Source organism: Massilia sp. (assembly GCF_046293535.1).
Lineage (GTDB): Bacteria > Pseudomonadota > Gammaproteobacteria > Burkholderiales > Burkholderiaceae_D > Telluria.
Genome location: NZ_JBKBOV010000023.1, coordinates 1 through 54,017, shown reverse-complemented (window position 1 = coordinate 54,017; position 54,017 = coordinate 1). Strand labels below are relative to the sequence as shown.

The following is a 54,017-nucleotide window of genomic DNA, read 5'->3' as shown; positions in this document are numbered from 1 at the left end:
TGTGCCGGGCGCTGGATGCGGCGGACGGCGACGAAGCGGCCGCGCAGCTTGCCCTGCTGCGTCAGTTCGTCGAGCGTCGGCGCGAAGCGTTGGCCGATCTGGAAGTGCAGTTGGCCACCCTGCCGACCGAGCCGGCACAGCACGCGGAGAGTCTGCCATGAACAACCCCGAGCGCTTGCCGTCCGAGACGCACAAACCGATCACCGGCTACCTGTGGGGCGGACTGGCTGTGCTGACTTGCCCCTGCCACCTGCCCATCCTCGCTGTCGTGCTGGCCGGCACAACCGCCGGTGCTTTCCTCGGCGAGCATTGGGTCATCGCGGCGCTCGGTTTGACCGGCCTGTTCCTTCTGTCCCTGTCGCGGGCGTTGCGGGCATTCAGGGAAAGAGAATGAGCGCTTTCCGGCCGGATGGATGGACGACGCCGGAACTGGCCCAAGCGGTCGAGCGCGGGCAGCTTGAACTGCACTACCAGCCCGTCGTCGATCTGCGCAGTGGTGGGATTGTCGGCGCGGAAGCCCTGTTGCGCTGGCGTCATCCGACGCTTGGACTATTGCCACCGGGCCAGTTCCTGCCCGTGGTCGAATCGTCCGGCCTGATGCCTGAAATCGGCGCTTGGGTGCTGGGCGAAGCCTGCCGCCAGATGCGTGACTGGCGAATGCTGGCATGGCGACCGTTCCGGCTGGCCGTCAATGTTTCGGCGAGCCAAGTGGGACCGGACTTCGACGGGTGGGTAAAGGGCGTGCTGGCTGATGCCGAGTTGCCCGCCGAGTATCTCGAAATCGAGCTGACCGAATCGGTCGCGTTTGGTGATCCGGCGATCTTCCCCGCCCTGGACGCCTTGCGGCAGATCGGTGTGCGCTTCGCCGCCGATGACTTCGGGACGGGGTATTCCTGTCTGCAACATCTGAAGTGCTGCCCAATCAGCACGCTCAAGATCGACCAATCGTTTGTCGCCGGGCTCGCCAACGACCGCCGCGACCAAACCATCGTGCACACCGTGATTCAGCTTGCGCACGGGCTGGGCATGGATGTGGTGGCTGAAGGCGTGGAAACATCGGCGAGTCTTGATCTATTGCGACAAGCGGACTGCGACACAGGACAAGGCTTCCTGTTCGCGAAGCCAATGCCGGCGGCGGCATTCGCCGTCTTCGTCAGTCAATGGAGGGGTGCCACCATGAATGCAAGTGACTCGACCACCACCAGTTGCTGCGTGTGCTGCAAGGAAATCCCGCTCGATGCCGCCTTCACCCCGGAAGGCGCGGAATACGTCGAGCACTTCTGCGGGTTGGAGTGTTATCAACGCTTCGAAGCGCGTGCCAAGACAGGGAACGAAACCGATGCCGATCCGAACGCCTGCGACTCGCTACCGTCAGATTGAGGCATACCCTAACCTGATGTCAGGCCAGCCTAAATGGCTTAGTCAGGATAGAGTGCGATTCTTAATTTCTTGACAGGTGCTGCGAAGGGTCATAGAGTTGCCCTGACACTTTCGCCACTTGGAGACCTATCTTGCATGGTCAACGTATCGGCTACATCAGGGTCAGCAGTTTCGACCAAAATCCGGAACGCCAACTGGATAACGTCCAGGTGGATAGGCAGTTCATCGACAAGGCGTCGGGAAAGGATACTCTGCGGCCGCAGCTCGATGCCATGCTGTCATTCGTGCGCGAGGGAGATACGGTGGTGGTGCACAGCATGGACCGGTTGGCCCGCAATCTGGACGACCTGCGCCGCCTAGTGCAGCATTTCACCAAGCGAGGCATCCGCATCGAGTTCGCGAAGGAGTGCCTGACCTTCACTGGCGAGGATTCGCCGATGGCGAACCTGCTGCTATCGGTGATGGGGGCTTTTGCCGAATTCGAGCGGGCGCTGATCCGGGAGCGGCAGAGAGAGGGGATCGCGCTGGCCAAGCAGCGCGGCGCATACCGCGGGCGTAAGAAAGCCCTGGTGGATGACCAAGTTGTCGAGCTGCGCCGCCGCGCGGGTGCCGGCGAGCCAAAAGCCACGCTTGCTCGAGAGTTCGGCATCAGTCGGGAGACCCTGTACCAATACCTCAAACCCGTACCTCAGCTCCCAGAGGCTTAACGCCCGATTTTTTCCGTTTTCCCTGCTCACCCCTACTTAGCTTTGAATCCTGAAATCGTCTAGGGTCTTTCCTTCAGAAAGGCCTTCTGCAATCCACTTTGGCTGGCGTCCTCGCCCAGTCCAGGTTTGGCTATCGTTACCAGCGTTCTTGTAGCGCGCTTGAACTTTCTGCCCCTTGCCACCATCGGTTTTGCCCCTACCTGTAGCGAGAAGTTCTTCTACCGATACTCCTGCCTCTTGAGCAATCGCCAAAATTTGGTCGCGCGCCCTTTGCAAAACTAGTTTTTGGCGGTTTTTGATTTCTCTTTCAATGTCATGCTGCAGGCCCTTCAGTTCACTAAAGTTGTAGCTCGACAGATCGATATTTGCCATTGACGACGCCCTCAAAGTTAAGTAGATTTGTTCCTGCCCTAATCCATTCTGCTACGCGGCCTGAGTTAATTCGACTAATTACGAACGTAAGCAGGCTCTTAATGCAAGAAAACTAGATCTTAATGGGAGCTCAGCATAAACGCGAATGCATAGCCTTAGCAAGACAATTCTGTGGCCACTGAACAAATGCAGTCATGAGCTGCATTGAACACCGCGAGCCGGCCCATATAGTGCAGACAGGGAAGACGTTAGAGTTCTAGCTCCACAATGAAATTTGGATCAAATTCTTGGTTCTCAGCACCGTTATTCCGCATGCGATATCCGAGAGGGTTGGCTACAACACGACATCCCTCTACTTCATAATCGAAACTACAATGCGTATGGCCATGTATCCAAACGTTAGCTTTCACTATTAAGTCGTCCAGGTTCGAAGCGAACGCAGCCGAGACTGGGTCTGCTACGTATTCAGGAGCGACCGAGCGCATTGAAGGCGCCATGTGGGTGACGACAACGGTACGCCCAGTAAACGGTTCACCAAGTTTCTTTTGAAGCCAAGCTCGTTGTGCGGTGTGCAGACGAGCAGTGTCTTGCGGATGCAGTTTCCTATACCCGGCAGTTGCGACCTTGATACGTTGGTAGTCATTCATTGCTGTTCGAGCGTCAAGCATTGCACTCCACTTGCGATCCGGACTAAATAGGGCGAAGTCGGTCCAAAGAGTAGCACCTAAAAACGAACGCCTTCATAAACGTATTCTCCACAATCAAGAAAGTGTACATTAGGGTAACGGAAGCATTCTGAGGCGATTGACTCTCCTGTTTTCTCAATCGCTTCCCCATAAAATTCATGGTTCCCAGCAACGTAGACTACAGGTAATCCTGAAAAAATTTCTGCAGCCCATGAAGGTGCACGAGATTTTGTGTGAATGTCACCGGCAAGAATAACGACGTCAGGGCGACTGATCGATACATCGATTCGAGGCACATGATCGCGCCAAACCTCCAAATGAAGATCAGATAAAACTAACAACCTCATCTTGATCCCCGCACCTCATTTGCCCGATTTCTTGTAAGTGTGCAACTCGCTTTTGGTATAGGTACGACTCGGAAAAGCAAAATTACCTCCAATATATATTCTGTAAACATACTCACCGCTGAAAACAAATGGAAAAAATGAATAGTCGCTCGGTAAAAGTCATTCTGTTTGATGTCTACGGTACCCTTATCAAAATCTTCGACAAGCGTACACCTTTTCGTCAACTTATCCAAATTGGCACGTACCAAGGCAGGATGCCTAGTCCCAGCGACGCCGCAATGCTTATGGGTCAACCTGTAAGCTTGCTTGAAGCCAGTGACTTGTTGGGGATTCGATTGACAAACGCGGATCGTAAGCAACTCGAACTTGACTTGCAAGCCGAAGTCGAATCTATCTCTCCATTTGCGGACACGTTACCCGCGCTCTATGATTTGAAAAACCGCGGGTACAAACTAGGACTCTGTTCTAATCTCACCCTAGAGTATGCCGAACCAGTCTCGAGGGTGCTGCCCCCAGTATTTGACGCTTATGTCTGGAGTTTCGACGCAGGCGCGATCAAGCCAAACCCAGTGATCTATGCACATGCCTGCCGGCAACTGCGCTGCTTACCTGGCGATGTTCTAATGGTTGGCGATACTATCGGAGCCGATGTCGAAGGACCACGGGCGTTCGGGATGCAAGCCTTATTGCTGGACCGCAAACAACACTTGAGCTCGAAAAGTTCGCTCTCTTCGTTGTTGGAGCTATGCGAGATGGTTGAACGCCTAGTCTAAGTGAACGCTGGATTGTGGCCAACGACCGAGGCTCCTTATACTTCGTATAGATCGGTCGCCGCGAGTTCGATAACGTCTGCGTTCGGCCAAAAGCGGTCGCTCGGCCGCGACCGCTACTGGAAACTAGGGAACATTGCCACAAATTTTATGGCATGGCTGAGAACACAGATCTTCGTGTATCCGATAGGATTAGCAGGCCTTCACGCGATAATTTTCTTGGCACCATGTGTTTGCTATAACATTTCCGTTTTCGGATCCCAGGCCACGCTTATCGCCCTTCCAATAGCGGAGCGTTCCTTGATAATTTTTCTTGACACAGAGTTCACAAGCTTCGAAGAGCCATACCTGATATCGATCGGCTTAATAGCTGACGAGAACGAGCTTTATTTTGAACTAGCTGGAATTTCACATGAAATTTGTGCGCCTTTTGTTCAGGCCAACGTCCTACCTCTGCTTACCGGGCCTGTGCTGAAACCAATAGAAGGCGCTGAACAGTTGGCTGCCTTCCTGTCACTGTGCGGTCCTGAAGTCACCTTCTTTTGTGATGCGCCACGTTACGATATAACGTTGCTCACCCCGTTCTTACCGAGTGGATTGCGTTGGAACTATGCGGTTCCATCGTTCCAAGATGCTGCGTGTGAAGGTCTTTTCGAACGTACCCGTAAAAACGCGTTTGCTAACGGTCTTCGTCGACATCATGCTCTTGATGATGCAAAAGCCATAGCGGCAGCATGGGCAGCAACACGTCGAATTTAGCGGTAGCGTGACCGTCTGCAACGGGTCTATTGTGTTGAAAAACTCACGAGTAAAAATGACGCTGAGAGGCAAATCTGCCAAATAAAGTACAAACCATACCTGCTGGAGCTGAGCTATATTAGCTGAAAGTCGTTGTCGCGTGCTCAAAGACATTCAGCACCCAATGCGGCGCTGCAGCCAGGACATGTGCGAGTTTTTGAGTCGATGAGGTTGCCTCCACACTAACTCGACGTAATGCATGATTGAATGCCGTCGCCGAACAACTACATATTGGGCAGAGTGTACCAAAGCTTTAACGTTGCGTGTCGGCGGTTGACTTAATTGCGCTTTTGTCGATTGAGTTCAAACTTAGCGCCAGATCATTGATAATTTCGTGCAAAAATTTTATCTCCTGCATGGAGGCCTCTCGTGCGAACCGCCGGAGCGCCCGTTCCAGATCCGGCGACATGGAAACGCTGCTCATTCCTTTCTGGCGCGCGGAAAGTAGCCGGCCCAGTTCAGAAAAAAACTTAGCACTGCGTTTCAGTCGGAGTAAATAAGCGCCCTCGTTTGACACCCTCTTCATAACTCTTCTTTATTAACCTTAGATTGCAACCGTAGCAGTACCGATTCGACGAACTGAGCATTCGATGAAAGCACATCCATAGGTCTTTGGTCACCAAGCGCGAGTGCGGGCGTTAGCATCCACTCAACAGCGGCGGTCTCGTTATTTAAAACACGACTAGCTAGAGCCACGAATGGTAGGCCTTGAAGGAAACCAGTCAATGGAATTGGGCAGGCGTCTATCGAAAGCACCGTTGGGTTTGAAAATCGCGACTTCCTTGCCACCATAATCTCCTATTACGTCATTTGATTCGCTTGCTAAGGTGCGGACTTAGAGACTGCAGTCTTGCCAACAGCCTTTCGTCCCATGTTAGACGACAAATTCGAAAAGAGATACGCTGTCCCACAAGCATAATTTCATCAAATACCGCCCAGCTCTTGAAATGTTCTTGACTTGGTCTTGAGGTATCGACAATCTCGATTGATGCCACAGCCCTTCTAGCCTCATCCAATAGTACTTTCATGTCTTCGAAAGCAAGATTTGGGAGCCCTGCAAGATCACAAAATTCCTTTACCGATATTGAGTGAGTCCGTCTGCCCTTCCGTATTTCAGCTAATTTCACTGCTGTTTTCAGAACACATAAGGATCTCGCCGTTAACCCTTCTACGTCAATCTCCGTGATAATTACCTCAGCCATCCATACCCCAGCTAAACACAAGACAAAATTTAAACAGCGGCGGGCTACGTAATGGCTAAAAAGCGTTCGCAGAACGTCGAAGAAACGACATTTTGACTTACTTCGAGGATCGAATTCTCACTCGTGCTCTCTAGGCTGTCGCGTGGTTCCGCAAATGAAACGGTTCGCACCTGCTTCCTTAGCAACTCTGTAAGTAAGGGTACCATATCGTTTTTGCTGGCATCGTTGATGTTCTTTTTGAATGCCCGATTCCCAAACGCTTTGCGCAATTCAAGAATTAGACGAGGGGGAGAGAGAAACGCCAACAGCTTCTTTACTAGCTTAAAGATCTCCAGCTCTTCATTTCTTCCAGCGATAACCCCGTTTTTCGCTAGAATCTCCAGGAAAACACCTGTACACTCGTGTTGAATCAACATTAAACGTAAGCGTTCCCTATCAGACAGCTTACTTGAATCGAGGTTGCTGCACAATAAAGTCAAGATGCTACGTTTATCCAATTGCCCGCCTCCGCGACCAATAGTCCAGCAGACTTGTGTTAAATCAAATGTGATCGGTGCATCCAGTGCAGCGCCAATATTGAATGCAAACAACGAGGATTTAGTATTTGGCGCCAGAACACGATTGACGTACAAACTTGAATAGATTTTCTCAACAAGCGTACGTGTCGAAGCTAATTTTCGCTCGCAGGAGGAAAAACTGGGTAATTCGCCGGCGCCCCAGCTTTTTCCGGCACTCAATAAAACACAGTAAAAATAAAAACTATCTAGAAAACCTAATCGGGAAATATCGACAAACTGATGACTCGCCTGTATCCGGCATAAGGCCTTCTCGATCAGGTCGGCGCGCGAGTTTAGTAACTTAGCGGTCGCCTTGAGGTTAAGCGTGCGGTAACTCATTTCAAATTTCTATCCAGATATTACTCAATCGCACAAAAAACTGTCCAATGCTTAATCTACAGACGTCGCGCTTACCCAGTTGGGCGCGGAGTCCCTGATGAGACAGATTAGGATCTAAAACTTTATTTTAATCTTGTAGGGTTAGCTATATCTCGATGTGCTAATTTCGGTTGCAAGATGTATTATTCGGCAACTATGCGGTATCACCATCGCACCAGTTACCGCATGAAGCTGTATGAAGCCGCACGAACCAATATTAGGCTGCTGAATCGAGTTGCTACTAGAACCCATGGCCGTGCGCCTGCACGGAACCTGCTGATCCCACGTACTTTGCGTACTACGGTAGACAACCTTCTTGCCTGCCTGGTGGAATGATTGCGTCGCTCGTACGGCACGGACAAAAAGTTCTTTTGTTGGATAGAAGGTCACAGTGCATAAGATTGCTTTCGCTGCCAAACGCATGCAAAGCTCGCGTGTTGCATCATCGACAAGAAGTGAACACAAAGACCTGTCAGCCTAAAGTAGAGGTACGCATGGACCTACTACTGTCACAAATGTAGACTATAGTCCGAAGACATAATAATACAGCACAGCGACGATTTCTCCAAAAGGAGAAATTGTGGATATAGGTCTAGCATTTGGAAAAGTACTTCGACAGGCTCGAACCGAGGCCCGACTTACTCAGGAGCAAGGAGCACACTGCGGATCTCGATCGAACTTTCATCAGCCTCGTAGAACGTGGCGAGCGACAGCCTACTATCCGGGTTGTTTTCAAACTGGCAGCTGCGGTGGTCACGACTAAAAGTCACTTGAAAATATTCACTGAAAAGCTGGTGGAGGCTGACTAATGGCTGTGTACGCTAACAAAGCTTTCTACTACCCCCAACAGATGAGAGCACAGACAAGCAAAAAAAACGCTTCATTGCCGTCGCCCGGTCGCCCATGTCAACCGCGCAATCCTCACAAGCAATGAAGCCACCCCAGAGTTCGCTCAACGACCAGCGGCATTGAGCAAGCAATTCGCAGAAGTCCACGTCGTAGCGCGCATTCGTGGCGAGATGGCCCGCTGGCGCAGCCAAGCCCAATGTGCTCGTGAAGGAGATGGACGATCAGCTTGCACCATCCCTTGCTGTTTGCACGTGCGTCCGAATAACCATTACGGCTTGACCGATTCAGTAAAGGGCCTGAGCAGCCGCACACCAGCAACAGTCAAGCATCGAGTGGAGCCAACCTCAAAATAACGGTACCCTCGCTTGTCACTGCATAAGAAGGTTGGACGGGTCAAGGAAACGCACGAGTCGGGGATGATCCGCTTGGTTTTTTTGGACGGCCTGCAGAGTTAATTTTTAGCGTTTTGTAGATTCGGTTTTCGGCCTGCGCTCCTGTTTTGGCGGGCGAACGCTGCCGGTGTCATGTCGAGGGCCATGTCAGGCCGGTTCTCATTGTCGTCCCTTCGCCAGGCTTCGATGGTGCTTGCGCCTCGATCATTGAGGTGAAACAGTGGACGTTCAGACATTTATCACGGGAACCCCCCGTTGAACGTTTCGATGTGGCTGTTGCCGGTGGGCGTGCCAGGGTGGCTGAAGTCAATGTTGGTCTGATGGTGGTAGGCCCACAGGTCAAGCGGCAGTCCTGTTAACTCGCTGCGTTTGTCGACAACAGGCAAGTTGGGGTGCTACGCTGCGCGGCCAAGCGGTTCAACTCGCGAGTAAAACCTCGACAATGGTCAGAGAGCGGACTTGCTGCCGTCGGCCAACTGGTTGGCCACAGAATCCATGTTCCCTAGTTGGGCCTACGCGGCGTGATACGACTGACCCGACCGACGGCCATCTTGCGCTGTTTCGGCCGCTTGGAGCGTAGCTGCAGCTGTTCCTTGCAGTAGAGACTGTAGGTCTGGTTTTTCTCTAGCCAGGCCCGCTGCAGAGAGAGACCGTAGTGCTCGGATACGTACTGTACTACTTTTCGCTCCAACGCGGACCACCCCAACTTTTATGTGGCGACATCATGCAAATTGCTTTGTCGAGGCTCATCTCCGCGACCGGCTTTTTGAGTCAAGCATTTTCCTTTTGGAGTTGCCGCGGTTCCTTAACTTGGTCCAAATGCAGGCAAGCATATTGCTTTCCCACCGCCTAAACGTCTGCTCGGAGACTCCGACTTGCCGAACAATTTCGGCCGCCGGTATTCTCAGTTCAGCCTGCTTTACAATCGACACGATCTGCTCGACTGTGAATCGTTTTACCGTCATGGCGCCTCCTGTTGCAAGGTTAAGTTGCGACGAAAAACTCACATTGATGAGTGTCCAGCATTCCTAAAGCAGGTCAAATAGACGTGATCATCACCGGATGAAAGTCGTACTCGCGCTCCGTTAGGCGGACAATCTAACGCTCGTATCATTGAAAGTGTGGGTTCACAAAGGCTATTTCCATATTCAAACCGTAGGCCAACGAAATTCATCGGGATACTTTTCAGGCGCTTCACATGGTAAGTGAACCGGGTCAACTCCAAGCCGAGTGCCGCGCTTGTACGGAGCAAGTGGAAGGCCAGGTATAGTCGGAAAAAAGACAACGCCGCACATATGGTGCGTTGCGTCGACGAACAATACTTTCGCGACTGTCGACTCTATCGGAAAACGAATAGACCTAACTTGTAGCTTGCCATTTTTCCTTGAGCGCTCAATCGTCCAGTACAGAGAGGCAAAAATTCCCAAAAAGACCGCCCGCCACGCCAGCAAAGGCTCCCTACCCTGGTAAGTGTACAAACAATCGGACAGACGATAATCGAACTTAAATGCAGTTACGCTTAACCGTGCAAGTATGCTCTGTCGGCATATAGATGATTCAAACATGGCTCGCATCATGTGATATGCCAAGAATGAGGAGGGCCATTGGCCAACCGCAATCGTATCGCACATTTCCTCAATCGGATCGAGGTCTAGCAATGGATTATTACGGCCCAAGCTTTCCGTTATCCAGACTTGCAGCATACGCAGTGTTGCAGTGTAAACCACTAATGCGCGACGGCGCCGGCTCGTATTAACGTTGCGTGGACTAAGACGCGAATAACGTTCTGAAAAGCGCATCTTTATTTTCCATGACAGCGCAGAAATTTCTCCAAAAGCCATGGGGACAAGGTCGTTTACTTTATACCCTCCCTTTATCAACAGCCCTTCCATAAATCGTCGTGGCCGGCACCAAACACTAAGACGATCGCTACCGTAGCAATAGTCCTCCTCAATTTTCCTAAGGCATGTTAACATGGACTCGCTATTTGCTGCCCACTGCGCAAGTTTAATAAAGGCTTGGCCTGATTCGCCTAATTCACATCGTAGGTCAAGATGGCTCTCAATACTGACTGCCACCCCTGCTATATCGCGGCCACACGACGAGCATTTGTAGCGCAGACTTATCACTGCGTCGTTCAAACGATAGCTGCAGTTCCCGAAACAGGCATTACACGAAACGCACCGACTGGTGAGCAGACAACGATGAATTGGGCAAACGGAGAGCTTTTCTAACTGATGCCAGTAAGAATGATATCCACCACCGAAACAAACGGGACAAATCTTTAGTTGCCGACTAAAGAATATGTGTGTCAAACCGCGAAATTGGTGTAAGACCTTCAATTCGTCTGAAAGGGGCGCTTGCCATCCGAATTGGGTAACAAGCTTATTACTACTCATCCATTTCGGAAGCAAAAACGAATCGCTATTGGTACCAATCTGCTTACCGATAATCAGGCGCTGGATAGCTTTTGGGCTCAGAAGATTTCGCCATGAAATACGGGTTATAACGCTAGCAAAAGACTCGAAGGGCAACGGTGTAAGATCTTTTCCAGTCAGCAAAGTCGCCACTGGCGAGATTGAAGCCGAAGATTTCACAAGCATGTCTTTTCTCATAGAAAATCTAAATAGATTTGAAACTGGCGAGGGCTACATCCAGCGCGAGCGCACTGGCACGTTCCTGCTTATGCCCTAGCCAGCGTCCAGTGTGCACGCTGACATTTATTTCGTCCCGATGTCGACCCGGCCGCATTTTTCGAAATTGAGGATCGCCTAAGTTCTAATTCTAGTGTTGCCCTTTCTCGCGCTCATGTACGCCATCGCTTTCGTTAACGCCGCATATTCAATGGCGGCCTCCCATGCACCCTCTGGAACGATCATTCCAGGCTCGTCGAATAGCGCCAGGTCCGTGAGATAGCTTCGCACAGCACTAAACATTTGCCGTGCAGGAATTTCTGACCCAAGTTTAAGCCCTGCCGGCTTTGATGTCTCAATAGAACTTAAAAAGCTGCTTACCTGATTCTTCAGGCGGAACCCGGCAGCATAAGCTAATGGGAAAAAGAATTCAGTCCAAGTAACCCCAGTGCCAAAAGGAAATATCTGATTGTCGATTCCTTCAAAAATCTCTTCCAGATCATGGCTACCACGATATGCCCTGAAAGGTACAATCCGTATGGCGAACCGTCCGATCAGGTCCAACCTTTGCATTCTTATAAGTTTATCGAATAGCTGACTAAATTCGGGATCCTGACCAATCAAGATTGTTACAAGCTTAACGTTTTCTTGCGCCAAATCGTTGTAAACGTCCTTAAGGAAATCAAAGTCCGTCACATCCATTGCGTTTGCTTCGTCCACCAACAAAAGAATCATACGCTCCCCGTGTAGACGAGCCGAATCAATCAGAGAATTTACAAGTATTGCCCTTAGATCGAAAGTTTCGCCCCTTACATTATGATGCCCGACTGTGGCCAAGAAATGCTTAAAAAAAGCTCTAATTGATGGAATAGACTGATTATGGGTATCGTGACGATAAATTGCGACCCTTGGGAACTGCTCACGCAGGGTGCTCTCTATCATCTCAAGGGCGCAGCTCTTACCTACGCCACTTTTTCCAATGAAAACGAGCCCGGATTCACGCAGAAGGCATGACTTCCGCGCCATCGTAGCGACCTCGCGAATCGGTGCAGTTGGCAATAGGACTGAACCCGTTATTAAAGGGTGACTATTGAATAGTTCTTTCCTTCCCTCATTACTCAACACTTCTTCTCGCGACATCGCCGTGAACTGGTCTTTCATAATCTGTCCTTGTGATTATTATTTCGATAGGTAGTTGTCTGCTCAGATGCTTACATAGTAAGCTCTTAGTCACCACACGGCCCGTATATTAACTTAAGCCTCTTTCGCCTACAAAGTCAGGACAAGCACGTATAGATTCCTAGATCTTCGGCCAAAGCTCCGACTTCACCTTTCAGCCCCGTTGGCATAGAAGCGCTCGAATGAGTACGGATAACCATCAAACTATTTCCACTTCCCTGTTCAGTAAATTGTTCTCTTGTGAAGCTATGATAATATTCTCTTCATAAATTCCGCCTACTCAAAATTCCAAGAAATTTAATGATCTTTGGTTATCCGTTGCGCGTATGGGGTTTGATAACCAACGGGCCGAATAGTCCAAATGGATCTTCCTGGGGATAAGATGCAGGCTTGGAATGCTCATTTGACTTGCGGACTATATCTTTTTTAGTCACGCCAGCAACTTCAGATTCCACTCCTTTATTTAGACCATGATTTGATTCTAGGTTTGGCACGTCCGTTGTGCCATTCTTTGAAATTGGGGACGCATCTGCGTTGGAATTTCGCTGTATATTCGTATGCATTCGCGCAAGGCGTAGAGCATCGGAGGCGGCCTTCTGTCGTTTTCGTGACTGTTTCTCAATCAGTTCCGTGGCCTTTTCCTCAACAAATTCCTCCATCAGATCCGTGTGATCGGACTGCGATCTTTTTGATAGGCCGGTGCGGTTGAAATATTTTCGGTCTCGCCAAGATGCGTTACTAAATTCCCATCCTTGTCCTGGATGCATAAAACCAAGCGATTCTCCCGTTTCCTTTATCGTTGCCTGCACTTCACGGCACAATCGGCGATTTGTGTAGCTGATAAGTTTCTTTCCTATCAACCCATACATTTCCGACAGTTTTTCGTTCGTATGGCGGACCCTATCAAGCTTGAAATAAGGTCGTTCGTTCTTCTCTAAATTACCTCTAACGGTCACTTCCTGCACATGATAGAGTATGCGTTCGCCGCGCCTTTCCTCGTTTGGCAGCTGTTGTGGGAGGAACGGAAGTCCTTTTTGCTGCAGCGCCAACGAAAGGGCCTTGACGGGTGCCGTGAACTGATTATGTTCGTTTTCTGAATTATTGTATTCTCTAATACACGACCAAATAATACTCTCGAGATCAGAAATCTTTATTTTAAATTTGACGGCTTCTTTGTTTGGATTACTAACACGAGGATCATTGGGACCTGATCCATGTGTGAATGCTGTGCGCTGCAATCCTTTAGAAGTCAACTTACCGATTATATTTTCAATCAAGTGGCGCCGCCACCATGAGTACACAGGGCCGAAATTCACAGCACATCCGACAACCGATATTAGATTATCTACGGTATCGGATGCGAGATTCGCCCAACCATTATCCATTTTCATCGCGGCAAAACACTGCCAATCTAGTTCAGGCAAAAAATGTCGAACCAAAAAGAGCTTATTACCTGGCGCAGAACTCCTACTGCCAACATTCGAGCGATTCGCGTCGCCAATTATTGCGGAAGCGATCGTCTCTAATGCATCATCTGCACTGGGTGTCGCTTCTAAGGCTACATGTAAACCAATAATTCCACTTGATCTTTCATCCGCTAAAAGCCCAATATGCCATCTCTGAACGACGATATCCTTCTCTTCACCAAATTCGTTTTCGATTGATATCGTACTAGCAGCATCTACCTTGTGGTAATCCAGCTGGACAATAGTGAAGGGGGTTCGAGCCCTTATGAGCGCGGACACTCCTCTTCCTATCGCGTGGCGGCCCAGCGCGGCTTTTCCACGCCCGCTACCTCCGGCCCTGCCATGAAGAATCTTTTTGCAATATTTTCGAAGACTTACGGAGCCGTGATTTTTTTGGTTAAAAGGCCACTCTAGTGATGTCACGCCGAGTTCGCTTAACCGCCGCTTGAATAGACGATGAATGGCTGAAAAATCGAAACTCTGGTTCTTCATCGCTGCGTGCGACCCGCGTACATCTAGACATGCGGATTGGATCTCCAGTTCAAGTTCAGGAAATCGCATAAAGGTTGCTGTTAAGGCTCCAGCAAATCCACCTCTCCCTCCAGCACCTCCCCGGAAATCGGCCGTCCTTGTATAAGCTTGTACACGAAACCCAGGGATTAGCGCATAGAATCCATAGATCCCTCCTGTTTGGTTGATCGTTAGGCACCTCTTAATCAAACGCAGTATCTCGCCTTTCTTAAATCCGCATTTGAGGCAGATTGTTTCATACGAGTCCCCAGCGGCATACATTATCAGACTCTCACGCCTGGATTCGAATTTTGCTCTGATCTCACTTGTGAATATCGCGATGTCCGGGGCCGGCCATAGCGACAAATCCGAGTGTGCTACTGGGATAGCATCACGGCTTCGTCCACTACTCATCTCTGCACCTATTTAATTGCGTGACCGGAGTCAGATGAGATTTCGAAAGGTCGGCTGTAATGATCCCGGCCTGCAGTGCGCGCGCTACGCTAGCAAGCATTCTCGCTCGATCAACACCCTCGCTATCAAGTAATAAGCTTAATGGAATCTGCTTATTCTGCCGAAAAAAGCTGAGCAAGATTTCATCTTCGTTTCCGCAAAAAAGATGTCGGCATCTGTTAATCATCCCGCACAAGTTTAGCCAGTTCTCGAACAATACATAACTGCCCAGCAAATCTTTGTCAGTGACAATTCGATAAATACCAGGAAAAACGGGTCGCATTACCTGGTGTACACGGGCAACCATTGTTGAAGTTTTTCCCCGTCCGCGAATTGACTGGAAATCGATCCATTCAGTCGATCCGTTTGTTAGCTGCACTTTTATTGCCGGGGTAAAAGATTGGATTGTTCCTTCGACGCAAACATCTATTTCCATATCGTTAATTTGATAGTTTTCGACGTTCACATCGCCTTCAATAATTACGGCGTACATGAATACCATGTCCCCTACGAAGACAACCCGTTTCCTATTCTTTGGTGACTGGAAGTGCCAGATGTTCGCGACGCTAGCTCCGCGCTTTTTAGCAGCCTGCATTGGAGTGCTAGAGGTGCTTACCCTAAGACGTTTGGTGTTTAGCATAGGAAATTTTCTAGACTGAGTTAGGTAAAGTGTCAGCCCCGAAATTTACCACCTCGACAATCATAAAATTTGCCCACACTACAACGATATCGAAAATATTAAACTTGACTATAGAGCAACTTTTTGGTATATTACGCGTGCGAGTATTATTTAATAGTTTAGGCGGTATGTTATAAACTTTATGTTAAGCTCTTTAGCAACATAAGCTGCCCGCGGAATGGTCTGAGAGTAGCCTTAGCTCAGTCAACAGCCCATTGAAGTCATCCATTTCCCATCCGAAATTGCCCAGCCATTGCCGGTCTTCTTGGTGGTTTATTCCGCAGGGTTCATATGCTTCGCGCGTCGTATGTCGCAAATGGGATTCCGCGAGGAGCAAATACATGCTTTGCGCTTACGGTATTAGTTTAAGAGCGCCCCTTGCCCACGCATTTAGTTTCAAGCTCTTTTAAACTAAAAACGTTATCGTTCGCCGAACAAATAGCTACTATTGCGGGAGGTAGGGAATGCAGGTAGAGGTACATGGGATAGCTTTGTCAGCGGTGACAAGAACGTGTTTTGAACATAGAATTAGTTTGGAGCGCTGCCTGCTCTGGCTGCAGCGCAACGCGCCATGCTTCTCCCAAGTTTGAACACAAACAGCCATGATGGCGATCTTCAGCTTTCTCGTGCGGCGCCAGATCAACGACAACTCGGCTGGCGTGTAGTTGGTCGATTCCATGTGATCGCTCCTTCCGACAGGTTTATCAATTGGAAGCGTCCAACAAGTCAGAGTGCCTCACTGCATCACGCGAACTCTTTGTGCCTGTAACGCACGATGCACTTTGAGCAAAAAGCGCCGCTGACAGGCTTAATGCGTTTTGCGCATCTTGATCAAGGTTTCTACTCGAGGGGCATCGAATGTAACGCGTGGCGCACCACGGGGTGAAGCGGTGTACAACTCGGTGTTGAGCCAGTCGCGAAGTACCCTACCGTACTCGCGCCGTGTTTCGCTTGACAACGTCATTGCATCGACATCCGACTTCTCCAGGGTCATTTCGATGACTCGCCCTATATAGGGACTCTTCAGCTCAAGTTCTACCTTGTTTCCGGTCGCCTTGATGGCCTCGAATCCGCCGAAGTTTTCTTCCACCCAGCTCATCAGGGAGAATCGGGGTACGTTCGTCTCCATTCCCCGCGCAATCAGCCCGGCGCCTATGGATCCGCAATATGAGGGCACAAGGTTCTTCAGCATACTGACAACGTCACGCTTTTCCAGAAACGTCGTATTTAGATCTGGATACGTCACCTTGGCGAAAAGCCATAACGCCGTAACCGCCGCCACGAAGATCAGGAAAACCCCGGTCATAAAGACGCGAAATGCCCGGTCCGCCGTCGGCCTTTCTTCAATCGGTAACCCGATGAATACTAGCGCGAGCGACGGGGACAGCGTCGCGACCAACATCGCCAACCATAGGTCAAATTGCAAAGGACCCGTACGCAAGGTCATCAGCACCAACAACAACAAGATAGCGCCAGATAAGGTTCCGATTGGTCCAACCCTACAGCGTTTACCGTCGAATTCCTGCCCTAAAATAGCGTTGCCGCAATAGGTACCACCCACAACTGCCCCCAGCAATAATGGTATCGACTCAGCTATAGACTGCCATTGTTCGGCCTTGAAGTGCAGGCGAGACAAATGCGCTGATGCAAGACATCCTAGTACGATTAATATTGTGCCGGCGAAGAAGTATGTCACCGGCAAGTACGTGACCGGCACATTCCAAGCCCGGAATTGATGAGGCAAGTACCATATGAGCGAAAATGAAAAAAGATAAACTATCGCCCATATAGCAGCGCGCTGATCGCTGGGCGCTACCAGAAAGACTACTTGAAGAAAAATAAGCGCTGCCACAAAGGCGAACGCAATCCAACGCAAACCGTCTGTTCTCATCGCGCTAATTGTTCTGTTTTATACAAATCTGGATAGAACTTATCGTATCGGGTGATCAGTGAGGTGCCCGGTCGTGATAAATCACAAGGCAGCGCAAGATAGTGACGGTAGAGCTGGTTTCGGTCAAGTCAACTTCTTACGCAACAAGGCAGGCGCGCTTGAGGCGCAAGCGCGATCAGCGCTTAGCCGACTTGGACGTCTCCGGACTCGAACTGGTTTGGCGTTGAGCTAATGTGCTTGTTCGGGGAGCTCATATAGCCGTATTGCGCGGCAGACGCAATCGGTGCATTGACTGCAAATGCAAAACGGCGGCGGCAACCGCCCTGCCCGTCCTTGAATACTGTCCAGAGAAGGCCGATGCTGGCCGTAATCGCGGGGGTTTGTCTGCTTCGCGCACTTGTACTCGCTCCGATAGCGTCCATCCAGCCTCACTTGATCAATGTGTTTGAAGTTGTCGCCGCCCTCATAGGGGGAGCGGCAGGGATCGGTTTCGCCGCTCGATTTCTCCTGACCAGACGTTGGCTCCGTGCGTTGCCTGACTCGCTCATGGGTCGCCAACTGCGTGTTTCCCGATGCGAGGTCGGCTATGGGCGGGGAACGCCTTACACCGATCGGAAACAGGCGTACTGGCTCGACGTGCTGACACGACAGGAATTCCTGAGACATATCCTCCTGCCGCTTGCTTGAACTGGCGCCTGCCTTCGGTATGCGCGCCCCCCGCTTTGTACGCCGCCTGTCCGCCCGGCGTGCCTCGCTCCCCGCCGCCGCCCTGGTCGCGGGTTTGTCGTGGTTTGATCGACCATCGTTGGTTAGTTACATTTTGGGTGATATAGTACGTTGACTCTCATTCCCGTGTTCATCATGTCCAAGCTCTCATCCTGGGACGACAATCCCGTCAAGGCCTTCGACGCCTTCGTCATCAGTCTCGACTTCGCCGAAACCGCCAAGCGCCTGCCGGCCGACGGCAAGCTCAAGACCGTCTCGAAGCAGTCCGCCGCCATCTACCGGTACATGTTCCGTAACTTCTGCAACTGGATGGCCGAACAAGGGAAACGCTTCTCCACGGTCGACCAGGCCGATATCAAGCGCTTCCTCAAGCGCGCCGACGAGCACGGCCGCGTCATCAACAGCAAGATCGCGCACCGTTACCTGCGCCTGCTCGAGCGCTGCTACCAGCACCTGGAAGCCGATCCGAACCCGGCGCGCGAGGCGCTCCTTGCCACCGGTCCGGCCGAGTACCTGCGCGACGAACCCACGCGCGCCCTGTCGGAGGAACAGCTGCGCCGCTTCTTCGCCGCCCTGCCCTCGGCGCCGGTACGGGTGCGCCGCAGCACGCCCTTCGACGGCTGGAAGCGCCGGCGCGACCGCGCCATGCAGGTGGCGATCGCGCTGGCCGGGCTGAAAGTGTCCGAGGCGATCGGCCTGCTGCTGGGCGAGGTCGGGCAACAGGCCGATCTCGACGGCGCCATCGAGCTCACCATCACCCCGAGCCAGAAGCACGAGACAAGCCATGAGCACGTCACGCTTCTCCCGCGCGAAGGCGCCGTCGAGCTGCGGGCCTGGCTCAAGGAACGCGCCGAGATGGGCATCCCGGGCGAGTTCGTCTTTCCCGCCAATACCGAGGGACGCAAGATGATCAAGAAGACCGTCTACATGCAGGTCCGGGCCACGTTCGAGCGGGCCGGCATCGACCTGTCCCGCGCGGGCGGGCGTACCTTGAGGAACACCTTCGCCCAGCGCAAACTGGCCGAGGGCGCGGCGCCCGAGGAGCTCAAGGACACGCTCGGCCTGGCGCTCGAGCGCTCCGCCGCGGATTACCAGTATGCGCGGGTCAAGCCCGATCCCGAGCAATAGGCGCCAAACCGGCTCATTTCTCGAGCAGGCGCCGCACTGCCGGGTCGAGCGGCAGCCGCCGGAACATGCCGATGTCCGTGCCGCCGGTGTTCCCGGCCGGTACGATGCCCACGGCCGATCCGAGCGCGCCCAGCACGATCCGCAGCAGCTGCCCCCATGCCTGCCGCGGCGCGCGGCGCCGCAGGCCGATCTTCAGCATCCAGTAATGCGTCGCCACGTGTGGCGCGACGTGGCGCTGGCCCAGGACGTGAGCCCGTTCGAGATGCGCCATCGCGGCAGCATCCCTGCCCGCGCGATAGCAATGACGGGCCGCGACCATCTCGTCCTCGTAGGCCTTGCGCAGTTCAGGATGCATGCTGCGCCTCGCCGGCCGCGCGGCGGTAGCGGCAGAACAGGCAGTTGCGGCCGCGTGCCGCGCCGGCCGGGGCAGCGTCGGCGTCCGGCACCGCTGGCGCGGCAGAAGGGGTCTTGCCCACGCCTCCGGTTCGGTGGCGACGGGCATCGTTCGTTCGCTCGGGTGCATGCATGTCGGGACTCCAGAAATTAACTTAAATTCACTGTAAACCTTCCGGTTGTGGGAAGGTCAAGGGGTTTCGGCGCCGTCGGCATCCCCCGTCCAACAGCAGATGTGGACGGCCGCCCACGTCCATGACGTAGGACAGCCTCGCACCACTTTTCAGTTCAATATGCCGTGCTATACTCCGCTGCCTATGAAGCGCACTGTCAAGACATTCATTGTTTGGCTACTGATGCTGGTGCTGCCGCTGCATGCGGTCGCCGCGAGCGTCGGGATGTCTTGCGCGCCCGTTCCCCGGCACGAGGGGAGCGCCGCCGGCATGGCGCACCACCAGGCTGGTCCCGACCCGCATGCGCATCATGGCGGCGAACATGCGGTTCACGCCGCGCACGCGGCGCATGACGCCGGCGCGGCGGCCGAGGAGCATGGGGCGGCGCCCGACACCGCGAAAAAGACGCATGCGTCGTGCATCGCCTGTTCCGCGGCCTGCGCCGGCGCGGTGGCCCCGCCATCGGCTTTCTCCCCCCTTCCCACCTTCGACGGCTCCGAGGCCGTGCTCGTGTCGCCTTCGCCTCTGGTCGCAGGCTTCATCCCGGATGGTCCGCAGCGACCTCCCCGGCAGCAATCCGCGTAATCGACCCAGAAGCCGAGACGGCCGGTGCATCCGCACCGCTGCGCCTGCTTCACAAGCGACCGTGCGTGCGACGCACGGACCCCGAGCGATTTTCGAGGATTGACCATGAAACCCATGTTCCTGATGGCCGCCGCCGGCGTCCTGATGGCTGCGCCGTTGGCGCATGCCCAGCAATCGTCCCGCGCGCCCGATCCGGCCGACCCGGAGGTGGCGGTTCCCCAACCCGTGTACCAGTCGGCGATGGCCGGCTATTCCCGCCTGCCGCAGGACAGCGCCACCAGCCCGGATAAAACCTGGCGCCAGATGAACGAGGCGCTCGCCGAGGGGCCAGGGCACGGTGCCCACGGTGCGCATGGCGCCGCACAGGCGCCGGCGTCCCCGCCCGCGCACGGCGCCGCCGCTGCGCCGCCCAAACCGGCCCAGCCCGCCAAGCCGGCGGCGCATGAAGCCCATCGGCATCACTGAGACCGGAGCGAAGGCACAACAATGACAATACAGACATCGCCACCCAAGCTGCGCGCCATCGGCGCGGCGGCGCTCGTGCTCGTACTGAGCGGCTGCGCCAGCTTCTCCCAGGACGGCGGCCTCGACGCCGTCTCCGCCATGACCTCCGCGCGCACCGGCCAGGACGTCCGGCTGCCCAAGGCCAGCGCCGACATCTCCTCGTCCCGGCAAGAACTCGAGCGCCTGCTGCAGGCGCCGCTGAGTGCCGACGGCGCCGTCCGGGTCGCCCTGCTCAACAATCGCGGCCTGCGCGCCTCGCTGGCCGCCCTGGGCGTGGCCGAGGCCGACCTGGTCCAGGCGGGACGCCTGGCCAATCCGGGCCTGAGCTTTGGCCGCATGTCCGGCGGCGGCGAGACGGAGATCGAACGCAGCGTGATGTTCGACCTCGTCGGCCTCTTGACCATGCCGATCCGCCGCGACATCGAAGCGCGCCGCTTCCAGGGCGCGCAGCTGATTGCGGCGACCGGGGCCGTGCGCCTTGCGGCCGACACCCGCAAGGCCTGGTTCCATGCCGTTGCGGCGGCCCAGTCGGCGCACTATGCCGAACAGGTGCGCGAAGCCGCGCAAGCCAGCGCCGAACTGGCCCAGCGCATGGCCAGGGCCGGCAACCTCAGCGCCCTCGACCAGGCGCGCGAACAGGTGTTTTCGGCCGAAGCCACGGCCCAGCTCGCGCGCGCCCGCCACAATGCGACCGCCGCGCGCGAACAGCTGGCCCGCCTGATGGGCGTGTGGGGCGCGCAGACCACCTTCACGCTGCCAGACCGGCTCCCCGACCTGCCGGCGGCCCCGCGCGACGAGCGCCAGGTGGAAGCGCTGGCGATGCAGCAGCGGCTCGACGTCCAGCTGGCGAAGCTGGAGACCGAAGCGACCGCGCGCGCGCTGGGACTGACCCGCGCGACGGGCGTGGTCAACGTGCTCGAGGCCGGCTATGTCAACGCGAGCAAGAGCGGCGCGCCGCGCGAGAACGGCTACGAGATCGAACTGGCCATCCCGCTGTTCGACTGGGGCGGCGCGCGGGTCGCCAAGGCCGAGGCGCTCTACATGGGGGCGGTGCATCGCACCGCGCACACCGCCGTCAACGCCCGCTCGCAGGTGCGCGAAGCCTGGTCCGCCTACCGGACCACCTACGACCTGGCCAGGCACTACCGCGACGAGGTCGTACCACTGCAAAAGAAGATCTCGGAAGAGACCCTGCTTCGCTATAACGGCATGCTGATGAGCGTGTTCGAACTGCTGGCCGATGCGCGCGCCCAGATCACCGGCGTGAACACCGCGATCGCCGCGCAGCGCGACTTCTGGATCGCGGAAACCGACCTGCAGGCCGCCATCAACGGCAGCGGCGGGTCGGCCGTCGCGCTTGCCGCCACCGCCTCCGCCGACGCGGCACCTGGACACTGACAAGGAATAGAAAATGAGTTCTCGTCGAGATTTCTTCACCGGCGCCGCGGCGCTGGTCGGGGCCGGACTGGTGAGCCGCGCAGGCGCCGCCACCCTGCCCGAAGCCCCCGTGATGAGCACGGCGGCCACGCAAGCGCCGCTGGCGCCGCCCAACGGCCGCCCGTACCACCCGGTCGTGACCCTGAACGGCTGGTCTCTGCCCTGGCGCATGAACAATGGCGTCAAGGAGTTCCACCTGGTCGCCGAACCCGTGGTGCGCGAGATCGCGCCCGGCATGAAGGCCAACCTGTGGGGCTACAACGGCCAGAGCCCGGGCCCGACCATCGAAGTGGTCGAGGGCGACCGGGTGCGCATCTTCGTCACCAACCGCCTGCCCGAGCACACCAGCATCCACTGGCATGGCCAGCGCCTGCCCAACGGCATGGATGGGGTGACCGGCCTGACCCAGCCCGGCATCCAGCCGGGCAAGACCTTCGTCTACGAGTTCGTCGCCCGCCGCCCGGGCACCTTCATGTACCACCCGCACGCCGACGAGATGGTGCAGATGGCGATGGGCATGATGGGTTTCTGGGTCACGCACCCGAAGAACCCGGCCCAGCACCGGGTCGACCGCGACTTCGTGTTCCTGCTCAATGCCTACGACATCGAGCCGGGCAGCTACACCCCGCGCGTCAACGAAATGCTGGACTTTAACCTGTGGACCTTCAACAGCCGCGCCTTCCCCGGCATCGACACGATGAACGTGCGCCTGAACGACAGGGTCCGCATCCGAATCGGCAACCTCACCATGACCAACCATCCGATCCACCTGCACGGGCACGAGTTCGAGGTCACGGGCACCGACGGCGGCTGGACCCGGCCCGAGTCGCGCTGGCCGGAAGTGACCACCGACGTCGGCGTCGGACAGATGCGCGCCATCGAGTTCGTGGCAAGCGAGCCGGGCGACTGGGCCTTCCACTGCCACAAATCGCACCACACCATGAACGCCATGGGCCACGACGTGCCGACCCTGATCGGCGTCGACCACCGCGGGGTGGCCGAGAAGATCAGCAAGCTGGTTCCCGACTACATGGTGATGGGAGACAAGGGCGGCTCGATGGGCGACATGGAGATGCCGCTGCCCGACAACACCTTGCCGATGATGAGCGGCCAGGGGCCGTTCGGCGGCGTCGAGATGGGCGGCATGTTCACCGTGCTGAAGGTGCGCAAGGACCAGCGGCCCGGCGACTACAAGGACCCGGGCTGGTACCGCCATCCGGCCGGCACCGTCGCCTACGAATGGAAAGGCGAGCCGCCCGCGCCGGTGCGCAGCCAGACGGCCGGCGGCCAGGCCATGCCGGCTGCCGCCAAGGGTCCCGAGGTCGAAGTCACCGTGCGCAAACCCAAGGGCCACCAGGGCCACCACTGACAGTTTTCCGCTACCACAACAAGCAAACAAGGAGAGACACAGCATGAAAGCATTTGCCAAACTTGGCGTCGCCATCCTGATGGGCGGCGCAGCCGCGCTCGCATCGGCCCAGGACCACCAGCACGCCGCGCGTGGCGCCGATGGCGCCCATGAAACGGCCGCGACGAGCGCCGCGGCCGCGCTCACCGAAGGCGAGGTCAGGAAAATCGACAAGGAGGCCGGCAAGATCACCTTGCGCCACGGCGAGATCAAGAACCTCAACATGGCCGCGATGACGATGGTCTTGCGGGTGCAGGACCCGGCCATGCTCGACCAGGTCCAGGTGGGCGACAAGCTGAGGTTCGCCGCCGAGCGCGTGAACGGCGCCGTCACCATCGTCCAGATGCAGAAGGCGGAATAAGAAAGCACATGCACATCACGATCCCGGCCGTCGCCACGGCCGGTGGCATCACGATGAACAACACGATCTACGACGGAGCAATACGCATGTTCAAGCAATCACTCGCGGCATCCATCCTCGCGCTCGCCCTCGCTGGCGTCCATCCCGCCGGCCTTGCGGCCACGCCGAAGGAAACCGTCGCGGCTTTCCACCAGGCGCTGGAGAGCGGCGACAAGGACCGGGCACTGTCCTTCCTGTCGCCCGAAGTCGCCATCTACGAGGGCGGTCACGTGGAACGCTCGCGCGACGAGTATGCCCAGCATCACCTTGGCGGCGACATGGAGTTCGCCAGCGCCACGACCCGCAAGCTGCTCAAGCAAAGCGAGCGCATCGACGGCAACACCGCCATCGTCTGGGAAGAAACCGAAACCACCGGCACGTCGCACGGGAAGCCCGTGCACGCTTTCGGCACCGGCACGGTCGTGCTCGAGAAGAAGGGCGACGCCTGGAAGATCGTGCACGTGCACTGGTCGTCGCGCAAGGCGAAGTAAGCCTTCCGTCCCCCCTGCCTGCCCGCGCCGCCGCGCATTTGCCCTTACTTGCAGTGCTGGCGCATCGTCTCCATGTGCCGGCGGCGCTCCTCGGGCGACATGTCCTGCATGTCCTTCTCCATGGCGCACTTCGCTTCCTCGCCGGAATGCCGCGTCGCGTTGCCGGCGCTGGTTCCGCCCGTCGCGGTGTCGATTCCGTAGAACGGCCCGGAGGGCGGCTCGCTGCCGGCGGCGGATGGGCCGCCCTGCGAAGCGGCGCAGCCGCCGAGGGCCAGCGCCGCCAGCGCCGCCGCCAGGCTGGATGAAACGTCCGGTATGGTCTTCATGATCGCGCTCCCGTTCATCGACAAACGTGGCCGCCCGGCGTCCGGGCCTTGCGTCGGCGCGGGCCGGGACGGCAATCGATAAAGGTTCACGAATCGCCTCGCGGATGTCAAGCAAGCCCGGGCGAAGCAGGGCGGGCCCGGAGGTCTGCCCGCGCCGAGGCCCGCTTCCAGATCGGACCTGCAGGAAACGTTCCGCCAGCAGGAGGTTTTGCCTTATTGCTTTTGGTTAGGGAAAGCGTTGTACCGTTGGTAAACCGAAAGCGATCGCCGGGTCCGCCAATCGTGCGGCGCCGGCGCCGGGACTATACTCGAATCGGGTCGAACGCAATGGTGTTCCGGGAGGGCGTGATGAAACGATTATCCGCGGCATTGGCCGCTCTTGCCATAATATCCGCTCCCACCGGCGCCGAGACCTTGAGTTTCGAAGGAAGAATTCCTTCGTCGCGCGCGGTGGTCCGCATCCCGATCACGCTGGCCAACCCACTATCCGGCGTGGTCGTCTGGACCGATTCGTACGCCGGCGGCGAGCGCTTCGATCCGATCACCGCCTTGTGGCGAGATGGGGTGCTGCTCGGCGAGAATGACGACCGCTCCGGGCTGATGCCGGGACAAAGCTGGTTTGACTCCGGCCTGACTTTCGAAGCCCTGGAAGCGGGCGACTACCTGCTGACCATTACCAACTACAATAATTTCGCCAACGGCCGCCTGTTGTCCGACGGATTCCGCTTCGACGACCCACTCTATCCGGCGAATAACCTCAACAATTGCTTCGGCAGCGATAACTGTCCGGGGAATTACTGGCGGGTGCACCTGCAGGACGGCTTCATGGCGCCCCCGGTGCCGGAACCGGCGCATGCCTTCATGTTTGCCGCCGGTACCGCTGTCCTCGTCCTGGCACGGCGGCGGCGCGCTCGGCAGGCCTGAAAGCCGCCCCCTTTCATCGCGCCCCGCGCACAGTGCAAGGCTGTGCGCACGGGCGCGCATGCGCTTCGACACCGCACGGTGAACAAAAGCACCGGCCAGGCACTTGGCGAACCCGCGATTTTGCTTTATACATACGCGGTTTCCTTCCTCATGAGCCGCCGACGACCCGCATGAATGTCCTGCCACCCACTTTGCGCCTGACGGCCGGCACCGTCGTCAGCGCCACCTGTGTCGTCGCCCTCCTGTATTTCGGCCGTGAAGTGCTCGAACCGCTGGCCCTGGCCCTGATCCTCAGCCTGGTGCTGGCGCCGCTGGTGCGCAGCATGACGCGGGTCGGCCTGGCGCGCATGCCGGCCGTGCTGCTGTCCGTGGCCCTGGTCGCGACCGGCGTGGGCGCCATTGGCGCGGTCCTGTTCGACCAGCTGGTGACGATCACGCGCGACCTGCCGCAGTACCGCAAGGCGATCAAGACCAAGGTGGCCAATGTGCGCGAACTGGTCGAGCGTCCGATCAGCCGCATCGAGGCCGAGCTGAGCGCGGTGGCCCCGGTTCCCGCCGTCGAGGCGGCGCGGGTGCGGCGTGGCAACCTGGTGGTCACGCCCAACCAGCCGCTGCCGGTCGAAGTGCGCACGCCGCGCACCATGAAGGACACGCTGGGGCGGGTCATCAACCTGGTCTGGGGCCCGATCGGCGAGGCCGGCGTGGTCCTGATCCTGCTGGTCTTCATCCTGCTGGAACAAGGCTCGCTGCGCGACCGCCTGGTGCGCCTGGCCGGCCAGGCCGAGGTCAGCCGCACCATCCGCACCCTGGGCGACGCGGCCCAGGGCGTGTCGCGCTTCTTCTTCTCCCAGTTCATCGTGAACATCACCTTCGGCGTCGTGATCGGCGTATCGCTGTGGCTGGCCGGCATCCCGCATGCCATCCTGTGGGGCGTGCTGAGCGGCGTGCTGCGCTTCGTGCCCTACCTGGGCGTGCTGCTGGCGGGCACCATCATCGCCGTGTTCGTCGCCGCCATCGACCCCGGCTGGTCGCTGGCGCTCACCTGCATGGCGATCTTCCTGGCGTTCGAACTGGTGCTGGCCAACTTCATCGAGCCCAAGGTGTACGGCCACAGCTCCGGCCTGTCGCCGCTGGCCGTGGTCGTCTCGGCGCTGTTCTGGGGCGCGCTGTGGGGGCCGGTCGGCCTGCTGCTGTCGACCCCGCTGACCCTGTGCCTGGTGGTGGCCGGCCGCCACGTGCGGCCGCTGGCGCCGATCACCATCTTGCTGGGCGACGCGCCCAACATGTCGGACGCCGAGCGCTTCCACCAGCGCGTGCTGGCCGGCGAAGCCGACGAGCTGACCAAGGATGCGCGCGCCTACGTGCGCCGCTACAGCTTCGCGCGCTATTGCGACCACGTGCTGCTGCCGGGCCTGCGCATGGCGGTGTCGGACCTCGGCACCGGCGCCATCGACAAGGCGCAGGAGGCGCGCATGCGCGCCGTGATCGCCAACATCGCCGACACCGTCGCCTCGGCCTCGGATCGCGGCCCGCGCGGACGCCGCAAGCAGGTCGCCCTGCTGGACGCTAACATCGGCGCCCACCTGCGCCAGATGCGCGAAGCACGCTCCGGACGCTGGCAGGGATCGCTCGACGTGCCGGCCGGTTCGATCGTGCTGTGCGTCGGCCTGCCGTCCGAGCGCGACGAATTCCTTACCGAACTGCTGGTGCGCGCCCTGCGCGAAGGCGAGGTCGACGCGCGCAGCCTGGTGGTGGGAAGCCCGCTCGAGCGGCCCGAAGGCGGCGCCCCGGAGCTGGTATCGACGGTGTTCATCACCTACCCGCGCCAGGACAATTTCGACGCCTGGCGCGCCGCGGTGGCCGAGTTGCGCGCCGACCTGCCGGAAGCGCTGATGGTCACCGTCCTGCTGCCCTACGACGAGCAATTGCCCAAGCGGGCGCTGGTGGAAGCCTATGTCGACATGATCCTGCGCTCGTTCGAGGAAGGCCTGGCCTTCGTGGCGCCGGACCGCAGCGCCCCTGCCCGGCCTGCCCTCACGCCCGAGCTGGCGCGCTGAGGCGTCGTCGAAGGTGTTGTTTTCCCGCTGTGCCGATGTGAAAAATCACGCCCGGCTTGCGGCAGTCTTTACGCTGGATGATGTTTCCCACGTAAAATGCTTGCCTATTGGCATTATTTTCTCATGGCGGAATATGAAATCGGTTCAGCAAGAAGTCGACGAGCGCAGCAACCTCACCGGCACCAATAAGTTCGAGCTCCTCCTGTTCCGCCTCGGCGGCGACGAAAACGGTGAGCGCAGCGAACTGTTCGGCATCAACGTATTCAAGATCCGTGAGATCGTGGCGATGCCCGAGATCACCGCCGTGGCCGGCTCCATGCCGCACGTGCTGGGCGTGGTCAACCTGCGCGGCCAGATCATCCAGGTGCTGGACCTGCCGGCGATCGCCGGGGTCAAGCCGAAGACCGGCCTGAACATCATGCTGGTGACCGAGTTCGCCCGCACCACCCAGGCTTTCGCGGTCGAGAGCGTCGAGGAGATCGTGCGCCTGGACTGGAACCAGGTGATGTCGGCCGAGCACGCCGCCGGCAGCGGCATGGTCACCAGCATCGCCCGCCTGCCGGAAGAAAACGGCCAGCCGAGTCGCCTGGCCCAGGTGCTGGACGTCGAAACCATCCTGCGCAACATGAATCCGGATGCCGGGCCCGAGATCAGCCAGCAGGCGGTCGGCGCCAGAATCCAGATCCGGCCCGGGTCGGTGGTACTGGCCGCGGACGATTCGGTGGTGGCGCGCGCGCTCATCGAGCAGGGCCTGGAGGCCATGGGCCTACCCTTCATCATGGCCAAGAGCGGCAAGGAAGCCTGGGAACAGCTGGGCAGCATCGCCAGCAGCGCCGAAGCCGAGGGCAAGAGCGTGCACGACAAGGTGGCCCTGGTGCTGACCGACCTCGAGATGCCGGAAATGGACGGCTTCACGCTCACCCGCAGCATCAAGAAGAGCGGCCGCTTCGCCAACCTGCCGGTGATCATCCATTCGTCGCTGTCGGGCACCACCAACGAAGAGCACGTCAAGAACGTGGGGGCCGACGCCTATGTGGCCAAGTTCTCGGCCGAAGACCTGGCGAACACGATCCGCCGCGTCCTGCGCCAGTAAGATTTGCCGCTTTCTCCCGTGCCGGTCAACCGGAAACGCAAGACATTCGTTGTGATGTAACAAACGTTAACATATTCAACACCGTGCGCAGGGGCGGTGAATGTATTATTGACAACAAGTCGGCGCGATATCGGGGGCGCCGGCCAGGCGGAGAATGTTTTCTCCGCCGACAGAACGCAGCAGGTTCGCGCGGCAAGGGTGCCGCCGTTCCCGCAGAGAGCACATCATGCCGCAACGACGACGAGATGACGACACCGCAGTAACTGCCGAGTACGCCTTCTTTCTGGCGGAAACCCGGGGCCTGCGCTTCGCCCTCGACTACCTCGACAACTGCCGCATCCCGCGCGACGTCCTGCTGCGCGCTGTCGACGAGCCGGAACGGCGCCGCAAGGGCGAACGGCGGCGCTATCCCAGGAACGACTGACGCTCCACCCGCGTGCAGGCTGCCGTGTCCCGTGCTACCGTATCCGCTGGATCCGGAGGCGATCATGGGGCATGCATACCGCTGGCAGCCGCTCGACGGCGTCGGGCTTGAACACCTGAGCCTGGATTTCCGCGAGGACGTCATCGTCGCGGACGGGGTCGTGGTCGGCGATCGCGGCGACGGGCCCTTCGGCTGCAGCTACCGGATCTGCTGCGACACCGCATGGCGGGTGCGCTCGGTCGAGCTGCACGCGGCCGGCGGCGCTTCCCTGGTGCTCACCAGCGACGGCGGAGGCCATTGGCGCGACGGCGACGGCGCACCCCAGCCCCAGCTGAGCGGTTGCCTGGACGTCGACATTGCCGCCACGCCCTTCACCAACACCCTGCCGGTACGGCGGCTCGGCGCCGCGCTGCGCCGGCGTACCCGGATCGCGGTCGTCTACATCCCGGTGCCGGCGCTGGCGCCGCGCCGCATGGAGCAGGCCTATACCAGGCTGGCCGAGGGCCGCTACCTGTACGAAGGCCCGATCGGCGAGTTCCGGGCGGAACTCGAGCTCGATGCCGACGGCCTGGTGCGGCACTACCCTGCGCTGTTCAGCCGGGTGGGCTTCCCTTGAAGCGCCGGGCGCGCCCTGCATGCGCGATGCCACATGACTTAAGGCCTTGATTTGGCTATAATTTCGCCCTTCGCATCCAGGATTCCCGCCATGTCACTGTTTGATCACCAGCTTGAACTGCTGTCGCCCGCCAAAACCGCCGAGATCGGCCGCGAGGCCATCCTCCACGGCGCCGACGCGGTGTACATCGGCGGCCCCGCCTTCGGCGCGCGCCACAATGCCAGCAACCCGCTGGAAGACATCGCCGCCATGGTGGAATTCGCCCACAGCTACCGCGCCCGCATCTTCGTGACCATGAACACGATCATGCACGACAGCGAGCTCGACCTGGCGCGCAAGCAGATCTGGCAACTGTACGAGGCCGGCGTCGACGCCCTGATCATCCAGGACATGGGCCTGCTGGAGATGGACCTGCCGCCGATCCAGCTGCACGCCTCCACCCAGTGCGACATCCGCACCGTCGAGAAGGCGAAATTCCTGGGCGACGTCGGCTTCTCGCAGCTGGTGCTGGCGCGCGAGCTCACCGTCGAGCAGATCAGGAAGATCAAGGCGCAGGTCGACACCCCGCTCGAATATTTCGTCCACGGCGCGCTGTGCGTGGCGTTCTCGGGCCAGTGCTACATCTCGCACGCCGACACCGGCCGCAGCGCCAACCGCGGCGACTGCTCGCAGGCCTGCCGCCTGCCCTATACCCTGAGCGACGGCCAGGGCCGGGTGGTGGCGTATGAAAAGCACCTGCTGTCGATGAAGGACAACGACCAGAGCCGCAACCTGGAAGCCCTGGTCGACGCCGGCATCCGTTCGTTCAAGATCGAGGGCCGCTACAAGGACATGGGCTACGTGAAGAACATCACGGCCCACTACCGCCTGCTGCTGGACGAGCTGCTCGAGCGCCGCCCGGAATACGCGCGCGCTTCCAGCGGCAACACCCGCGTGCTGTTCACGCCGGACGTGGACAAGAACTTCCACCGCGGCCATACCGACTACTTCGCGCTCGGCCGCCAGGACGACATCGGCGCCTTCGACTCGCCCAAGTACATCGGCGTCGAGTTGGGCACCGTCACCCGCATCGGGCCGGACTTCATCGAGCTCGCCACCAATGCGCCGATGGCCAATGGCGACGGCCTGAACTACATGAACAAGCGCGAGACGGTCGGCCTCCAGGCCAACACCGCCACCAAGCTGGGCGAGGATGCCGAGGGCCAGCGCTGGCGCGTGTTCCCGAACGAAGTGGTCAAGAGCCTGGCCGGCCTGAAGGTCGGCACCATCGTTCACCGCAACCGCGACCACCACTGGGAATCGGCGCTGAGCAAGAAGTCGTCCGAGCGCAAGGTCCGCGTCGACCTGCTGCTGGCCGAACGGCCCGGCGGCCTGCGCCTGAGCATCCGCGACGAGGACGGCATCGAAAGCGCGACCGACGCCGCGCTCGCGTTGCAGCCGGCCCAGCAGGCGGCCCAGGCGGACAGCGCGCTGCGCACCAGCCTCGCCAAGCTCGGCAACACCATGTTCGAGGCGGGTTCGGTCGAGCTGCAGCTATCGCAGCCCTGGTTCGTGGCCGCCAGTGCGATCAACGCGCTGCGCCGCGACGCGGTCGCCGCCCACGAGGCGGCGCGCCTGGCGAGCTGGGAACGTCCGCAGCGCAAGGCGGCGGCGGAGCCGCCGGCGGTCTATCCGGAACAGCAGCTGAGCTACCTGGCCAACGTCTACAACGAGAAAGCGCGCGCCTTCTATCACAAGCACGGCGTGCAGCTGATCGAGGCCGCCTACGAGTCGCACGAGGAGCCGGGCGAGGTGTCCCTGATGATCACCAAGCACTGCCTGCGCTTCTCGTTCAACCTGTGCCCGAAGCAGGCCAAGGGCGTCCAGGGCGTGCAGGGCCAGGTTAAGGCCGAGCCGATGACCCTGGTGAGCGGCAACGAGCGCTACACCCTGCGCTTCGACTGCAAGCCCTGCGAGATGCACGTGGTGGGCGCGATGAAGGAGAACATCCTCAAGCAGCCGCCGCCCTCGGCCGTGCCTTACAGCCCGCTGGTCTTCCACAAGCAGCGCCCGCGCGCATGATTTTTACCAACTGGTAAAAAAAGACGCCGCCCGGTTGCCCGAGGCGGCGTTTTTCATGGGAAGAGCAGACGTTCAGTCGACCGTCGCGCCGCTGTCCTTGACGACCTTGCTCCAGCGCGCATGCTCGGCCTGCACGAACTTGCCGAAATTCGCCGGCGTGTCGCCCACGAAGTCGGAGCCGGTGTCGGCCAGCACCTTCTGGAATTCCGGCCCTTTCATGACCTTGATCGCCTCGGCGTTGATCTTGGCGACTACGTTGGCCGGGGTCTTGGCCGGGGCGAACATGCCGTACCAGGCGTAGGACTCGATCTGCGGCAGGCCGGCTTCGGCGAAGGTCGGCACGTCCGGCAGCAGCGGCGAGCGCTTGGCGCTCGAGATCGCGATCGGCTTGACCTTGCCGCTCTTAATATGCGGCATGATGGCGATGGTGCTGTCGAACATCATCGGGATATGGCCGCCCAGCAAGTCGGAGATCGCCGGCGCCGAACCCTTGTACGGCACGTGGGTCATTTGCAGCTTGGTCACGCTGGCGAACAGTTCGCTGGTCAGGTGCTGGGGCGTGCCGTTGCCCGAGGAGCCATACGAGAACTGGCCCTTCTTCGACTGGATGAAGGCCATCAGCTCCTTGAGGTTCTTGGCCGGCACGTTCGGGCCGGCGACCAGCACCAGCGGCACGCGCAGCAGGTTGGTGACCGGCGCCAGGTCCTTGAGCGGGTCGAAGCTCATGTTCTTGTACAGGCTCGGGTTGATCACGATCGGTGCGCTCGAGGTGATCAGGAGGGTCGAACCGTCCGGCTTGGCGCGGGTGACGGCTGCCGTGCCGATGTTGCCGCCGCCGCCGGCACGGTTGTCGATCACGAAGGATTGGCCCAGTCCCTGCGTCAGGCCCTTGGCCAGCGGACGCGCCGCGATGTCCGACGGTCCGCCCGGCGGCCATGGCACCACCACCGTCACGGTCGACGTGGGCCAGTTCTGCGCCATCGCGCCCAACGAGATTGCCGAAGCCGCCACTGCGCATGCCAGCTTGAGAGTGCAAGCCCCGGCGCTGCCGAAAAATAATCGCATAGTCTCCGTCCTTTGTTGATGAATTGGTATTGAGCGGACAGTTTATCCTATCCGCCGCCCGTCAACACGCGCTCTGCGCTACGTGGAAACACGTAGCGATGGGACCGTGGAAACGTGGTCGGCAACGTGCCCGCCCCAAATTACAACATCGTCATCTTTTTCGAGGAGGAAACCTAGCTTTATTACAAGAAATGAAGTAACTTGTAGGAACACTCCTACTTGTGTTCAATATCTAATCCATATGGACCGCAGCTACCCCTACAGCCGCCGCCTGTTTTCCCGTGATCGCCAGCGCAAGCGCCTGGCCGCCGTGGCGGCTGCCGCCCTGCTGGTTGCGGCCGGGGTGTTCATGCTGACGTGGGAAGCGGACCCGATTTCCGCCGCCATTCCCACGCCCTCGATGCCCGCCCCTGCCGTGGGCGGGATAGCCGGCAGCGAGCCTGCCGGGCAAGCCGTGCGCCGCATCTACCCGTACTCGGTGGTGCCGGGCGGCGTTACCGGCGCGTCGGAACTGCAGCGCATCATCCGTACCGACCGCGTGGTCGCCGCCCACTACGCAAGCTTCGATGCTGCCCGGGCGCGCAACATCGTGGTCGCCAAGCCGCGCGCGGTGCACGTGTCCTACCGCAAGGGCGACCAGGTGTACTGGACCGCCCACAAGGTCATGCTGGCGCCGGGCGAGACCCTGCTCAGCGATGGCCGCAACGAGATGCGGGCGCGCTGCGCCAACCGCATCTCCGAGCTGCCGCAGTATCCGGTGGAGGCCCACCGGCCCGCCATGGCGGAGCTTGACCAGGCGGTCGAGCTCGCGGAGGGAGAGGAATACGCCCTGGGGCCGGACGGCATGCCGGTGGCGGCCAGCGCCGACGGCGGTATCCCACGCCATACCGCCATGCGCTTCCCGGCGCGCGGCGCCAGCGCAGCCGGCAACACCGCAAGCAGCCCCGCGGCCAGCACCCTCGCCGCCAACACCGCGTTCAACGCCGGCGCCATCGCACCGCTCACTACCCTGGGCCTGTCGGGCGCGTCGAGCAGCCTGGGTAGCCGGCCGCGCCCCAGCGGCGGCCAAACGAGCGCGGCTACCGCCGAAGCCGACCAGCCTGCGGCGCCCGACGGCCAACCGGACGCGGGCAGCGGAAGCAGCGGCGGCGCGTCCAGTGCGCCAGCGCCGTCGGCCGGCGGCAGCACGCCGCCGGCCCCGGCCACCGCAGAGCCGGTAACGAGCCAGGCACCCGATTCCACGCGCCCGGGCAGGCCGGCCGCCGATCCCGGCGGGCAAGCACCCCTGCCCGTCCCGCTACCGGACACCGATCCCGTATCCGTCCCCGGCACGCCGGCACAGCCGACGGTTCCCGGGCCGACCGTGCCGCCCACGCAGTCCGCCCCCGTGCCGGCGCCGGCCCTGCTGCCCGCTCCGGAAACCGTGCCGCCCAGGCCGATGCCCGAGCCGCTCCCGCCGCAAACCATCGAGCAGCCGGCGCCGGCGGAGGTGCCTGAACCGGCCAGCCCGTGGCTGTTCGGTCTGGCGCTGGCGGCGATGGGCGTCCTGCGCCGCCGGCGCCGGCGCTAGCGGGCGTCTCAGCCCGGTATTGTCAAGCCGGCGGCCACGGCCGGGCGCGCGCGGAAGGCCTCGAGCGCCGCGCTCACGTGCGGGAAGTCCTGGATGCCCACCAGTTCGCCGGCATCGTAGAAACCGACCAGGTTGTTCACCCAGGGGAAGATCGCGATGTCGGCGATCGTGTACTCCTCGCCGGCCACCCAGCGCTGCCTGGCCAGCTGGCCCTCGAGCACGCCCAGCAGGCGCTTCGACTCGTTCACGTAGCGATCGCGCGGGCGCTTGTCCTCATAGTCGCGGCCGGCGAACTTGTGGAAGAAGCCGAGCTGGCCGAACATCGGGCCGATGCCCCCCATCTGGAACATCAGCCACTGGATCGCGACATGGCGCTGCGCCGGATCGGCGGGAAGGAAGCGCCCGCTCTTCTCGGCCAGGTAGAGCAGGATCGCGCCGGACTCGAACAGGGGCAAGGGCTTGCCGCCCGGCCCGTTCGGGTCGAGGATGGCCGGGATCTTGTTGTTCGGGTTCAGCGAGAGGAAAGCCGGCGACAACTGGTCGTTGGTGTCGAAACTGACCTTGTGCGCCTCGTAGGGCAGTCCGGTTTCCTCGAGCATGATCGAGGCCTTGACGCCGTTCGGCGTGGGCAGCGAGTACAGCTGGATGCGCTCCGGGTGCTGCGCGGGCCACTTGGCGGTGATGCCGAAAGCGCTGAGATCGTTCATGGCGGTCGTCCATTCGGTTGCAGGACTGTCAACGATAGCAAACTTCCGGGGCGAGCGCCGGCGCCGGCCCGCGCGAGCCTTCCAGCCTTCAGCCGAACAGCTTGTTGGCGGTGCGGGCGATCAGCTCGCCCTGGTGGCGCGCGCCGCCCAGTTCCAGCTCGCTCGGCTGGCGCTCGCCCTTGCCGCCGGCAATGGTCGAGGCACCGTAGGGACTGCAGCCGACGATCTCGTCGAGCGTCATCTGCGGCGCGTAGCTGTACGGCAGGCCGACCACGATCATGCCGAAGTGCAGCAGGTTGGTGATGATCGAGAACTGGGTCGTTTCCTGGCCGCCGTGCTGGGTGGCGGTGGAGGTGAAGGCGCCGCCGACCTTGCCGTGCAGGGCGCCGCGCGCCCACAGGCCGCCGGTCTGGTCGAGGAAGGCCGCCATCTGCGAGGGCATGCGTCCGTAGCGGGTCGGCGCGCCGATGATGATGGCGTCGTAGTCGGGCAGCTCGTCCACGGTCGCGACCGGCGCGTCCTGCTGCAGCTTGAAGTGGGCACTCTTCGCGATCTCTTCCGGCACCGTCTCGGGGACGCGCTTGACGACAACGCTCGCGCCGGCCGCGCGCGCGCCTTCGGCTACCGCATTGGCCATCTGCTCGATGTGGCCATAGGTCGAGTAGTACAGAACCAGGACTTTCGACATGCCTTCCTCCATCCGGTGATTGGCAAAGACCCTATTCTGCTGCGAACGGGATTTGCGCGGCACCCGCCTGGAGGAAGGCTGGGCCCCGTCAGATCCAGTAGATGAAGGCGGCCAGCGCGATCACCAAGGCCACGCGGGTGATGTTGTAGGCGGTCTTGTTCCAGGCCTTGAAGCGGCGGCGGTACTGGCCCATGTAGTAGGAAATGCGGAAAAGCTTGCTCACCAGGCCGACCTGGTCGCCGGTTTCGTTGGGAGAAGCGGCGGCGGTCATGACGGTGCGGCCGAACCAGCGGTTGAAGGCGCTCATCCAGCGGTAGCGCATCGGGCGCTCGACGTCGCAGAACAGGATGACGCGGTCGCTCTCGCTGCCGTTGATGGCCCAGTGGATGTAGGTTTCGTCGAAGACCACGCCCTGGCCGTCGCGCCAGCTGTGGCGCTCGCCGTCGACTTCGATGAAGCAGCGGTCGTCGTTGGGCGTGGCCAGGCCCAGGTGGTAGCGCATCGAGCCGGCGAAGGGGTCGCGGTGCGGATTGAGCTTGCCGCCCGGCGGCAGCTCGGCGAACATCGCCGCCTTGACCGAAGGAATGGACTGCAGCAGCGCATAGGTCTGCGGGCACAAGCGCTCGGCCGACGGGTGGCTGGCGTCGTACCACTTCAGGTAGAAGCGCTTCCAGCCGTTCTTGAAGAAGGAATTGAAGCCGGCGTCGTCGTTCTGCTCGGCCGCCTTGATCTTCTTGAGCGCCAGCAGGTTCTCCGCCTCGGCGCGGATGACCGGCCAGTTTTCCTGCAGCCGCGCCAGTTCCGGGAACTCGCTCACCGGAATGAAGGGCGTGCTCGGAACCCGCGAGAACTTGTGCATGAAGATGTTAATCGGCGCCATGAACGACGAGTGGTCGAAGATCTGGCGGCGGAAAGGCAGGCGCACCCGTCCACGGAAGTGGATGTGCAGGATCGACAGAACATAAAAACCGACCACTACCCATTTCATTGCGACCTCCGTCCGTGCTGGCTTGCTTGATAAGGGACGCAGGATAGCACAACAGCCGGACGGGCGCCCGCGGCCGGGTCGTAATGGTGAGAAACTATGTTACCCCGGCAACTTTCGAACGAAGCGCCGGAGCGGTGCTGCTCGCGGGCCCGGCCGCGGCCGGACCCGGGAAACGCTACTCAGTGCTGGACCGAGGTGATCGCATACCCCTTTTCGCTGATCTGGCCGGCCACGTTGGCGATGTCGTAGTCTTCCAATTGGTCGGCGTCGTCCGGCACTTCGATGGCGCGGACTTCGATTTCCCAGTCGGTGTTGGTGGCTTCTTCAGGGATGTTGCGTGCTTCCGGCACTGCCAGGTAAGACAGTTTGCCGTCGGTATCTGGTCGGCGGTAAATATCCAGGCGCATAGTCGTTTCCTCAAAGTCAAAGCCCGCTTTCCCGATGAAAGCGGGCACTTCCACAGTAGAAGATCACAACGCTGTCGTCTGTTAATTGACCCACACTCAGCCGCGCGGCGCACGCCGCATGCTCAACGGCCGGGCGAGGCCCCGAGGATGCGCGCCGGCAGCATCACGATGGCGCGCAGCAACTCGAACACGGCCTCGACCCCAACGCCGAGCAACCGGAACGGCAGCAAGAGGAGCCATACCAGCGGGTACAGCACCAGGGCCAGCAGGGCGATGGGCCAGCACAGGAACAGCAGCAGCAACCATAGCAGGAAACCTAACATTGTTCTCGCTCCTTTGGTAAGTCATCCCTGCCGGCGGCAAGTCTGACGAGGCGGAACAAGCATAAGCTGGGGCGAGCGGGCGGACAAGCGGCCTGCGACAGGCGGGGTGAAACGCGGGGTGAATGGATGAAAACGGCGGGTGGATGGCGCGCTGGGCCGCGGGCCTGGCTTGCGCCGGCCGGCCCCGCGCAGCACTCAGGCGTAGGCCGCCACCTGCTCGCTCACGCGCTGGTTCACCACCTGGGCGCGCAGCGCGGCCTGCAGCGAGGGAATCGAGCCGCCGGCCCGGTACTGGAAGGCCACGTGCACCAGGTCGCCCGCTTCCACCCTGAGCGGCTGGGCCAGCGGCAGGGTCATGTAGTGGTTCAGCCAGTCGATGGTGTTCGATTCTTCCTGCACGATGGCCAGCACGTTCTTGGTGATGAAGCGCATGGCGTTCAGCAGGCCGGCGCGCTCCATCAGGATGCCGCCTTCCCAGGCGAACACATTGTCGACCGGTTGGCTGAAGTCGATCAGGCTGTAGACGGCCGGCTGGCCCAGCTCGACGGTGCCGGGATAGACCACGCCGGTTTCCTGGAACTGCACGATCGGCGCGTGGAAGCCCTCGAAATCGTATTCCTGCTCGATCGGCTGGGCCGCCATGATGACCGCCTCGGGCAGGAACACCGGCAGCGGGCCGCCGAACTTGGCCAGGTAGCGGCGCTTGAAGGATTCGATGACCTCGACCTGCTTCTCGCGCAGCATGGCGACGTGGATCATCTCGCAGATGACGACATCGACCGGCTCGGGCGGCAGGTAGTCGAAGGCGTCGGCATGGATCACCTCGACCTTGTGGCCATTCGGGTTCAGGGCCAGGAACTTGCGCGCCTCGCGCACCATGTCGGGATTGAATTCGACGCAGTAGACCTTCGAGGCCGCCTGGGCGGCGAAGAAGGACAGGACGCCCGTGCCGCCGCCCAGCTCCAGCACTTTCGCGCCCGGCTTGACCGCGTAATGGATCGCGGACTTGAAGCTGTGCATCCGGTTCTGGTCCATCAGCATGTTGTGATGGTAGTGCACTGGAATGAACTGCCCCAGGTAGCAGCTCTCGATTTCGCGTTCGTTCAGCATGGTTGGCCCGTCTTCCTTCATGGTCATTGTCCGTGAAGGCATTATGGCCAAGGAAGCGGGCGCGCCATGCGCCGAGCTAGGGGGTGTTTACCGCCTAGTTCCCAGCGGAAATGTAAAAACTTATCGCTTGAAGCTGGAAATCGCCGCGGCAATGCCGCTCTGGCCGGCGCGCTCGGCGATCTGGGTTGCCGTCAGGCCCTCGGTATTCTTCAGCGCAGGATTGGCCCCGGCCTCCAGCAGCAGGCGCACCATGCCCGGCTGGGCTTCGCGCGCCGCCATCATCAGGGGCGTGTAGGCGCCGCTCTCTTTCGGCGACAGTGCGTCCAGCTTCGCCTTGCGATGGATGAGCAGGCGCGCGATGTCCTCGGCGCCGCCGGCGGCGGCATAGTGCAGCGGCGTCCAGCCGGCGCGGTTCACCCGGGCGCCCTTGGCCAGCAGGGCTTCGGCGGCGCGCCGGTTGTTCTTGAAGGCCGCCATCATCAGGGCCGTATTGCCGTTCATCGCCTGGGCTTCGAGGTCGATGCCGGGCTGAAGCAGCAAGGCGTCGAACACGCGCATCGAACCCTCGCGCACGGCCAGCACCAGGGCCGGCTCGCCGCCGACCGGGTTGATCTCGTTGGGATTCACCAGCCTGCCGGTCATCTCCTTGACCGCGGACACGTTATCGACCTGCACCGCGCGGAAGAAGCTGGCGAGTTGCCCGGGCGTCGCGGCTTGTGCCGATCCTGCGGCCATGCCGCCGTGCAGTAGCGCCGCCAGCAGGCAGCTCGAGAGGATGGCGCGGCGGGTCCGGGTCATGTCAGGTCTTTGCAGTCTTGAACAGGTTAAAGAAATTCTCGCTGGTCTGCGCCGCGACATCGCGCAAGGAGACCCCCTTGAGGTTGGCGATGAACTCGCCGACGTGGGCGACATAGCCCGGCTCGTTCATCTTGCCGCGGTAGGGCACCGGCGCCAGGTAAGGCGAGTCGGTTTCGATCAGCATGCGCTCGAGCGGCACGGCTTTCGCCACCTCCTGCAACTCCTTGGCGCTCTTGAAGGTGACGATGCCGGAGAAGGAGATGTAGAAGCCCTGCGCCATCGCCGCCTGGGCAACTTCCAGCGACTCGGTAAAGCAGTGCATCACGCCCGCCACGCCGCCCGCGTCCGTGCCTGCGCCCTCTTCCTGCATGAGACGGATGGTGTCGGCGGACGCCGCGCGCGTATGGATGATCAAGGGTTTACCGGTCTCGCGCGAGGCGCGGATGTGGGTGCGGAAGCGCTCGCGCTGCCATTCGAGGTCGCCCCCGAGGCGGTAGTAGTCGAGGCCGGTTTCGCCGATGGCGACGATCTTCGGGTGGTTCGCCAGCTCGACCAGTTGCCGCACCGTCGGTTCGGGGGTGTCTTCGTAGTCGGGATGGACGCCGACCGAGGCATAGATGTGGGGGTGCTGTTCGGCCAGGGCCAGCACTTGCGGGAAGTCCGGCAGGTCGACCGAGACGCACAGCGCGTGGGTCACCTTGTTCTCGGCCATCTTGGCCAGGATCTCGGGCATCCGGGCAGCCAGCTCCGGGAAATTGATGTGGCAGTGGGAATCGATGAACATCCCGGTATTGTACCCGGAGGGACGATGTCGGACAGGCGGCGCATGCCGGACTGCTTCTGCACCACCGTCGCCCCGGCGCAGGCCGGGGCCCAAGTTCGGTTGGTACCCGCCGGCGCCGGGCCGACGAGGCTACAGCTAACATACCCAGATGCTTATAAGACCCCCATGCCGAGGCTGATCAAATCGCGCTCGATCCCATCCAGGTTGGCCACGCGCGGGAAATGCGCCCACTTCTCGAAGCCGTACTTGCCGAACAGGGCCAGGCTGGGCGCGTTGTGGCCGAAGATGAAGCCCAGCAGCGTGTGCACGTTCACCTGCGGCGCGTGCGCCATCGCCAGCTCCAGGCAATAGCGGCCCAGCCCCTGGCCGCGGGCCCGTTCCGCGATGTAGATCGACACCTCGGCCGTGCCCGAGTACGCCGGGCGGCCGTAGAAGTTCGAGTAGGACAGCCAGCCCAGCACTTCCGGCTGCGCGCTGCTGTCGTCGGCGGCGTGGATCACCCACAGCGGACGGCGCTCGGGCGTGTGCTCGGCAAACCATTGTTCGCGCGATTGCACGGTGATCGGTTCGGTGTCCGCGGTGACCTCGCGCGAGGCGATGGTCGAATTGTAGATGTCGACGATGACGGGCAGGTCGTCGCGGGTGGCGAGGCGGTGGACGTAGGACGGCATGGTGGCAGACAGGTTAAGCGCAGCTGATGAACAGCCGGGAAAGATAAGAAAAACTGAACTAGAGAGTGTGGGTGGCGCGCGCCGAGCGCAGCGCCGCGCCCAGGATTTCCTCGATGCGCAACCTGGCGCGCTGTCCGGCTTCGTCGGCCGGGAAGTGCACGCCGATGCCCTGCGCCTTGTTGTTGTTCGCACCCGCCGGGGTGATCCAGGCGACCTTGCCGGCGATCGGGTATTTGTTGGGGTCGTCCATCAGCGACAGGATCAGGTAGATCTCGTCGCCGATCTTGTAGGGCTTGGTGGTCGGCACGAACATGCCGCCGTTCTTGAGGAAAGGCATGTAGGCCGCGTACAGGGCGGCCTTTTCCTTGATCGCCAGCGACAGCACGGACGGCCGCGGCGACTGCGGGGCCGGGTTTGCCTGCTGCTCTGCGGGGTTGGCGGTCATCGGCTTCCTTTCATGCGCAGCACGAAGTGTACTCAAGCAACATATCTTCGACAAACAATTTCGCCGACAAGGGGTGGTCGGCGACCGCGCGGCGCTCGCTGGCGGCCTTGATTGCCCGGTTCAGGCTGCCGGTAGACACCCGGCTCGCCAATGCCGCCAGTTCCTTCTGGTAGCGCGGATAATAACGTATCCGGCCCGACAGCTTCACCGAGAAGACGTCATAGAGCCAGCGCTGCTGCCAGGCGACCAGCGCCGGCAGCGAGGCCTTGGCCAGCTTCTCGGCGGTGCGCAGGGCGCCGTCGACGGCGGGCCTGGCCAGGAAGTGCAGCAGCGCCTCCAGCTCTTCGCGGCTGCCGGCTTCGGCTTCCTGCAGCGCCGCCAGCGGCGCGCCGCCCTGCTCGCGCAGCCAGCTGTCGGCATCGGGCACGCCCTGCTCCTTCAGCCAGGCCAGCGCTTCCTCGTGCGAGGGCATGGGCAGCGCGAACTTGCGACAGCGCGACAGGATGGTCGGCAGCAGCCGGTCCAGGCTGTTCGAGGCGAGCAGGAACACCGTGCCCGGCGGCGGCTCCTCCAGGGTTTTCAGCAGCGCGTTCGAGGCCGGCATGTTCAGGCTTTCGGCCGGGTACAGCACCACCACCCGCAGGCCCTGCCGGTGGGTCGAGATGTTCATGAAGTCGGCCAGGGCCCGGATCTGTTCGATCTTGATCTCTTTCGAGGGGGCCTTGCCCGACTTCGCCTTGCCAGCGGCGGGCTCGGCGCTTTCTTCTCCTTCCGCGGGCGGCTCGTCTTCCAGCGCTTCCGGGCGCACCCGGCGGTAATCGGGGTGGTTGTTCTGCAGGAACCAGCCGCAGGAGGCGCAGTTGCCGCAGGCGTGGCCGTCGGGGCGCGCGTTCTCGCATAGAAGCGCCTGCGCGAAGCTTTCCATGAAGTCGGCCTTGCCGACCCCGAGCGGTCCGTGGAACAGGATGGCATGCGGCAGGCGCTCGCGCATCTGCTGCAGGCGCGTCCACGCCGCGCCTTGCCAGGGGTACATCGTCACAACAATTTCTCCAAAATTTCAGCCAGGTGCAGCTGGATGGCCTCGATCGACCGGGTCGAATCGACCACCACGATGCGCTCCGGGAACTGCGCGGCGCGGCGCAGGTACTCGTTGCGGCACTTCTCGAAAAAGTCCGCCTGTTCGCGCTCGAACTTGTCGAGCGTGCGGGTGGCGTCCAGGCGCTGGCGCGCCACCTCCAGCGGCACGTCGAACAGAAGAGTCAGGTCCGGCTGCAATGCCGGGTGCACCCAGTGCTCCAGCGCTTCCAGCTTGCCGCGCTCCAGCCCGCGCCCGCCGCTCTGGTAGGCGAAGCTGGCGTCGGTGAAACGGTCCGACAGCACCCAGTCGCCGCGCCCGAGCGCAGGGGCGATCACCCGCGCGATGTGCTCGCGCCGGCTGGCGAACATCAGCAGCGCCTCGGTTTCCAGGTGCATCTTCTCGTGCAGCAGCAACTGGCGCAGTTTCTCGCCCAGCGGCGTGCCGCCCGGCTCGCGCGAGGACACCACCGTCTTGCCGCGCGCCGCCAGGAAGTCGGCGACGAAGCCGATATGGGTCGACTTGCCGGCGCCGTCGATGCCTTCGAAGGTGATGAATTTTCCTGCCTTTTCCACCGCCGTCATTGGTTGATCCGCCGCTGGTACTGGTTGACCGCCCGGTTGTGGTCGTTCAGGTTGTCCGAGAACTGGCTGGTGCCGTCTCCGCGCGCCACGAAATACAGGGCCTCGGTCTTGGCCGGCGCCAGCGCCGCATGCAGCGACTGCAGGCCCGGCAAGGCGATCGGGGTCGGCGGCAGGCCGGCCCGCATATAGGTATTGTAGGGCGTGTCGGTCTGCAGGTCCTTCTTGCGGATGTCGCCGGCGAAGCGCTCGCCCATGCCGTAGATCACGGTCGGATCGGTCTGCAGCATCATGCCGGTGCGCAGGCGGTTCACGAACACGCCGGCGATCATGTTGCGCTCGCTCTTCTGCCCGGTTTCCTTTTCGATGATCGAGGCCATGGTCAAGGCTTCGTAAGGGGTCTTGTAGGGCAGGCTCGGGTCGCGTCCTTCCCAGGCGGTCTGCAGATGCTTCATCATGGCCCGGTGGGCCTGCTTGTAGATCTCGAGTTCCGACGAGCCCTTGGCGAACAGGTAGGTGTCGGGGAAGAACAGCCCTTCCGGTGCCTTGTACTCGCTGGAAATCTTCTGCATCAGCTCTTCGTCCGACAGCTTGACGGTGTCGTGGCGCAGGCGTCCGTGGGCGGCGATGGCGGCGCGCATCTGGCGGAAGGTCCAGCCTTCGACGATGGTGATGGCTTCCTGCGCGAACTCGCCGCGCACCAGTTGGCTCAATAGGCGGCGCGGCGAGGTATCCGGCTTGAGCTCGTAGCTCCCGGCCTTGATCCGGCCGGCCTCGCCGGTGACGCGCGCCAGGATATTGAACAGCTGCGGATTGACCGGCACGCCGGCCCTGGCCATCTGCTGGGCGGCCGATGCCACGCCGCTGCCCGGGGCGATGCTGAATTCGACGGGCTTGCCGCCGGTGTCGAGCGGGCTCTTGGCCCAGAACGAGAAGCCGGCGACCGCGGCCACCGACACGATGACGCCGGTGACCAGGAGTTTTTTGATGAATGCCATATGTTGTTGTGGTTTTCGCCGCTGGCTGGACCGTGAGTTTGGCCGCCCTCGGCGCGATTTTGCCGACATCTTTATAATGAGCCCGTAATGATAAAGCTTATTTGCAATTGAATTGCTAATGAATTGCTAATACTAACTGGATTTATGCATAACTGGACAGATACCCTTTCCGCGCTCGGCGCCCGCTTCCATATTGACGAAGCATCGCAGGTGGAAGACTTTGGCCGCCCGCTGGCCGCCAGCGAGCTGGCCGACGGTTTCGTCGCCCCGGTCACCGACCTCGGCATCATCGCCGCCGAAGGCACCGACGCCGCCAGTTTCCTGCACAGCCAGCTGACCAGCGACGTCGAGCACCTGGGCCGCGGCGAAGCCCGCCTGGCCGGCTACTGCACCCCGAAGGGCCGCCTGCAGGCCACCTTCCTGACCTGGCGCAGCAGCAGCGCCGAACCCGACACCGTGTACCTGCAGCTGCCGCGCGCGATCCAGCCGCCCCTGCAAAAGCGCTTGAGCATGTTCGTGCTGCGCGCCAAGGCCAAGCTGCGCGACGCGACGCTCGAGGCGCCGCTGGCGGCCGTGCTGGGCCTGGGGGGCGCCGGGGCCGAGGCCGCGCTGCGGCGCCACGTGGCCGAGCTGCCGGCCGCGCCGTACGGCAAGGCCGAGGGCCCGTCCGGCACCGTGATCCGCCTGGCGGACGTCTTCGGCGCCCCGCGCTACCTGTGGCTGACCACGGTCGAGAACGCAAGTTCCGCGCTGCCCGCCCTCGCGGGCGAGCTAGCCCTGGGCGGCAACCAGGCCTGGCAGCTGGCCGCGATCCACGCCGGCGTGCCGCAGGTGACGCCGGCCACCCAGGAGCAGTTCGTGCCGCAGATGATCAATTTCGAGCTGCTGGGCGGCGTGAATTTCAAGAAGGGCTGCTACCCGGGCCAGGAAATCGTCGCCCGCAGCCAGTACCTGGGCAAGCTCAAACGCCGCACGGCGCTGGCCACGGTCGCCAACCCGGCCGCGCGCGCCGGCGACGAGGTGTTTTCGACGGCCGACCCCGGCCAGCCCTGCGGCATGGTGGTGAACGCCGCCGCCAACGGCCTGGGCGGCGCCGACCTGCTGGTCGAGATCAAGCTCGATGCGCTCGGCGAGGACGTGCGCCACGGCGCGGCCGGCGGTCCGGCCCTCGCCTTCCAGCAGATGCCCTACCATCTCGACGCGCTCGAGCTCTAAGGCATGATCGACCTGTACGTCTACTACAAGGTGCGCCTCGAGGACGCCGACTCGCTGGCGCCGCGGGTGCGCGCCATGCAGATGGCGCTCGCCGGCGAGCGCGCCGGGTCCGGCAAGCCGCTGCTGCAACGGCGCCCGGACAGCCGCGACGGCCTGCAGACCTGGATGGAAGTCTATCCCGGCGTCGACCAGGCCTTCGGCGCGCGCCTCGAACAGGCCGTGCTCGAGGCCGGCCTGGGCGCCAGCATCCAGGGACCGCGCCGGTCCGAAGTATTCATCGACCTCCTACCGGAGCACTGACATGTGCCTGATCGTCTTTGCCTGGCATGTACTGCCCGGCGTGCCCATCATCGCTTGCGCCAACCGCGACGAGTTCTACGACCGGCCGGCAAGCAAGGCCGCTCCCTGGCCCGAGCACCCGCACGTGATCGCCGGCCGCGACCTGCAGGGCGGCGGCAGCTGGATGGGGGTGAGCACGCAAGGCGCGAACGGCCCCCGCTTCGCCGCCCTGACCAACATCCGCGGGCCGGCCGAGCGCCGCGAGAACGCGCCCTCGCGCGGCGAACTGGTGGCCGGCTTCCTCACCGGCAGCCAGTCGGCCGCCGACTACCTGGACGAGATCGTCGCGCGCGGCGACGTCTACAACGGCTACAACCTGGTGCTGGGCGACCGCGACGCCCTGTACTGGTACTCGAACCGCGGCCTGGATGACCCGCGCAACGGCCAGCCGCTCGAGCCGGGCCGCATCTACGGCATCTCGAACGGCCTGCTGGACGCGCCCTGGCCCAAGGTGCTGCGCACCAAGGCGCAATTCGCCAGCCTGCTGTGCCAGGGGGCGCCGGAAGACGCGTATTTCGAAATGCTGGCCGACACCACCCGCGCGCCCGACCTGCGCCTGCCGGAAACCGGCATGCCGATCGAGGTCGAGCGCATGCTCTCGCCGGTGTGCATCGAGATGGAGGGCTACGGCACCCGCACGTCCACCGTGGTCAAGCTCTACCGCGAGGGCGAGCCGGAACTGCACGAGCGCCTGCTGCAGCCGGACAGCACGGCCGCTTGAGACGCGGCTAGCGCCGTCCCTTCACCCCGGCCCGCAGCATCTCGGTGATCTGCGGCGTCGCCGCGTACGGATCCGCCGGCTGCCCGCCCCGCACGATCGCCGCGAAGCGCTCCTCGACCGAGCCGAGCACCTGCGGGTGCGAATAGATGTAGAAGCGCTCCTCGCGGATGCCGTCGAAGGCGATGCGCGCCACGTCGGCCGCCGTCAGCCGGCCCGACTCGACCGCCTTCTCGGTCAGCATCTGCGCCGCCGCCTGGCTGGCGGTGGCGCGTTCGTGGCTGGCCAGGTCGATGGGCCGGTTGCGATGGGAGTGCGCGATCCCGGTCGGCACGAAATACGGGCACAGCACCGATGCGCGGATCGGCGCCCCGACCAGCCCGAGGTCGTGGTACAGGGTTTCGGTGAGCGCCACCACCGCATGCTTGGACACGTTGTAGACGCCCATCGCCGGCGGCGTCAGCAGCCCGGCCATCGAGGCGGTGTTCACGATATGGCCTTCGAAGGCCGGATCGCGCTGGGCGCACTCGAGCATCACGCGGGTGAACACGCGCACGCCGTGGACCACGCCCATCAGGTTCACCCCGAGCACCCACTCCCAGTCCTGTTCCGAGTTTTCCCAGATCAGGCCGCCGCTACCGACGCCGGCGTTGTTGAACACCAGGTGCACCTGGTGGAAGCGGGCGATGGCCGCATCGGCCAGTTCCTGCACGTGCGAGGCCTTGCTGACGTCGCATACCATCGACAGCACCTCGGCGCCTCCTGCCAGCAGCTCCTCGGTTGCGTGCTCGAGCGCCTTGGGCTGAACGTCGGCCAGCACCAGCCGCATGCCGAGGCCGGCGGCGACGTGCGCGAACTCGCGCCCCAGGCCGCTGGCGGCGCCGGTGATGACGGCCACCTTGCCGCGAAAGTCCTTCATGTTCTCCCCTTTCCCTGCTGTTGCTCAGACCGCGGACACGCCCCCGTCGACGGCCAGCGTCTGCCCCGTGATGTGCTTGCCCGCGTCGGAGGCAAACAGCACCACCGCGCCCTTGAGGTCCTCGTCGTCGCCCAGGCGGTTCAAGGGCGCGTCCTTGGCCAGGTTCTCGGCGCCGAAGGCGGCCAGCACGCCCTTGGTCATCTTCGACGGGAAGAAGCCCGGCGCGATCGAATTCACGGTAATACCATAGCGGCCCCATTCGCCGGCCAGCGCACGCGTGAAGTTCACGACCGCGCCCTTGGACGTGTTATAGGCGATGGTCTGCATGGTGCCCGGCGGATTGCCGGCCAGGCCGGCGATCGACGAGATGCTGATGATACGCCCGTAGCGGCGCGGGATCATGGACAGCTTGCCGACCGCCTGGCTCACCAGGAAGATGCTGCGCACGTTCAGGTCCATCACCTTGTCCCAGGCCTCGAGCGGATAGTCCTCGGCCGGGGCGCCCCAGCTGGCGCCGGCGTTGTTGACCAGGATGTCGATGTGGCCGAGGCGCGCGATGGCCGCCTGCACGAAGCTCTGTACTTGCGCTTCGTCCGACAGGTCGGCGGCGATGGCGCTGGCCTCGATGCCGCGCTCCGCGAGGTGGGCGACGGCCGCGTCGAGCTCTTCCTGCTTGCGCGAGGAAATGAGCACGCGGGCGCCCTGCTCGCCGAGGGCTTCGGCCATCTGCAGGCCGAGGCCGCGCGAGCCGCCGGTGACGATGGCGGTCTTGTTCTGGAGGGAGAAGAGTTCCTGGGTGGTGCGCATTCGTTGTCTCCGTGTTCTTTCTGGGCCGTTTGGCTGCCGCGTTCTTCGGAAAGGAACCTGGATTCCCGCCTGCGCGGGAATGACGGTTTACAGCCGGCAATGCCAGCTACGTCGTTCCCGCGAAGGCGGGAACCCAAGCTCCATAGGTCGTTCCCGCGAAGGCGGGAATCCAAGCTCCATAGGTCGTTCCCGCGAAGGCGGGAACCCAAGCTCCATACGTCGTTCCCGCGAAGGCGGGAACCCAATGTTGTCAGCGTCGCACGGACACCCGCTTACACCTCGTAATCCATGCACTGCCGGCCTTCACGCACGGCGCCGATGAAGGGCACGACCGCCTTGTGGGTCGGGTGGTCGATATAGGCATCGAGCGCCGCCTTGTCCGCGAACTCGGAATACAGCACCACGTCGTAGGTCGCCTCCAGCCCCGGCTGGGCAAGCATCACCTCGAACTTCAACTGGCCCGGTACGATGTTGGCGCATTCGTCCAGGCGGCGCTTCATCTCGCGCGCATTGCTCGTCTTGTCCGCGCCTTCGGCTTCATCCTTCAACTTCCACATCACGATGTGCTTGATCATGCTGTACTTCCTGAAAATGGGGGGCAATCGAGCATAGCACGATAAGTACGGTCGTTCGTAAATAATTTGGCAAGTCGACTTGCGCGCCGCAGCATCCGCATCCCCGGAGTGTCAACACGGGAATCACTGCAGAGTTGCTGCAATTGCACAGCTCGACTGTAAGCTCGGTGTAAGTTTGGAGTAATTATCGTGTAAGGAAACCGGAACACACTCCGCGACAGCTGACAAACAATCAGCATTTCCGGTGACACTAAAACCTATACGGAGACACACATGGCAATCACACCCGGCATGACCGCCGGAGGGAAAGCTGCACCTTCCTCCGCCGGGATCACCAAGGAAGAACGGAAAGTCATTTTCGCTTCTTCCCTCGGCACGGTATTCGAATGGTACGACTTCTACCTGTACGGTTCGCTCGCTACCATCATCGCCAAGCAGTTCTTCATCGGCGACCCCACCACCACCTTCATCTTCGCCTTGATGGCCTTCGCGGCCGGCTTCATCGTGCGCCCCTTCGGCGCGCTGGTGTTCGGCCGGCTGGGCGACATGATCGGCCGCAAGTACACCTTCCTGGTGACGATCCTGATCATGGGCGCCTCGACCTTCCTGGTCGGCCTGCTGCCCAGCTATGCCAGCATCGGCATCGCGGCCCCGATCATCCTGGTGACGCTGCGCATCCTGCAGGGCCTGGCGCTCGGCGGCGAGTACGGCGGCGCGGCGACCTACGTGGCCGAACACGCGCCGCACGGCAAGCGCGGCCTGTTCACGGCCTACATCCAGACCACCGCGACGATCGGCCTGTTCCTGTCGCTGATCGTGATCCTGGGCACCCGCACCGCCATGGGCGAGGAAGAGTTCCAGGCCTGGGGCTGGCGCATTCCCTTCCTGATCTCGGTGGTCCTGCTGGGCATCTCGGTGTGGATCCGCCTGTCGATGAACGAGTCGCCGGCCTTCGCCAAGATGAAGGCCGAAGGCAAGACCTCGAAGGCCCCGCTGTCGGAAGCCTTCCTGAAACCGAAGAACGCCAAGGTCGCCTTCCTGGCCCTGGCCGGCCTGACCATGGGCCAGGCCGTGGTCTGGTACACCGGCCAGTTCTACGCCCTGTTCTTCCTGACCAAGACTCTGAAGATCGACGAGCCGACCGCGAACATCCTGATCATGATCGCCCTGGCCCTGGCCACGCCCTTCTTCATCGTCTTCGGCGCGCTGTCGGACAAGATCGGCCGCAAGTGGATCATCCTCGGTGGCTGCCTCATCGCCGCCGCCACCTATTTCCCGATCTTCAAGGCGATCACCCACTACGGCAACCCGGCCCTGGAACGCGCGATCCAGACCGCGCCGGTCGTGGTGGTCGCCGACCCGGCCACCTGCCACTTCCAGGTCGACCCGACCGGCACCAAGAAATTCCCGTCCTCGTGCGACATCGCAACCCGCATGCTGACCGCCGCCTCGGTCAGCTACAACATCCAGGAAGCACCAAGCGGCACGGTCGCCTCGGTCAAGGTCGGCGACACCACCTTCCAGTCTTTCAACGCGGTCATGACGCCGGATAACCTGAACTTCGACGCCGCCTCGAAAACCCAGGAAGAGGCGCTCAAGAAGCAGGTGAACGGCGCGCTGAAGGCCGCCGGCTATCCGGACAAGGCCGATCCGGCCGCGATGAACAAGCCGATGCTGGTGCTGCTGCTGTTCATCCTGGTGCTCTACGTGACCATGGTCTACGGCCCGATCGCGGCGATGCTGGTCGAGATGTTCCCGACCCGGATCCGCTACACCTCGATGTCCCTGCCCTACCACATCGGCAACGGCTGGTTCGGCGGCATGCTGCCGACCGTGAGCTTCGCGCTGGTGGCCTTCAAGGGCGACATCTACTACGGCCTGTGGTATCCGATCGTCATCGCGCTGGCCACCGTGGTCATCGGCGGCCTGTTCGTCCGCGAGACCAAGGACAACGACATTTACGCGCACGACTGATCGATCGATCGTCGAATGAAAAATGCCGCTGGCGACAGCGGCATTTTTTTTTGTGGCCCGCGAGGCCTAGCGCTTGACCGGGTCCAGCAGCTTGCTGCCCGGGGCGATCAGCAGCACGGCGAACCAGCCGATGAAGTTCAAGCAGCGCCAGACGGTGAAGAAGCAAAAGAAGTGCACCAGCCACTGGGCCCAATTCTGCGGGGAGCCCACCCCCGCCGCGTGCAGCAGGGGCAGTGTCAGGAAGGCGCTGAGGCCGCTCAGCAGTCCGACGAACCACCACCTGCGGCCAAGGCCGGTCATCATCACATCTTTCATTGCGCCCTCCGCTCGCTGGAAACGGCATCGATCCTAGCACCGTGGCGGGCGGATAAACTCACCAATCTTCACGATCACTCTTCGCGCAGCTCAACCCCCGCCAGCTTCCAGCGCCACAGCCCGTGGCGCTCCAGCACGAAGGCGAGGCCACCGCCATCGGCCCGTTCGACCAGCACCTGGTTCCAGTTGCGGTAGGACAGGCCGTAGTTCAGTTTTTCGCGCGGCGCGTCGCCCGACGGCGGCGCTGCTTGCGGTTCGGGCTGGACGCGGATGTCGCCGGCCTCCAGCATCGCCGCCACGCCGGCCGGCGAGACCGCGGCATCGACCACGGGATCGATCACCGCCAGCGCCATCGCCCTGCCGAAAGAGGCGAACGGGTTCGCACCCGCGGCCTCAGGCCCGCCGTCCGCGCCCAGGCGCTGCATCACCTGGCGCTTGACGCTCTCGCGCAGTGCCGGATAGTCGACGTAGCGCGACAGGGCCGCGGCGTCGCGCGCCTCGACCGCCGAGAACATGCGGTACAGCTGCCAGTGCGGACTGGCCCAGGTGGCGACAGCGAATGCGGCGACGGCGATGCCGGCGCCGATGGCGAGCGACTGTCGTTTCATCGCGCGCTCACCCCTTGAAGCCCTTGCCTTCGGCCGCCAGGCGCTCGAGCAGCGGCGCCGGCGTCCAGGCCTCGCCGTGGCGTCCGCCCGCGTACTTGCGGATCGCCTCCAGCACCTGGGGCAGGCCGACGCTGTCGGCGTAGAACATCGGGCCGCCGCGGTGCAGCGGGAAGCCGTAGCCGCTCAGGTAGACCATGTCGATGTCCGAGGCGCGCAGGGCGATGCCCTCTTCCAGGATCTTCGCGCCTTCGTTCACCAGCGCATACACCAGGCGCTCGACGATCTCGCTGTCCGCGATGTCGCGCCGCTCCACGCCGAGCTCGCGCGACTGCTGCACGATCAGGTCGTTCACGGCCTGGGACGGATGCGCCTTGCGCTCGCCCGCCCGGTAGTCGTACCAGCCGGCCCCGGTCTTCTGGCCGAAGCGGCCCTGCTCGCACAGCAGGTCGGCGGTCTTCGAGTACACCAGTTGCGGCGACTCGACGGCGCGGCGCTTGCGGATGTACCAGCCGACATCGTTGCCGGCCAGGTCGCTCATGCGGAACGGCCCCATCGCGAAGCCGAAGCGCTCGATCGCGCCATCGACCTGCTCCGGCAGCGCGCCTTCCTCGAGCAGGAAGTAGGCCTGGCGCAGGTACTGCTCCAGCATGCGGTTGCCGATGAAGCCGTCGCACACGCCCGAGACCACCCCTAGCTTCCTGATCTTCTTCGACAGGGCCAGGCAGGTGGCCAGCACGTCCTTGCCGGTCTGCTTGCCGCGCACGATCTCCAGCAGCTTCATGACGTTGGCCGGGCTAAAGAAGTGCAGGCCGATCACGTCCTGCGGGCGGGAGGTAGAAGCGGCGATGCGGTCCAGGTCCAGGGTCGAGGTGTTCGAGGCCAGGATCGCGCCCGGCTTCATGTGCGCGTCGAGCTGGCGGAACACCGCTTCCTTCACGCCCATGTCCTCGAACACGGCTTCGATCACGATGTCGGCCGCGGCGATGTCGGCGTAGGACAGGGTGCCCTCGATCAGTCCGATACGCTGCTCGCACTTCTCCTGGGTCAGCTTGCCCTTCCTGACCGTGTTCTCGTAGTTCTTGCGGATCGTCGCCAAGCCCTTGTCCAGCGCTTCCCGGCTGGTCTCCAGGATGGTCACGGGGATGCCGGCATTGGCGAAGTTCATCGCGATGCCGCCGCCCATGGTGCCGGCGCCGACCACGGCCGCGCGCGCGATCGTCCGCACAGGGGTGTCGGCCGGCACGTCCGGCACCTTGCTGGCCGCGCGCTCGGCCATGAAAGCGTGGCGCAGGGCCTTCGACTCGGGCGTCTGCATCAGCTGCAGGAAGCACTCGCGCTCGAATGTCAAGCCTTCCTCGAAGGGTTTGCCGACCGAGGCGGCGACGGTCTCGACGCAGGCCAGGGGCGCCGGGAACGGCCCGGCCATCGCCTTGACCTTCTCGCGCGCGGCCTGCAGGAAGGCTTCGGGGTGGGGATGGTCGACCTGGCGCTCGCGCACCTTCGGCAGGGGGCGCAGGTCCGCGATCTTCTCCGCGAAGGCCACGGCGGCGGGGAGCAGATCGGTGCCGGCCGGGAACACCTGGTCGAACAGCGCGGTGCTGGCCAGTTTTTCGGACGCCACCGGGGTGCCCGTGACCACCATGTCCAGCGCCATCTCCAGGCCCAGCACGCGCGGCAGGCGCTGGGTGCCGCCGGCGCCCGGCAGCAGGCCCAGCTTGACTTCCGGCAGGGCGATCTGGGCGCCGGGCAGCGCCACGCGGTAGTTGCAGCCCAGGGCCAGTTCCAGGCCGCCGCCCATGCAGACGCTGTGGATCGCGGCCACCACCGGCTTGCTGCAGTTTTCCACCACCTTGATCAGGCTGTGCAGGGTGGGCTCGGTCAAGGCCTTGGGCGAATTGAATTCGCGGATGTCGGCGCCGCCCGAAAACGCCTTGCCGGCGCCGGTGAGGACGATCGCCTCGATGGCCGGGTCGGCTTCGGCGCGCTCGATCGCCGCGACGGCGGCGCTGCGGGTCTCCAGGCCCAGGCCGTTGACCGGCGGATTATTCAGGCTTACTACGGCAACCTTGCCCTGGACGGTGTAGTCGGCGCTCATGTCTCTTCCTTCTCCTCGTAAGTGGCCAGCTCCGGCTGGCTGAACCGTTTAACTATACATCAACTAAAAGAACGTTCGTATTATTTGGCGCTGTTCGCGCTAGATGTAGAAACTGAACTGTCGAGCTGAGTGGATGTCCAACCTGGATCGCATCGCCAGGAGGATCCGTGCGTCCGACAGGTTTTACCCGACTGCTGCGCAGCTTGCCGCTACTTACCCGGCAGCAGCGGGCACAACTGGTGGCGGC

59 protein-coding genes and 1 pseudogene (1 of these 60 running past the window's edge) are annotated in these 54,017 nt (G+C 61.4%); 23 read left to right on the top strand and 37 right to left on the bottom strand.

The features are described from left to right. The 4 genes from merD to ACK4S9_RS13665 form a co-directional block, all read left to right on the top strand. Window positions 1–161, top strand: partial view of a mercury resistance co-regulator MerD gene (gene merD / locus ACK4S9_RS13680; protein WP_000995360.1) — the 3' end only. It extends 205 nt beyond the left edge of the window; only the last 161 of its 366 coding nucleotides appear in the window; its start codon lies beyond the left edge, outside the window; the stop codon is at window positions 159–161. Next, window positions 158–394, top strand: coding sequence for a broad-spectrum mercury transporter MerE (gene merE / locus ACK4S9_RS13675; RefSeq protein ID WP_003132004.1), 237 nt, complete (start codon window positions 158–160; stop codon window positions 392–394). The genes merD and merE overlap by 4 nt, the downstream gene beginning before the upstream one ends. Continuing rightward, window positions 391–1,380, top strand: coding sequence for a DUF3330 domain-containing protein (locus tag ACK4S9_RS13670; RefSeq protein ID WP_003132006.1), 990 nt, complete (start codon window positions 391–393; stop codon window positions 1,378–1,380). The genes merE and ACK4S9_RS13670 overlap by 4 nt, the downstream gene beginning before the upstream one ends. Window positions 1,381–1,511: 131 nt before the next feature. Next, window positions 1,512–2,087 (top strand): recombinase family protein, encoded by a 576-nt coding sequence (locus ACK4S9_RS13665; protein ID WP_071362913.1) that lies wholly within the window; start codon window positions 1,512–1,514, stop codon window positions 2,085–2,087. A gap of 36 nt (window positions 2,088–2,123) precedes the next feature. Here the strand turns inward: ACK4S9_RS13665 and ACK4S9_RS13660 are convergent, their stop codons facing one another. The 3 genes from ACK4S9_RS13660 to ACK4S9_RS13650 all read right to left on the bottom strand — a co-directional run bounded on the left by ACK4S9_RS13660 (window position 2,124) and on the right by ACK4S9_RS13650 (window position 3,492). Next, window positions 2,124–2,459: an H-NS family nucleoid-associated regulatory protein gene (locus ACK4S9_RS13660; protein WP_083415471.1), complete on the bottom strand. Its 336-nt coding sequence runs from the start codon at window positions 2,457–2,459 to the stop codon at window positions 2,124–2,126. Window positions 2,460–2,707: 248 nt separating this feature from the next. Then, window positions 2,708–3,106 carry a hypothetical protein gene (locus ACK4S9_RS13655; protein WP_409726443.1) on the bottom strand — a complete coding sequence of 133 codons (399 nt, stop codon included), beginning with the start codon at window positions 3,104–3,106 and terminating at the stop codon, window positions 2,708–2,710. Between the two features lie 77 nt (window positions 3,107–3,183). Then, on the bottom strand, window positions 3,184–3,492 hold the full coding sequence (locus tag ACK4S9_RS13650) for a metallophosphoesterase (RefSeq protein WP_409726441.1): 309 nt from the start codon (window positions 3,490–3,492) through the stop codon (window positions 3,184–3,186). A 128-nt stretch (window positions 3,493–3,620) separates the two neighbouring features. Here ACK4S9_RS13650 and ACK4S9_RS13645 point away from each other — a divergent pair, with 128 nt between their 5' ends. Together ACK4S9_RS13645 and ACK4S9_RS13640 are read left to right on the top strand one after the other, a co-directional pair. Beyond that, complete coding sequence (locus ACK4S9_RS13645) at window positions 3,621–4,265, top strand: HAD family hydrolase (protein WP_083415473.1); 645 nt, start codon at window positions 3,621–3,623, stop codon at window positions 4,263–4,265. A gap of 297 nt (window positions 4,266–4,562) precedes the next feature. After that, window positions 4,563–5,021 carry a hypothetical protein gene (locus ACK4S9_RS13640; RefSeq protein ID WP_143054578.1) on the top strand — a complete coding sequence of 153 codons (459 nt, stop codon included), beginning with the start codon at window positions 4,563–4,565 and terminating at the stop codon, window positions 5,019–5,021. Between the two features lie 561 nt (window positions 5,022–5,582). On the opposite strand, the gene ACK4S9_RS13635 is transcribed toward ACK4S9_RS13640, so the two are convergent. The 10 genes and pseudogenes from ACK4S9_RS13635 to ACK4S9_RS13590 form a co-directional block, all read right to left on the bottom strand. Further along, window positions 5,583–5,852, bottom strand: coding sequence for an antitoxin Xre/MbcA/ParS toxin-binding domain-containing protein (locus ACK4S9_RS13635; protein ID WP_083415475.1), 270 nt, complete (start codon window positions 5,850–5,852; stop codon window positions 5,583–5,585). 454 nt (window positions 5,853–6,306) lie between these two features. Continuing rightward, a complete protein-coding gene (locus tag ACK4S9_RS13630) occupies window positions 6,307–7,158 on the bottom strand; it encodes a hypothetical protein (RefSeq protein ID WP_143054579.1) in 852 nt (283 codons plus the stop codon). A 2,026-nt stretch (window positions 7,159–9,184) separates the two neighbouring features. After that, window positions 9,185–9,403, bottom strand: coding sequence for a transposase (locus ACK4S9_RS13625; protein WP_409726437.1), 219 nt, complete (start codon window positions 9,401–9,403; stop codon window positions 9,185–9,187). Window positions 9,404–9,586: 183 nt separating this feature from the next. Next, window positions 9,587–10,330, bottom strand: coding sequence for a hypothetical protein (locus tag ACK4S9_RS13620; protein ID WP_229410201.1), 744 nt, complete (start codon window positions 10,328–10,330; stop codon window positions 9,587–9,589). A gap of 312 nt (window positions 10,331–10,642) precedes the next feature. Beyond that, window positions 10,643–11,041, bottom strand: a pseudogene (locus tag ACK4S9_RS13615) (TniQ family protein); the annotation flags it as partial. 168 nt (window positions 11,042–11,209) lie between these two features. Then, on the bottom strand, window positions 11,210–12,232 hold the full coding sequence (locus tag ACK4S9_RS13610) for an ATP-binding protein (protein WP_409726435.1): 1,023 nt from the start codon (window positions 12,230–12,232) through the stop codon (window positions 11,210–11,212). A gap of 329 nt (window positions 12,233–12,561) precedes the next feature. Further along, entirely contained in the window at window positions 12,562–14,208 is a 1,647-nt protein-coding gene (locus ACK4S9_RS13605; RefSeq protein WP_409726433.1) for a hypothetical protein, read from the bottom strand. Window positions 14,209–14,632: 424 nt separating this feature from the next. After that, window positions 14,633–15,319 carry a hypothetical protein gene (locus tag ACK4S9_RS13600; RefSeq protein WP_143054581.1) on the bottom strand — a complete coding sequence of 229 codons (687 nt, stop codon included), beginning with the start codon at window positions 15,317–15,319 and terminating at the stop codon, window positions 14,633–14,635. 484 nt (window positions 15,320–15,803) lie between these two features. Next, window positions 15,804–16,037 carry a hypothetical protein gene (locus ACK4S9_RS13595; RefSeq protein WP_409726431.1) on the bottom strand — a complete coding sequence of 78 codons (234 nt, stop codon included), beginning with the start codon at window positions 16,035–16,037 and terminating at the stop codon, window positions 15,804–15,806. Window positions 16,038–16,166: 129 nt separating this feature from the next. Next, on the bottom strand, window positions 16,167–17,249 hold the full coding sequence (locus ACK4S9_RS13590; RefSeq protein ID WP_409726429.1) for a hypothetical protein: 1,083 nt from the start codon (window positions 17,247–17,249) through the stop codon (window positions 16,167–16,169). Window positions 17,250–18,110: 861 nt separating this feature from the next. Here ACK4S9_RS13590 and ACK4S9_RS13585 point away from each other — a divergent pair. Continuing rightward, window positions 18,111–19,103, top strand: coding sequence for a tyrosine-type recombinase/integrase (locus ACK4S9_RS13585; protein WP_409726427.1), 993 nt, complete (start codon window positions 18,111–18,113; stop codon window positions 19,101–19,103). Between the two features lie 13 nt (window positions 19,104–19,116). Here ACK4S9_RS13585 and ACK4S9_RS13580 read toward each other — a convergent pair whose 3' ends face one another. From ACK4S9_RS13580 to ACK4S9_RS13570, 3 genes are all read right to left on the bottom strand, one after another. Beyond that, window positions 19,117–19,458, bottom strand: coding sequence for a DUF3703 domain-containing protein (locus ACK4S9_RS13580; RefSeq protein WP_409726425.1), 342 nt, complete (start codon window positions 19,456–19,458; stop codon window positions 19,117–19,119). After that, the gene (locus tag ACK4S9_RS13575; protein ID WP_409726423.1) at window positions 19,448–19,579 is read right to left on the bottom strand and encodes a hypothetical protein; all 132 of its coding nucleotides are present in this window, start codon (window positions 19,577–19,579) and stop codon (window positions 19,448–19,450) included. The genes ACK4S9_RS13580 and ACK4S9_RS13575 overlap by 11 nt, the downstream gene beginning before the upstream one ends. A gap of 267 nt (window positions 19,580–19,846) precedes the next feature. After that, entirely contained in the window at window positions 19,847–20,080 is a 234-nt protein-coding gene (locus tag ACK4S9_RS13570) for a hypothetical protein (RefSeq protein ID WP_409726422.1), read from the bottom strand. A gap of 279 nt (window positions 20,081–20,359) precedes the next feature. Here ACK4S9_RS13570 and ACK4S9_RS13565 point away from each other — a divergent pair, with 279 nt between their 5' ends. Genes ACK4S9_RS13565 through ACK4S9_RS13545 form a run of 5 tightly spaced genes read left to right on the top strand, consistent with a single transcriptional unit; the run spans window position 20,360 to window position 24,494 of the window. After that, complete coding sequence (locus tag ACK4S9_RS13565) at window positions 20,360–20,719, top strand: hypothetical protein (RefSeq protein ID WP_409726419.1); 360 nt, start codon at window positions 20,360–20,362, stop codon at window positions 20,717–20,719. Between the two features lie 21 nt (window positions 20,720–20,740). After that, window positions 20,741–22,156 carry a TolC family protein gene (locus ACK4S9_RS13560; RefSeq protein WP_409726417.1) on the top strand — a complete coding sequence of 472 codons (1,416 nt, stop codon included), beginning with the start codon at window positions 20,741–20,743 and terminating at the stop codon, window positions 22,154–22,156. Window positions 22,157–22,169: 13 nt separating this feature from the next. Beyond that, on the top strand, window positions 22,170–23,564 hold the full coding sequence (locus ACK4S9_RS13555) for a multicopper oxidase family protein (RefSeq protein ID WP_409726416.1): 1,395 nt from the start codon (window positions 22,170–22,172) through the stop codon (window positions 23,562–23,564). A 43-nt stretch (window positions 23,565–23,607) separates the two neighbouring features. After that, entirely contained in the window at window positions 23,608–23,964 is a 357-nt protein-coding gene (locus tag ACK4S9_RS13550) for a copper-binding protein (protein WP_409726414.1), read from the top strand. A gap of 8 nt (window positions 23,965–23,972) precedes the next feature. Continuing rightward, window positions 23,973–24,494: a YybH family protein gene (locus tag ACK4S9_RS13545; protein WP_409726412.1), complete on the top strand. Its 522-nt coding sequence runs from the start codon at window positions 23,973–23,975 to the stop codon at window positions 24,492–24,494. 44 nt (window positions 24,495–24,538) lie between these two features. Here ACK4S9_RS13545 and ACK4S9_RS13540 read toward each other — a convergent pair whose 3' ends face one another. Beyond that, the gene (locus ACK4S9_RS13540) at window positions 24,539–24,820 is read right to left on the bottom strand and encodes a hypothetical protein (RefSeq protein WP_409726410.1); all 282 of its coding nucleotides are present in this window, start codon (window positions 24,818–24,820) and stop codon (window positions 24,539–24,541) included. A gap of 348 nt (window positions 24,821–25,168) precedes the next feature. Here ACK4S9_RS13540 and ACK4S9_RS13535 point away from each other — a divergent pair, with 348 nt between their 5' ends. From ACK4S9_RS13535 to ACK4S9_RS13510, 6 genes are all read left to right on the top strand, one after another. Then, a complete protein-coding gene (locus tag ACK4S9_RS13535; protein ID WP_409726408.1) occupies window positions 25,169–25,744 on the top strand; it encodes a DVUA0089 family protein in 576 nt (191 codons plus the stop codon). 170 nt (window positions 25,745–25,914) lie between these two features. After that, complete coding sequence (locus ACK4S9_RS13530) at window positions 25,915–27,801, top strand: AI-2E family transporter (protein WP_409726406.1); 1,887 nt, start codon at window positions 25,915–25,917, stop codon at window positions 27,799–27,801. Between the two features lie 133 nt (window positions 27,802–27,934). After that, the gene (locus ACK4S9_RS13525; protein ID WP_409726404.1) at window positions 27,935–28,894 is read left to right on the top strand and encodes a chemotaxis protein; all 960 of its coding nucleotides are present in this window, start codon (window positions 27,935–27,937) and stop codon (window positions 28,892–28,894) included. A gap of 226 nt (window positions 28,895–29,120) precedes the next feature. Then, on the top strand, window positions 29,121–29,318 hold the full coding sequence (locus tag ACK4S9_RS13520; RefSeq protein WP_409726402.1) for a hypothetical protein: 198 nt from the start codon (window positions 29,121–29,123) through the stop codon (window positions 29,316–29,318). A gap of 64 nt (window positions 29,319–29,382) precedes the next feature. Further along, the gene (locus ACK4S9_RS13515) at window positions 29,383–29,934 is read left to right on the top strand and encodes a putative glycolipid-binding domain-containing protein (protein WP_409726400.1); all 552 of its coding nucleotides are present in this window, start codon (window positions 29,383–29,385) and stop codon (window positions 29,932–29,934) included. Between the two features lie 90 nt (window positions 29,935–30,024). After that, window positions 30,025–31,995 carry a peptidase U32 family protein gene (locus ACK4S9_RS13510; RefSeq protein ID WP_409726398.1) on the top strand — a complete coding sequence of 657 codons (1,971 nt, stop codon included), beginning with the start codon at window positions 30,025–30,027 and terminating at the stop codon, window positions 31,993–31,995. A gap of 72 nt (window positions 31,996–32,067) precedes the next feature. Here ACK4S9_RS13510 and ACK4S9_RS13505 read toward each other — a convergent pair whose 3' ends face one another. After that, entirely contained in the window at window positions 32,068–33,060 is a 993-nt protein-coding gene (locus ACK4S9_RS13505; RefSeq protein ID WP_409726396.1) for a Bug family tripartite tricarboxylate transporter substrate binding protein, read from the bottom strand. A 241-nt stretch (window positions 33,061–33,301) separates the two neighbouring features. On the opposite strand from ACK4S9_RS13505, the gene ACK4S9_RS13500 reads away from it, so the two are divergent. Beyond that, the gene (locus tag ACK4S9_RS13500) at window positions 33,302–34,630 is read left to right on the top strand and encodes a PEP-CTERM sorting domain-containing protein (protein WP_409726394.1); all 1,329 of its coding nucleotides are present in this window, start codon (window positions 33,302–33,304) and stop codon (window positions 34,628–34,630) included. 8 nt (window positions 34,631–34,638) lie between these two features. Here ACK4S9_RS13500 and ACK4S9_RS13495 read toward each other — a convergent pair whose 3' ends face one another. The 13 genes from ACK4S9_RS13495 to mltG form a co-directional block, all read right to left on the bottom strand. After that, window positions 34,639–35,337: a glutathione binding-like protein gene (locus ACK4S9_RS13495; RefSeq protein ID WP_409726392.1), complete on the bottom strand. Its 699-nt coding sequence runs from the start codon at window positions 35,335–35,337 to the stop codon at window positions 34,639–34,641. An 88-nt stretch (window positions 35,338–35,425) separates the two neighbouring features. Beyond that, window positions 35,426–36,025 (bottom strand): NAD(P)H:quinone oxidoreductase, encoded by a 600-nt coding sequence (wrbA, locus tag ACK4S9_RS13490; RefSeq protein ID WP_409726390.1) that lies wholly within the window; start codon window positions 36,023–36,025, stop codon window positions 35,426–35,428. An 88-nt stretch (window positions 36,026–36,113) separates the two neighbouring features. Next, window positions 36,114–37,013, bottom strand: a complete 900-nt coding sequence (lpxO, locus tag ACK4S9_RS13485; RefSeq protein ID WP_409726388.1) for a lipid A hydroxylase LpxO — start codon at window positions 37,011–37,013, stop codon at window positions 36,114–36,116. Window positions 37,014–37,192: 179 nt separating this feature from the next. Beyond that, window positions 37,193–37,420, bottom strand: coding sequence for a DUF6139 family protein (locus tag ACK4S9_RS13480; protein WP_409726386.1), 228 nt, complete (start codon window positions 37,418–37,420; stop codon window positions 37,193–37,195). A gap of 122 nt (window positions 37,421–37,542) precedes the next feature. Continuing rightward, a complete protein-coding gene (locus ACK4S9_RS13475; protein WP_227803004.1) occupies window positions 37,543–37,743 on the bottom strand; it encodes a hypothetical protein in 201 nt (66 codons plus the stop codon). Window positions 37,744–37,938: 195 nt separating this feature from the next. After that, window positions 37,939–38,853 carry a methyltransferase domain-containing protein gene (locus tag ACK4S9_RS13470; RefSeq protein ID WP_409726384.1) on the bottom strand — a complete coding sequence of 305 codons (915 nt, stop codon included), beginning with the start codon at window positions 38,851–38,853 and terminating at the stop codon, window positions 37,939–37,941. Between the two features lie 120 nt (window positions 38,854–38,973). After that, window positions 38,974–39,651, bottom strand: a complete 678-nt coding sequence (locus ACK4S9_RS13465) for an ankyrin repeat domain-containing protein (protein WP_409726382.1) — start codon at window positions 39,649–39,651, stop codon at window positions 38,974–38,976. A gap of 1 nt (window position 39,652) precedes the next feature. Beyond that, the gene (locus ACK4S9_RS13460; RefSeq protein ID WP_409726380.1) at window positions 39,653–40,435 is read right to left on the bottom strand and encodes a TatD family hydrolase; all 783 of its coding nucleotides are present in this window, start codon (window positions 40,433–40,435) and stop codon (window positions 39,653–39,655) included. A gap of 152 nt (window positions 40,436–40,587) precedes the next feature. Beyond that, window positions 40,588–41,106, bottom strand: a complete 519-nt coding sequence (locus ACK4S9_RS13455; RefSeq protein ID WP_409726378.1) for an N-acetyltransferase family protein — start codon at window positions 41,104–41,106, stop codon at window positions 40,588–40,590. 58 nt (window positions 41,107–41,164) lie between these two features. Next, complete coding sequence (locus ACK4S9_RS13450) at window positions 41,165–41,551, bottom strand: PilZ domain-containing protein (RefSeq protein ID WP_409726376.1); 387 nt, start codon at window positions 41,549–41,551, stop codon at window positions 41,165–41,167. A gap of 10 nt (window positions 41,552–41,561) precedes the next feature. After that, window positions 41,562–42,584, bottom strand: a complete 1,023-nt coding sequence (locus tag ACK4S9_RS13445) for a DNA polymerase III subunit delta' (RefSeq protein WP_409726463.1) — start codon at window positions 42,582–42,584, stop codon at window positions 41,562–41,564. A 2-nt stretch (window positions 42,585–42,586) separates the two neighbouring features. Then, window positions 42,587–43,210, bottom strand: coding sequence for a dTMP kinase (gene tmk / locus ACK4S9_RS13440; RefSeq protein WP_409726374.1), 624 nt, complete (start codon window positions 43,208–43,210; stop codon window positions 42,587–42,589). Next, window positions 43,207–44,205: an endolytic transglycosylase MltG gene (mltG, locus tag ACK4S9_RS13435; RefSeq protein ID WP_409726372.1), complete on the bottom strand. Its 999-nt coding sequence runs from the start codon at window positions 44,203–44,205 to the stop codon at window positions 43,207–43,209. The genes tmk and mltG overlap by 4 nt, the downstream gene beginning before the upstream one ends. 144 nt (window positions 44,206–44,349) lie before the next feature. Here mltG and ACK4S9_RS13430 point away from each other — a divergent pair, with 144 nt between their 5' ends. From ACK4S9_RS13430 to ACK4S9_RS13420, 3 genes are read left to right on the top strand one after another with little or no spacing between them, the layout of a single operon-like run. Beyond that, window positions 44,350–45,420 (top strand): YgfZ/GcvT domain-containing protein, encoded by a 1,071-nt coding sequence (locus ACK4S9_RS13430; RefSeq protein WP_409726370.1) that lies wholly within the window; start codon window positions 44,350–44,352, stop codon window positions 45,418–45,420. Between the two features lie 3 nt (window positions 45,421–45,423). Continuing rightward, complete coding sequence (locus tag ACK4S9_RS13425; RefSeq protein WP_409726368.1) at window positions 45,424–45,720, top strand: DUF4936 family protein; 297 nt, start codon at window positions 45,424–45,426, stop codon at window positions 45,718–45,720. 1 nt (window position 45,721) lies between these two features. Further along, complete coding sequence (locus ACK4S9_RS13420; RefSeq protein WP_409726366.1) at window positions 45,722–46,480, top strand: NRDE family protein; 759 nt, start codon at window positions 45,722–45,724, stop codon at window positions 46,478–46,480. Window positions 46,481–46,487: 7 nt separating this feature from the next. Here the strand turns inward: ACK4S9_RS13420 and ACK4S9_RS13415 are convergent, their stop codons facing one another. From ACK4S9_RS13415 to ACK4S9_RS13405, 3 genes are all read right to left on the bottom strand, one after another. Beyond that, complete coding sequence (locus ACK4S9_RS13415) at window positions 46,488–47,396, bottom strand: SDR family oxidoreductase (RefSeq protein WP_409726364.1); 909 nt, start codon at window positions 47,394–47,396, stop codon at window positions 46,488–46,490. Between the two features lie 24 nt (window positions 47,397–47,420). Further along, window positions 47,421–48,203 (bottom strand): SDR family oxidoreductase, encoded by a 783-nt coding sequence (locus ACK4S9_RS13410; protein ID WP_409726362.1) that lies wholly within the window; start codon window positions 48,201–48,203, stop codon window positions 47,421–47,423. A 272-nt stretch (window positions 48,204–48,475) separates the two neighbouring features. Further along, window positions 48,476–48,778: a Dabb family protein gene (locus tag ACK4S9_RS13405; RefSeq protein ID WP_409726360.1), complete on the bottom strand. Its 303-nt coding sequence runs from the start codon at window positions 48,776–48,778 to the stop codon at window positions 48,476–48,478. A 273-nt stretch (window positions 48,779–49,051) separates the two neighbouring features. On the opposite strand from ACK4S9_RS13405, the gene ACK4S9_RS13400 reads away from it, so the two are divergent. Next, window positions 49,052–50,752, top strand: coding sequence for an MFS transporter (locus ACK4S9_RS13400; protein ID WP_409726358.1), 1,701 nt, complete (start codon window positions 49,052–49,054; stop codon window positions 50,750–50,752). Window positions 50,753–50,818: 66 nt separating this feature from the next. On the opposite strand, the gene ACK4S9_RS13395 is transcribed toward ACK4S9_RS13400, so the two are convergent. The 3 genes from ACK4S9_RS13395 to ACK4S9_RS13385 all read right to left on the bottom strand — a co-directional run bounded on the left by ACK4S9_RS13395 (window position 50,819) and on the right by ACK4S9_RS13385 (window position 53,770). Then, complete coding sequence (locus ACK4S9_RS13395; protein ID WP_409726356.1) at window positions 50,819–51,067, bottom strand: hypothetical protein; 249 nt, start codon at window positions 51,065–51,067, stop codon at window positions 50,819–50,821. Window positions 51,068–51,141: 74 nt separating this feature from the next. Further along, complete coding sequence (locus ACK4S9_RS13390) at window positions 51,142–51,675, bottom strand: DUF2939 domain-containing protein (protein ID WP_409726354.1); 534 nt, start codon at window positions 51,673–51,675, stop codon at window positions 51,142–51,144. Window positions 51,676–51,682: 7 nt separating this feature from the next. Continuing rightward, window positions 51,683–53,770 (bottom strand): 3-hydroxyacyl-CoA dehydrogenase NAD-binding domain-containing protein, encoded by a 2,088-nt coding sequence (locus tag ACK4S9_RS13385; RefSeq protein WP_409726352.1) that lies wholly within the window; start codon window positions 53,768–53,770, stop codon window positions 51,683–51,685. Between the last annotated feature and the right edge of the window lie 247 nt (window positions 53,771–54,017).

Excerpts from the sequence above, each read along its gene's own strand:
- mltG (WP_409726372.1), bottom strand. The coding sequence starts at position 44,205 with ATGGCATTCATCAAAAAACTCCTGGTCACCGGCGTCATCGTGTCGGTG.
- ACK4S9_RS13545 (WP_409726412.1), top strand. The coding sequence starts at position 23,973 with ATGCACATCACGATCCCGGCCGTCGCCACGGCCGGTGGCATCACGATG.
- ACK4S9_RS13670 (WP_003132006.1), top strand. The coding sequence starts at position 391 with ATGAGCGCTTTCCGGCCGGATGGATGGACGACGCCGGAACTGGCCCAA.
- ACK4S9_RS13470 (WP_409726384.1), bottom strand. The coding sequence starts at position 38,853 with ATGCTGAACGAACGCGAAATCGAGAGCTGCTACCTGGGGCAGTTCATT.
- ACK4S9_RS13450 (WP_409726376.1), bottom strand. The coding sequence starts at position 41,551 with ATGACCGCCAACCCCGCAGAGCAGCAGGCAAACCCGGCCCCGCAGTCG.
- ACK4S9_RS13585 (WP_409726427.1), top strand. The coding sequence starts at position 18,111 with ATGTCCAAGCTCTCATCCTGGGACGACAATCCCGTCAAGGCCTTCGAC.
- ACK4S9_RS13645 (WP_083415473.1), top strand. The coding sequence starts at position 3,621 with ATGGAAAAAATGAATAGTCGCTCGGTAAAAGTCATTCTGTTTGATGTC.
- ACK4S9_RS13445 (WP_409726463.1), bottom strand. The coding sequence starts at position 42,584 with ATGTACCCCTGGCAAGGCGCGGCGTGGACGCGCCTGCAGCAGATGCGC.
- ACK4S9_RS13550 (WP_409726414.1), top strand. The coding sequence starts at position 23,608 with ATGAAAGCATTTGCCAAACTTGGCGTCGCCATCCTGATGGGCGGCGCA.
- ACK4S9_RS13600 (WP_143054581.1), bottom strand. The coding sequence starts at position 15,319 with ATGCTAAACACCAAACGTCTTAGGGTAAGCACCTCTAGCACTCCAATG.
- ACK4S9_RS13465 (WP_409726382.1), bottom strand. The coding sequence starts at position 39,651 with ATGACCCGGACCCGCCGCGCCATCCTCTCGAGCTGCCTGCTGGCGGCG.
- ACK4S9_RS13560 (WP_409726417.1), top strand. The coding sequence starts at position 20,741 with ATGACAATACAGACATCGCCACCCAAGCTGCGCGCCATCGGCGCGGCG.
- ACK4S9_RS13530 (WP_409726406.1), top strand. The coding sequence starts at position 25,915 with ATGAATGTCCTGCCACCCACTTTGCGCCTGACGGCCGGCACCGTCGTC.
- ACK4S9_RS13520 (WP_409726402.1), top strand. The coding sequence starts at position 29,121 with ATGCCGCAACGACGACGAGATGACGACACCGCAGTAACTGCCGAGTAC.
- ACK4S9_RS13475 (WP_227803004.1), bottom strand. The coding sequence starts at position 37,743 with ATGTTAGGTTTCCTGCTATGGTTGCTGCTGCTGTTCCTGTGCTGGCCC.
- ACK4S9_RS13565 (WP_409726419.1), top strand. The coding sequence starts at position 20,360 with ATGAAACCCATGTTCCTGATGGCCGCCGCCGGCGTCCTGATGGCTGCG.
- ACK4S9_RS13635 (WP_083415475.1), bottom strand. The coding sequence starts at position 5,852 with ATGGTGGCAAGGAAGTCGCGATTTTCAAACCCAACGGTGCTTTCGATA.
- ACK4S9_RS13425 (WP_409726368.1), top strand. The coding sequence starts at position 45,424 with ATGATCGACCTGTACGTCTACTACAAGGTGCGCCTCGAGGACGCCGAC.
- ACK4S9_RS13385 (WP_409726352.1), bottom strand. The coding sequence starts at position 53,770 with ATGAGCGCCGACTACACCGTCCAGGGCAAGGTTGCCGTAGTAAGCCTG.
- ACK4S9_RS13410 (WP_409726362.1), bottom strand. The coding sequence starts at position 48,203 with ATGCGCACCACCCAGGAACTCTTCTCCCTCCAGAACAAGACCGCCATC.
- ACK4S9_RS13405 (WP_409726360.1), bottom strand. The coding sequence starts at position 48,778 with ATGATCAAGCACATCGTGATGTGGAAGTTGAAGGATGAAGCCGAAGGC.
- ACK4S9_RS13535 (WP_409726408.1), top strand. The coding sequence starts at position 25,169 with ATGAAACGATTATCCGCGGCATTGGCCGCTCTTGCCATAATATCCGCT.
- ACK4S9_RS13630 (WP_143054579.1), bottom strand. The coding sequence starts at position 7,158 with ATGAGTTACCGCACGCTTAACCTCAAGGCGACCGCTAAGTTACTAAAC.
- ACK4S9_RS13555 (WP_409726416.1), top strand. The coding sequence starts at position 22,170 with ATGAGTTCTCGTCGAGATTTCTTCACCGGCGCCGCGGCGCTGGTCGGG.
- ACK4S9_RS13570 (WP_409726422.1), bottom strand. The coding sequence starts at position 20,080 with ATGCGTCTTTTTCGCGGTGTCGGGCGCCGCCCCATGCTCCTCGGCCGC.
- ACK4S9_RS13620 (WP_229410201.1), bottom strand. The coding sequence starts at position 10,330 with ATGGAAGGGCTGTTGATAAAGGGAGGGTATAAAGTAAACGACCTTGTC.
- ACK4S9_RS13650 (WP_409726441.1), bottom strand. The coding sequence starts at position 3,492 with ATGAGGTTGTTAGTTTTATCTGATCTTCATTTGGAGGTTTGGCGCGAT.
- ACK4S9_RS13510 (WP_409726398.1), top strand. The coding sequence starts at position 30,025 with ATGTCACTGTTTGATCACCAGCTTGAACTGCTGTCGCCCGCCAAAACC.
- ACK4S9_RS13415 (WP_409726364.1), bottom strand. The coding sequence starts at position 47,396 with ATGAAGGACTTTCGCGGCAAGGTGGCCGTCATCACCGGCGCCGCCAGC.
- tmk (WP_409726374.1), bottom strand. The coding sequence starts at position 43,210 with ATGACGGCGGTGGAAAAGGCAGGAAAATTCATCACCTTCGAAGGCATC.
- ACK4S9_RS13540 (WP_409726410.1), bottom strand. The coding sequence starts at position 24,820 with ATGAAGACCATACCGGACGTTTCATCCAGCCTGGCGGCGGCGCTGGCG.
- ACK4S9_RS13505 (WP_409726396.1), bottom strand. The coding sequence starts at position 33,060 with ATGCGATTATTTTTCGGCAGCGCCGGGGCTTGCACTCTCAAGCTGGCA.
- ACK4S9_RS13605 (WP_409726433.1), bottom strand. The coding sequence starts at position 14,208 with ATGAAGAACCAGAGTTTCGATTTTTCAGCCATTCATCGTCTATTCAAG.
- ACK4S9_RS13390 (WP_409726354.1), bottom strand. The coding sequence starts at position 51,675 with ATGAAACGACAGTCGCTCGCCATCGGCGCCGGCATCGCCGTCGCCGCA.
- ACK4S9_RS13660 (WP_083415471.1), bottom strand. The coding sequence starts at position 2,459 with ATGGCAAATATCGATCTGTCGAGCTACAACTTTAGTGAACTGAAGGGC.
- ACK4S9_RS13420 (WP_409726366.1), top strand. The coding sequence starts at position 45,722 with ATGTGCCTGATCGTCTTTGCCTGGCATGTACTGCCCGGCGTGCCCATC.
- ACK4S9_RS13515 (WP_409726400.1), top strand. The coding sequence starts at position 29,383 with ATGGGGCATGCATACCGCTGGCAGCCGCTCGACGGCGTCGGGCTTGAA.
- ACK4S9_RS13625 (WP_409726437.1), bottom strand. The coding sequence starts at position 9,403 with ATGACGGTAAAACGATTCACAGTCGAGCAGATCGTGTCGATTGTAAAG.
- ACK4S9_RS13460 (WP_409726380.1), bottom strand. The coding sequence starts at position 40,435 with ATGTTCATCGATTCCCACTGCCACATCAATTTCCCGGAGCTGGCTGCC.
- ACK4S9_RS13590 (WP_409726429.1), bottom strand. The coding sequence starts at position 17,249 with ATGAGAACAGACGGTTTGCGTTGGATTGCGTTCGCCTTTGTGGCAGCG.
- ACK4S9_RS13395 (WP_409726356.1), bottom strand. The coding sequence starts at position 51,067 with ATGAAAGATGTGATGATGACCGGCCTTGGCCGCAGGTGGTGGTTCGTC.
- wrbA (WP_409726390.1), bottom strand. The coding sequence starts at position 36,025 with ATGTCGAAAGTCCTGGTTCTGTACTACTCGACCTATGGCCACATCGAG.
- ACK4S9_RS13500 (WP_409726394.1), top strand. The coding sequence starts at position 33,302 with ATGGACCGCAGCTACCCCTACAGCCGCCGCCTGTTTTCCCGTGATCGC.
- lpxO (WP_409726388.1), bottom strand. The coding sequence starts at position 37,013 with ATGAAATGGGTAGTGGTCGGTTTTTATGTTCTGTCGATCCTGCACATC.
- ACK4S9_RS13400 (WP_409726358.1), top strand. The coding sequence starts at position 49,052 with ATGGCAATCACACCCGGCATGACCGCCGGAGGGAAAGCTGCACCTTCC.
- ACK4S9_RS13580 (WP_409726425.1), bottom strand. The coding sequence starts at position 19,458 with ATGCATCCTGAACTGCGCAAGGCCTACGAGGACGAGATGGTCGCGGCC.
- ACK4S9_RS13655 (WP_409726443.1), bottom strand. The coding sequence starts at position 3,106 with ATGAATGACTACCAACGTATCAAGGTCGCAACTGCCGGGTATAGGAAA.
- ACK4S9_RS13455 (WP_409726378.1), bottom strand. The coding sequence starts at position 41,106 with ATGCCGTCCTACGTCCACCGCCTCGCCACCCGCGACGACCTGCCCGTC.
- ACK4S9_RS13495 (WP_409726392.1), bottom strand. The coding sequence starts at position 35,337 with ATGAACGATCTCAGCGCTTTCGGCATCACCGCCAAGTGGCCCGCGCAG.
- ACK4S9_RS13595 (WP_409726431.1), bottom strand. The coding sequence starts at position 16,037 with ATGGAATCGACCAACTACACGCCAGCCGAGTTGTCGTTGATCTGGCGC.
- ACK4S9_RS13430 (WP_409726370.1), top strand. The coding sequence starts at position 44,350 with ATGCATAACTGGACAGATACCCTTTCCGCGCTCGGCGCCCGCTTCCAT.
- ACK4S9_RS13525 (WP_409726404.1), top strand. The coding sequence starts at position 27,935 with ATGAAATCGGTTCAGCAAGAAGTCGACGAGCGCAGCAACCTCACCGGC.
- merE (WP_003132004.1), top strand. The coding sequence starts at position 158 with ATGAACAACCCCGAGCGCTTGCCGTCCGAGACGCACAAACCGATCACC.
- ACK4S9_RS13610 (WP_409726435.1), bottom strand. The coding sequence starts at position 12,232 with ATGAAAGACCAGTTCACGGCGATGTCGCGAGAAGAAGTGTTGAGTAAT.
- ACK4S9_RS13480 (WP_409726386.1), bottom strand. The coding sequence starts at position 37,420 with ATGCGCCTGGATATTTACCGCCGACCAGATACCGACGGCAAACTGTCT.